This is a genomic window from Raineyella fluvialis, from assembly GCF_009646095.1.
GTDB classification, from domain to species: domain Bacteria; phylum Actinomycetota; class Actinomycetes; order Propionibacteriales; family Propionibacteriaceae; genus Raineyella; species Raineyella fluvialis.
Window position 1 is genome coordinate 401277 of the sequence record NZ_CP045725.1, and the last position, 56931, is coordinate 458207.

At 67.8% G+C, this 56931-nt stretch carries 54 protein-coding genes and 2 pseudogenes (1 of these 56 cut by a window edge); 36 read left to right on the plus strand and 20 right to left on the minus strand.

Annotated features, from left to right (window positions below; translation table 11 throughout):
• Window positions 1-348: 348 nt before the first annotated feature.
• A pseudogene (locus Rai3103_RS01755) lies at window positions 349-1661 on the minus strand (ISL3 family transposase).
• A gap of 816 nt (window positions 1662-2477) precedes the next feature.
• Here Rai3103_RS01755 and Rai3103_RS17280 point away from each other — a divergent pair.
• Window positions 2478-2810, plus strand: a complete 333-nt coding sequence (locus Rai3103_RS17280) for a hypothetical protein (RefSeq protein WP_228489078.1) — start codon at window positions 2478-2480, stop codon at window positions 2808-2810.
• Between the two features lie 89 nt (window positions 2811-2899).
• Window positions 2900-4609, plus strand: coding sequence for a hypothetical protein (locus Rai3103_RS01760; RefSeq protein WP_153571142.1), 1710 nt, complete (start codon window positions 2900-2902; stop codon window positions 4607-4609).
• Here the strand turns inward: Rai3103_RS01760 and Rai3103_RS01765 are convergent.
• The gene (locus Rai3103_RS01765) at window positions 4581-5894 is read right to left on the minus strand and encodes an ISL3 family transposase (RefSeq protein ID WP_153573528.1); all 1314 of its coding nucleotides are present in this window, start codon (window positions 5892-5894) and stop codon (window positions 4581-4583) included. The genes Rai3103_RS01760 and Rai3103_RS01765 overlap by 29 nt on opposite strands.
• Before the next feature lie 96 nt (window positions 5895-5990).
• Between Rai3103_RS01765 and Rai3103_RS01770 the strand changes: the two genes are divergently transcribed.
• From Rai3103_RS01770 to Rai3103_RS01780, 3 genes are all read left to right on the plus strand, one after another.
• The gene (locus Rai3103_RS01770; protein ID WP_153571143.1) at window positions 5991-6188 is read left to right on the plus strand and encodes a regulator of G-protein signaling domain-containing protein; all 198 of its coding nucleotides are present in this window, start codon (window positions 5991-5993) and stop codon (window positions 6186-6188) included.
• Between the two features lie 354 nt (window positions 6189-6542).
• Entirely contained in the window at window positions 6543-6938 is a 396-nt protein-coding gene (locus Rai3103_RS01775; protein WP_153571144.1) for a hypothetical protein, read from the plus strand.
• Window positions 6939-7142: 204 nt separating this feature from the next.
• Complete coding sequence (locus Rai3103_RS01780; RefSeq protein WP_153571145.1) at window positions 7143-7769, plus strand: glycoside hydrolase family 3 protein; 627 nt, start codon at window positions 7143-7145, stop codon at window positions 7767-7769.
• Between the two features lie 225 nt (window positions 7770-7994).
• Here Rai3103_RS01780 and Rai3103_RS01785 read toward each other — a convergent pair whose 3' ends face one another.
• Window positions 7995-9086, minus strand: coding sequence for a pyridoxal-phosphate-dependent aminotransferase family protein (locus Rai3103_RS01785; protein ID WP_153571146.1), 1092 nt, complete (start codon window positions 9084-9086; stop codon window positions 7995-7997).
• 485 nt (window positions 9087-9571) lie between these two features.
• Between Rai3103_RS01785 and Rai3103_RS01790 the strand changes: the two genes are divergently transcribed.
• Complete coding sequence (locus Rai3103_RS01790; RefSeq protein WP_153571147.1) at window positions 9572-10783, plus strand: UvrD-helicase domain-containing protein; 1212 nt, start codon at window positions 9572-9574, stop codon at window positions 10781-10783.
• 103 nt (window positions 10784-10886) lie between these two features.
• Window positions 10887-11036 carry an SIR2 family protein gene (locus tag Rai3103_RS01795; RefSeq protein WP_153571148.1) on the plus strand — a complete coding sequence of 50 codons (150 nt, stop codon included), beginning with the start codon at window positions 10887-10889 and terminating at the stop codon, window positions 11034-11036.
• Here the strand turns inward: Rai3103_RS01795 and Rai3103_RS01800 are convergent.
• The gene (locus Rai3103_RS01800) at window positions 11030-11455 is read right to left on the minus strand and encodes a type II toxin-antitoxin system VapC family toxin (protein WP_153571149.1); all 426 of its coding nucleotides are present in this window, start codon (window positions 11453-11455) and stop codon (window positions 11030-11032) included. The genes Rai3103_RS01795 and Rai3103_RS01800 overlap by 7 nt on opposite strands.
• On the minus strand, window positions 11452-11694 hold the full coding sequence (locus tag Rai3103_RS01805) for a type II toxin-antitoxin system Phd/YefM family antitoxin (protein ID WP_153571150.1): 243 nt from the start codon (window positions 11692-11694) through the stop codon (window positions 11452-11454). Before Rai3103_RS01805 ends, Rai3103_RS01800 begins: the two co-directional genes overlap by 4 nt.
• 346 nt (window positions 11695-12040) lie before the next feature.
• Between Rai3103_RS01805 and Rai3103_RS01810 the strand changes: the two genes are divergently transcribed.
• From Rai3103_RS01810 to Rai3103_RS01825, 4 genes are all read left to right on the plus strand, one after another.
• Window positions 12041-12331 carry a lipocalin-like domain-containing protein gene (locus Rai3103_RS01810; RefSeq protein ID WP_228489079.1) on the plus strand — a complete coding sequence of 97 codons (291 nt, stop codon included), beginning with the start codon at window positions 12041-12043 and terminating at the stop codon, window positions 12329-12331.
• A 75-nt stretch (window positions 12332-12406) separates the two neighbouring features.
• Complete coding sequence (locus Rai3103_RS01815; RefSeq protein ID WP_153571151.1) at window positions 12407-13516, plus strand: YihY/virulence factor BrkB family protein; 1110 nt, start codon at window positions 12407-12409, stop codon at window positions 13514-13516.
• A 132-nt stretch (window positions 13517-13648) separates the two neighbouring features.
• On the plus strand, window positions 13649-14074 hold the full coding sequence (locus Rai3103_RS01820) for an SRPBCC family protein (protein ID WP_153571152.1): 426 nt from the start codon (window positions 13649-13651) through the stop codon (window positions 14072-14074).
• Window positions 14075-14141: 67 nt separating this feature from the next.
• Window positions 14142-14288, plus strand: a complete 147-nt coding sequence (locus Rai3103_RS01825; RefSeq protein WP_153571153.1) for a DUF2277 family protein — start codon at window positions 14142-14144, stop codon at window positions 14286-14288.
• 13 nt (window positions 14289-14301) lie between these two features.
• On the opposite strand, the gene Rai3103_RS19165 is transcribed toward Rai3103_RS01825, so the two are convergent.
• From Rai3103_RS19165 to Rai3103_RS01835, 3 genes are all read right to left on the minus strand, one after another.
• Window positions 14302-14448, minus strand: coding sequence for a hypothetical protein (locus Rai3103_RS19165; RefSeq protein WP_479685345.1), 147 nt, complete (start codon window positions 14446-14448; stop codon window positions 14302-14304).
• Window positions 14445-15308, minus strand: coding sequence for a hypothetical protein (locus tag Rai3103_RS01830; RefSeq protein WP_194793226.1), 864 nt, complete (start codon window positions 15306-15308; stop codon window positions 14445-14447). Before Rai3103_RS01830 ends, Rai3103_RS19165 begins: the two co-directional genes overlap by 4 nt.
• A 149-nt stretch (window positions 15309-15457) precedes the next feature.
• The gene (locus tag Rai3103_RS01835; RefSeq protein ID WP_153571155.1) at window positions 15458-16207 is read right to left on the minus strand and encodes a hypothetical protein; all 750 of its coding nucleotides are present in this window, start codon (window positions 16205-16207) and stop codon (window positions 15458-15460) included.
• Window positions 16208-16494: 287 nt separating this feature from the next.
• Here Rai3103_RS01835 and Rai3103_RS01840 point away from each other — a divergent pair, with 287 nt between their 5' ends.
• The 4 genes from Rai3103_RS01840 to Rai3103_RS01855 all read left to right on the plus strand — a co-directional run bounded on the left by Rai3103_RS01840 (window position 16495) and on the right by Rai3103_RS01855 (window position 21561).
• Complete coding sequence (locus Rai3103_RS01840; protein WP_153571156.1) at window positions 16495-17367, plus strand: alpha/beta fold hydrolase; 873 nt, start codon at window positions 16495-16497, stop codon at window positions 17365-17367.
• A 16-nt stretch (window positions 17368-17383) separates the two neighbouring features.
• On the plus strand, window positions 17384-17659 hold the full coding sequence (locus tag Rai3103_RS01845; protein ID WP_153571157.1) for a DUF2277 domain-containing protein: 276 nt from the start codon (window positions 17384-17386) through the stop codon (window positions 17657-17659).
• A gap of 91 nt (window positions 17660-17750) precedes the next feature.
• Window positions 17751-20441, plus strand: a complete 2691-nt coding sequence (locus tag Rai3103_RS01850; protein WP_153571158.1) for a PEP/pyruvate-binding domain-containing protein — start codon at window positions 17751-17753, stop codon at window positions 20439-20441.
• 289 nt (window positions 20442-20730) lie between these two features.
• Window positions 20731-21561 (plus strand): class I SAM-dependent methyltransferase, encoded by an 831-nt coding sequence (locus Rai3103_RS01855; protein ID WP_153571159.1) that lies wholly within the window; start codon window positions 20731-20733, stop codon window positions 21559-21561.
• 4 nt (window positions 21562-21565) lie between these two features.
• Here the strand turns inward: Rai3103_RS01855 and Rai3103_RS01860 are convergent, their stop codons facing one another.
• From Rai3103_RS01860 to Rai3103_RS01870, 3 genes are read right to left on the minus strand one after another with little or no spacing between them, the layout of a single operon-like run.
• The gene (locus Rai3103_RS01860; protein WP_153571160.1) at window positions 21566-22006 is read right to left on the minus strand and encodes a VOC family protein; all 441 of its coding nucleotides are present in this window, start codon (window positions 22004-22006) and stop codon (window positions 21566-21568) included.
• Window positions 22007-22045: 39 nt separating this feature from the next.
• Window positions 22046-22591: a DUF1697 domain-containing protein gene (locus tag Rai3103_RS01865; RefSeq protein WP_153571161.1), complete on the minus strand. Its 546-nt coding sequence runs from the start codon at window positions 22589-22591 to the stop codon at window positions 22046-22048.
• A gap of 24 nt (window positions 22592-22615) precedes the next feature.
• Window positions 22616-23236, minus strand: a complete 621-nt coding sequence (locus Rai3103_RS01870) for a dihydrofolate reductase family protein (protein WP_153571162.1) — start codon at window positions 23234-23236, stop codon at window positions 22616-22618.
• Window positions 23237-23465: 229 nt separating this feature from the next.
• Here Rai3103_RS01870 and Rai3103_RS01875 point away from each other — a divergent pair, with 229 nt between their 5' ends.
• Genes Rai3103_RS01875 through Rai3103_RS01885 form a run of 3 tightly spaced genes read left to right on the plus strand, consistent with a single transcriptional unit; the run spans window position 23466 to window position 27743 of the window.
• Window positions 23466-25427 (plus strand): beta-glucoside-specific PTS transporter subunit IIABC, encoded by a 1962-nt coding sequence (locus Rai3103_RS01875; protein WP_228489080.1) that lies wholly within the window; start codon window positions 23466-23468, stop codon window positions 25425-25427.
• The gene (locus tag Rai3103_RS01880; protein WP_153571163.1) at window positions 25411-26871 is read left to right on the plus strand and encodes a glycoside hydrolase family 1 protein; all 1461 of its coding nucleotides are present in this window, start codon (window positions 25411-25413) and stop codon (window positions 26869-26871) included. The genes Rai3103_RS01875 and Rai3103_RS01880 overlap by 17 nt, the downstream gene beginning before the upstream one ends.
• 14 nt (window positions 26872-26885) lie before the next feature.
• The gene (locus Rai3103_RS01885) at window positions 26886-27743 is read left to right on the plus strand and encodes a PRD domain-containing protein (RefSeq protein WP_153571164.1); all 858 of its coding nucleotides are present in this window, start codon (window positions 26886-26888) and stop codon (window positions 27741-27743) included.
• Window positions 27744-27787: 44 nt separating this feature from the next.
• Here the strand turns inward: Rai3103_RS01885 and Rai3103_RS01890 are convergent, their stop codons facing one another.
• Window positions 27788-29233, minus strand: a complete 1446-nt coding sequence (locus Rai3103_RS01890; RefSeq protein WP_228489081.1) for a nitronate monooxygenase — start codon at window positions 29231-29233, stop codon at window positions 27788-27790.
• A gap of 266 nt (window positions 29234-29499) precedes the next feature.
• Between Rai3103_RS01890 and Rai3103_RS01895 the strand changes: the two genes are divergently transcribed.
• The 8 genes and pseudogenes from Rai3103_RS01895 (at window position 29500) to Rai3103_RS01925 (ending at window position 36945) form a co-directional block, all read left to right on the plus strand.
• Window positions 29500-30066 carry a winged helix DNA-binding protein gene (locus Rai3103_RS01895; RefSeq protein WP_153571165.1) on the plus strand — a complete coding sequence of 189 codons (567 nt, stop codon included), beginning with the start codon at window positions 29500-29502 and terminating at the stop codon, window positions 30064-30066.
• A gap of 227 nt (window positions 30067-30293) precedes the next feature.
• Entirely contained in the window at window positions 30294-31502 is a 1209-nt protein-coding gene (locus Rai3103_RS01900; RefSeq protein WP_228489082.1) for a Rieske 2Fe-2S domain-containing protein, read from the plus strand.
• A 128-nt stretch (window positions 31503-31630) separates the two neighbouring features.
• A pseudogene (locus tag Rai3103_RS18660) lies at window positions 31631-31804 on the plus strand (2Fe-2S iron-sulfur cluster-binding protein); the annotation flags it as partial.
• 33 nt (window positions 31805-31837) lie between these two features.
• Entirely contained in the window at window positions 31838-32581 is a 744-nt protein-coding gene (locus Rai3103_RS01905) for an FAD-binding oxidoreductase (protein ID WP_338420089.1), read from the plus strand.
• A 10-nt stretch (window positions 32582-32591) separates the two neighbouring features.
• The gene (locus tag Rai3103_RS01910; protein ID WP_228489083.1) at window positions 32592-33959 is read left to right on the plus strand and encodes a M20 family metallopeptidase; all 1368 of its coding nucleotides are present in this window, start codon (window positions 32592-32594) and stop codon (window positions 33957-33959) included.
• A 32-nt stretch (window positions 33960-33991) separates the two neighbouring features.
• Window positions 33992-35029: a VOC family protein gene (locus Rai3103_RS01915; protein WP_153571167.1), complete on the plus strand. Its 1038-nt coding sequence runs from the start codon at window positions 33992-33994 to the stop codon at window positions 35027-35029.
• Window positions 35030-35045: 16 nt separating this feature from the next.
• Entirely contained in the window at window positions 35046-35510 is a 465-nt protein-coding gene (locus tag Rai3103_RS01920) for a lipocalin-like domain-containing protein (RefSeq protein WP_153571168.1), read from the plus strand.
• A 43-nt stretch (window positions 35511-35553) separates the two neighbouring features.
• Window positions 35554-36945, plus strand: coding sequence for an amidase family protein (locus Rai3103_RS01925; RefSeq protein ID WP_153571169.1), 1392 nt, complete (start codon window positions 35554-35556; stop codon window positions 36943-36945).
• Window positions 36946-37147: 202 nt separating this feature from the next.
• Here Rai3103_RS01925 and mgtA read toward each other — a convergent pair whose 3' ends face one another.
• Together mgtA and Rai3103_RS01935 are read right to left on the minus strand one after the other, a co-directional pair.
• Complete coding sequence (mgtA, locus tag Rai3103_RS01930; RefSeq protein ID WP_277872995.1) at window positions 37148-39790, minus strand: magnesium-translocating P-type ATPase; 2643 nt, start codon at window positions 39788-39790, stop codon at window positions 37148-37150.
• A 101-nt stretch (window positions 39791-39891) separates the two neighbouring features.
• On the minus strand, window positions 39892-40734 hold the full coding sequence (locus Rai3103_RS01935) for an SDR family NAD(P)-dependent oxidoreductase (RefSeq protein ID WP_153571171.1): 843 nt from the start codon (window positions 40732-40734) through the stop codon (window positions 39892-39894).
• A 98-nt stretch (window positions 40735-40832) separates the two neighbouring features.
• Between Rai3103_RS01935 and Rai3103_RS01940 the strand changes: the two genes are divergently transcribed.
• The 4 genes from Rai3103_RS01940 (at window position 40833) to Rai3103_RS01955 (ending at window position 44073) form a co-directional block, all read left to right on the plus strand.
• Window positions 40833-41477 carry an NADPH-dependent FMN reductase gene (locus tag Rai3103_RS01940; RefSeq protein WP_228489084.1) on the plus strand — a complete coding sequence of 215 codons (645 nt, stop codon included), beginning with the start codon at window positions 40833-40835 and terminating at the stop codon, window positions 41475-41477.
• 144 nt (window positions 41478-41621) lie between these two features.
• Window positions 41622-43247: an alkaline phosphatase family protein gene (locus tag Rai3103_RS01945; RefSeq protein ID WP_228489085.1), complete on the plus strand. Its 1626-nt coding sequence runs from the start codon at window positions 41622-41624 to the stop codon at window positions 43245-43247.
• Window positions 43175-43462 carry an isoamylase early set domain-containing protein gene (locus Rai3103_RS18915; RefSeq protein WP_153571174.1) on the plus strand — a complete coding sequence of 96 codons (288 nt, stop codon included), beginning with the start codon at window positions 43175-43177 and terminating at the stop codon, window positions 43460-43462. Before Rai3103_RS01945 ends, Rai3103_RS18915 begins: the two co-directional genes overlap by 73 nt.
• Before the next feature lie 74 nt (window positions 43463-43536).
• On the plus strand, window positions 43537-44073 hold the full coding sequence (locus Rai3103_RS01955) for a YceI family protein (RefSeq protein ID WP_153571175.1): 537 nt from the start codon (window positions 43537-43539) through the stop codon (window positions 44071-44073).
• Window positions 44074-44251: 178 nt separating this feature from the next.
• Here Rai3103_RS01955 and Rai3103_RS01960 read toward each other — a convergent pair whose 3' ends face one another.
• Window positions 44252-45544, minus strand: a complete 1293-nt coding sequence (locus Rai3103_RS01960; RefSeq protein ID WP_194793227.1) for a plasmid pRiA4b ORF-3 family protein — start codon at window positions 45542-45544, stop codon at window positions 44252-44254.
• Between the two features lie 377 nt (window positions 45545-45921).
• On the opposite strand from Rai3103_RS01960, the gene Rai3103_RS01965 reads away from it, so the two are divergent.
• Both Rai3103_RS01965 and Rai3103_RS01970 read left to right on the plus strand, forming a co-directional pair.
• On the plus strand, window positions 45922-46647 hold the full coding sequence (locus Rai3103_RS01965) for a flavin-containing monooxygenase (protein WP_153571177.1): 726 nt from the start codon (window positions 45922-45924) through the stop codon (window positions 46645-46647).
• Window positions 46584-47201, plus strand: coding sequence for an NAD(P)/FAD-dependent oxidoreductase (locus tag Rai3103_RS01970; RefSeq protein WP_153571178.1), 618 nt, complete (start codon window positions 46584-46586; stop codon window positions 47199-47201). The genes Rai3103_RS01965 and Rai3103_RS01970 overlap by 64 nt, the downstream gene beginning before the upstream one ends.
• A 12-nt stretch (window positions 47202-47213) precedes the next feature.
• On the opposite strand, the gene Rai3103_RS01975 is transcribed toward Rai3103_RS01970, so the two are convergent.
• A complete protein-coding gene (locus Rai3103_RS01975) occupies window positions 47214-50879 on the minus strand; it encodes a hydantoinase B/oxoprolinase family protein (RefSeq protein WP_153571179.1) in 3666 nt (1221 codons plus the stop codon).
• Window positions 50880-50978: 99 nt separating this feature from the next.
• Here Rai3103_RS01975 and Rai3103_RS01980 point away from each other — a divergent pair, with 99 nt between their 5' ends.
• Window positions 50979-51545, plus strand: a complete 567-nt coding sequence (locus tag Rai3103_RS01980; protein ID WP_153571180.1) for an NADPH-dependent FMN reductase — start codon at window positions 50979-50981, stop codon at window positions 51543-51545.
• Window positions 51546-51692: 147 nt separating this feature from the next.
• Here the strand turns inward: Rai3103_RS01980 and Rai3103_RS01985 are convergent, their stop codons facing one another.
• The 3 genes from Rai3103_RS01985 to Rai3103_RS01995 form a co-directional block, all read right to left on the minus strand.
• Window positions 51693-52262, minus strand: coding sequence for a P-loop nucleotide/nucleoside kinase family protein (locus Rai3103_RS01985; RefSeq protein WP_153571181.1), 570 nt, complete (start codon window positions 52260-52262; stop codon window positions 51693-51695).
• Window positions 52263-52324: 62 nt separating this feature from the next.
• The gene (locus tag Rai3103_RS01990; protein ID WP_194793228.1) at window positions 52325-53638 is read right to left on the minus strand and encodes an MFS transporter; all 1314 of its coding nucleotides are present in this window, start codon (window positions 53636-53638) and stop codon (window positions 52325-52327) included.
• Window positions 53639-53675: 37 nt separating this feature from the next.
• Window positions 53676-54329: a bifunctional 4-hydroxy-2-oxoglutarate aldolase/2-dehydro-3-deoxy-phosphogluconate aldolase gene (locus Rai3103_RS01995; RefSeq protein WP_153571182.1), complete on the minus strand. Its 654-nt coding sequence runs from the start codon at window positions 54327-54329 to the stop codon at window positions 53676-53678.
• A 120-nt stretch (window positions 54330-54449) separates the two neighbouring features.
• Here Rai3103_RS01995 and Rai3103_RS02000 point away from each other — a divergent pair, with 120 nt between their 5' ends.
• Both Rai3103_RS02000 and Rai3103_RS02005 read left to right on the plus strand, forming a co-directional pair.
• Window positions 54450-55247, plus strand: coding sequence for a DeoR/GlpR family DNA-binding transcription regulator (locus Rai3103_RS02000; RefSeq protein WP_228489087.1), 798 nt, complete (start codon window positions 54450-54452; stop codon window positions 55245-55247).
• Window positions 55248-55432: 185 nt separating this feature from the next.
• Window positions 55433-55741, plus strand: a complete 309-nt coding sequence (locus Rai3103_RS02005; protein WP_153571183.1) for a hypothetical protein — start codon at window positions 55433-55435, stop codon at window positions 55739-55741.
• 27 nt (window positions 55742-55768) lie between these two features.
• On the opposite strand, the gene Rai3103_RS02010 is transcribed toward Rai3103_RS02005, so the two are convergent.
• Window positions 55769-56095: a cupin domain-containing protein gene (locus Rai3103_RS02010; protein ID WP_153571184.1), complete on the minus strand. Its 327-nt coding sequence runs from the start codon at window positions 56093-56095 to the stop codon at window positions 55769-55771.
• Window positions 56096-56285: 190 nt separating this feature from the next.
• Here Rai3103_RS02010 and Rai3103_RS02015 point away from each other — a divergent pair, with 190 nt between their 5' ends.
• Window positions 56286-56931 carry the 5' portion of a MarC family protein gene (locus Rai3103_RS02015; protein WP_153571185.1) on the plus strand. Its footprint extends 107 nt past the window's final position, so 646 of the gene's 753 nt are visible here — the first part of the coding sequence; it begins with the start codon at window positions 56286-56288; its stop codon lies off the right edge, out of view.

Below are 56931 nucleotides of genomic sequence, written 5' to 3' on the forward strand. Positions count from 1 at the left end.
GAAAGAGCTGCACACCTCCCAGCACCGGTGAACCACCCGGATCGGTGGAGTTGATCATCGTTTAGGAAAACGATCGGTAACCTAGGTCACCATCCTCTAGAAACGACGCAGACCTAACAGAGAGGCGCCGCAGCATTCCTGCCTCGTGAGCGGAAGTTAGACTCGCAGCGACCCGCATACACGCGACGCCTGAATTATAGCCTGTGGCTCTCCACACGGGCCTAACGGATCGTCGGCGGAGCCGGGAAGGTGCCCTGTTCGTCCTAGACCGCCTCAAAATGCTGGCGCCGTTCCACAGGCGTCTTTCGACGGATATTCGCATTACCAATATTCACCAAAGCTGGCTCTTCACAAAAGAGAGTGGAGTCGGGGTCTGAAGCCCCCGGTGTCGAGCAGTGCTCGTAGCCGGTAGTGGACAAGGTTCCGGAAGCCGAGGGCGGTGCCGCGTAGGTGTTCCAGTCGGCCGTTGATCGCCTCCGTCGGCCCGTTCGAGGTGCCGGGATGGTCGAAGTAGGCCAAGATGTCGGTGCGGCGGCGTTTCAGTGTCCGTCCCAGCGTGATCACCTCACCCAACGCCTTCGGGACCCCGTGGGAGATCGAGGCGATCAGCGCTGTCATCATCTGCTTGCCGTCGGCCCGTGACGGCTGTCGGTAGGCCTCGATCACCCGCTGGTAGACGCCCCAGGTGGCCTCGACGGCGACGTGGGCGTCGTCGGCGAACACCGCTCCGATCCGGGCAATCTGCCTGTCGGTGAGCAGGCCGGCGCTGGTCCGCAACGCCCGGCGGATGCCGTAGAGCGGGTCACCCGACCGGCCCCGATGCCCGCGGGTGGCCTGCTGGATCCGCTGTCTGGTCTGGTCGAGCTTGTCTCCGGCGAGGGCGACGACGTGGAAGGGGTCCATCACCTCCGCCGCGTCGGGCAGTTCCTCGACAGCGGCGGTCTTGAAGCCAGTGAACCCGTCCATCGCGACGACCTCCACCCGGGCGCGGAACGCTGCGGTCTGGTCGGCGAGCCAGGCCTTGAACACCTTCTTCGAACGTCCCTCGACCATGTCGAGGAGGCGCGCCGGGCCCGTGTGGTCACGGATCGGGGTCAGGTCGATGATCACCGTGACGTAGCGCTCGCCGTGGCGGGTGTGGCGCCACACGTGCTCATCGACCCCGATCACCTCCACCCCGCCCAGACGGGCAGGGTCGGCGATCAACAGCTGGCGGCCTGCGGCGAGGACGGCCTTGTTCGCGGTGTTCCACGCCACGCCCAGCGCCTGGGCGATCCGGGCGACCGACATCCGATCGATCACCAACGCGCGCAAGGCCCACGTCACCGCGTCACGCGACAGCTTCGCCCGCGCCGAGGCGGCCGGCCGCAGGTCCTGGCGCCACACCTTGCGGCACTGCGAGCACCGGTAGCGGCGCACCCGCACGTGCAGGATCGTCGGCCACCAGCCGAACGGGACATGCGCCAGTCGGCGGGTCACCATGTCGCGGGCAGTCCCGCGTTGCCCGCACGCGGGACACACGTCACCGGGCGCGACGACGTGGCAGACCAGAACGGTGTGGTCGGGAGCGACCTGCTGGCCGACCACCGTCGGCCGAGACGATCGAGGCGGCAGAACTCGTCCAGGCAAGGAGTGGACAGGGGTGACGTAGGCTGGGACATACGGGCCTTGGGCTTGGCGATGACGGCGTAGAGAACCTCCATCTTCCAACCCAGGGCCCTTCTTCACGCCCATGTCCCAGAGTCGGCCCCAGTTCAGTGCGCACCTACACCCTCAACTGCGAAGAGCCCCAAAGCTCCTTACATACATTCTTCTCGTCTACCTCAATCCAAACGAGGACGAGGCCTTGGCAGTCCGGACGAGCTTCTGCTGTGGGCCTCTTTGCGGGAGAAGGGCCGCCAACCCTGAAGGGGAGCAGCAAGCAAACGGGCCCATGCACGACCGAGGCGGCCCGTCTCCACGCGAAATACCCCAGGCTCGGTTCGAGCTACTCGGCAGTCACTTCCAATCGGCATGGTCCTGGACACGCCGGAGAGCACTGTAGAGCTGCACCTATCCTGTCACGGCGAAGGGAGGAGGATAGCTAGGCCTGCAAGAACGAACGACGAAGTACAGAACTCGTTGAAGCAGCAACGGGCGGAATGCTTTCAGATCCCCGACCTATCGATCCGTGACCTCGTAGGCCGAGCCTCAAGGAGCGGCGCAGACTCTTTCGACTCGGCAAGCGAATTTTCGAGACATGTCAGAGGCGTGGCGTTAAGATGATCGGTGGCCACGAAGACGAAGTCCCAGCCGACAGCGGATCGGGGAAGAGGTAGCTGTTGGTGCCCATTAGGTCTGCATCGAGGCACGTCAGCACGGATGCATCAGACTTGCCGAAACTCAGTGCCAGCACCTTACGTCTTCCCGTGTCCGAAGAAAGAGGCCGGACCGCTTCTTGTGGAACTTCAAACGTCACACTGCCACGGTGGTTGAAAATGAGTCTTGAACCTATCCATCCAGACCTGCTAAAGGTCGCCCTTGATCGCGCTGACGGTAACTCGTTCGAGTTATTTGTCAATCAGCTCTACCCCGCCATTGCGGGCAGCACATTTGCCCCCCTCGGTGGCATGAAAGACGGAGGGGCTGATGCATATGAGACCCCAGTTTACGAGGACGCCACGCGCCCCAATAGATTCTATCAAGCCAGCATTGAGTCGGAGATCGAAAAGAAAGTTCGTCGAACGATCAAACGACTTCGCGAATTCGGCCGCGAGCCACGAAGCCTTGTCTATGTAACCCCCACGTCGTTCGATACACGGATCAACTAGAGTCAGCCCTTGCGGACGAACTAGATGTAACGGTCACTATCCGTGATCGAAATTACATTCAGAGCCACATCAATGACGGACCTCAAACGATGGCGGCGTTCGACTACCACCTGCGCTCACATACAGACTTCCTCAAAGGGGTCGGCAGGTCGACCATTATGCCGGTTTCACAGCATGTTAAATCTCCAGCCGTCTTCGTCTTCTTGGCGCAAGAGTTCTCTCGCCACGACGGCAACCAACACCTGGTAAATTCTATGACAGATGCGCTAATTCTATGGGCTCTTGAAGGGACTGACCCTGATGAAGGGGTTTTGCGATCCCAAGAAGAGATTCTGCAGCGGATTGCCGGCGAACTCCCCGGCGTGAAGGCGATGGTTGATCGACGATTGAAGAAACGTTTAGCGGCAATGTCCGCCAAGAGTTATCCCGGAGGGCGGGCCATCCAGGCTCACCAGAAGAAGGACGCCTACTGCCTGCCATACCAGACTCGGAGTCGAATCGAATCTGAGAGTGCAGCGGATGAGGCATTGCAAGTAGGATTTCGCGAACGCATGGAGATTCGCATCACATCTGAGAGGCGCCCCGGTTTGGGCGATACTGGTTTACGCGCTGCTGTCGACGTGGCTCAACGTGCTATCCAAGTCACATTTGAGACGCAAGGACTAGAATTTGCAAGTTTCCTCGAAAAGAGAGACAACGAAATTCGCCCCTTCCCGACCATTACGGAGGCCATCAAGAAAGCTCTCACAGAACGGGGCCAAACAGGTAGCCACGCTGGTCTCGTCGGCGAGGCAGCGCTGGGAGCACTGCGGGGCGTCCTCTATGAGTCAGACCCCGTCGAGCGGGAATACTTGCACAAGCTTTCTTTGACTTACTCACTCCTCTTCACCCTGAACACAGAACCCCGCCTGATTGAATATTTCCAGAACTTGGCCGGCGACTTCTATCTTTACGTGGGAACTGATGTTCTCTTACGCGCCCTTAGTGAACACTTCCTTCCCCCAGCCGACCAAGTAACGCGAAACACGCTCGCCATTGCAGCCCAACAAGGCGCCAAGCTTATATTGACAGCACCAGTCCTTAATGAGGTGTGTAGCCATCTTCGGGTCTGCGATCACGAATACAGGAACCACATTGCAGGCAGTGAAGATCATCTACCATATGAAATTATTCGAAACGTCCCTCACATCATGTTGCGAGCATTCCTTTATGCGCACATAAACACAGACCTCGGCTCTTCCCGGCCTTCAAACTGGCAGGGGTTTGTAAACATGTTTTGCGACTACCCCGACCTGCACCACGACTCGACCCTGAAAGATGTTCGCCTTTACCTGTGTCTCGCATTCAACATGCAGTATCGCTCGGAAGATGAACTTGCCCACTACTATGACGCCAAAGAGGTTGATCGCCTTGGTGCCGCTCTTGCCCAATCCAAGAAGAACGACGTGCTGGCCCGCAATGATGCCCTACTCGCCTCAGCCGTCTATGGCCGTCGCGTGAAGCGTCGCGAGGACGCTAGCGCCACAGAATTTGGGCTTAGCACTTGGTGGCTTACGGGTGAGACGTCTATTCTGCGTCACACCAGGGACCTGGTGCGGAAGCATAACGCCCAATACATGATGCGCCCCGATTTTCTGTTGAATTTTCTCACCTTGGCACCAAAGGCGGCTGACGTGCGCACCACATTCAAGAACGTCTTTCCAGGACTGCTGGGCGTCTCCCTGGGGCGGAGAATGGACGTTGACGCATTCCATGAAGTAATGAGGCTCTTCACAAAAGAGAGTGGAGTCGGGGTCTGAAGCCCCCGGTGTCGAGCAGTGCTCGTAGCCGGTAGTGGACAAGGTTCCGGAAGCCGAGGGCGGTGCCGCGTAGGTGTTCCAGTCGGCCGTTGATCGCCTCCGTCGGCCCGTTCGAGGTGCCGGGATGGTCGAAGTAGGCCAAGATGTCGGTGCGGCGGCGTTTCAGTGTCCGTCCCAGCGTGATCACCTCACCCAACGCCTTCGGGACCCCGTGGGAGATCGAGGCGATCAGCGCTGTCATCATCTGCTTGCCGTCGGCCCGTGACGGCTGTCGGTAGGCCTCGATCACCCGCTGGTAGACGCCCCAGGTGGCCTCGACGGCGACGTGGGCGTCGTCGGCGAACACCGCTCCGATCCGGGCAATCTGCCTGTCGGTGAGCAGGCCGGCGCTGGTCCGCAACGCCCGGCGGATGCCGTAGAGCGGGTCACCCGACCGGCCCCGATGCCCGCGGGTGGCCTGCTGGATCCGCTGTCTGGTCTGGTCGAGCTTGTCTCCGGCGAGGGCGACGACGTGGAAGGGGTCCATCACCTCCGCCGCGTCGGGCAGTTCCTCGACAGCGGCGGTCTTGAAGCCAGTGAACCCGTCCATCGCGACGACCTCCACCCGGGCGCGGAACGCTGCGGTCTGGTCGGCGAGCCAGGCCTTGAACACCTTCTTCGAACGTCCCTCGACCATGTCGAGGAGGCGCGCCGGGCCCGTGTGGTCACGGATCGGGGTCAGGTCGATGATCACCGTGACGTAGCGCTCGCCGTGGCGGGTGTGGCGCCACACGTGCTCATCGACCCCGATCACCTCCACCCCGCCCAGACGGGCAGGGTCGGCGATCAACAGCTGGCGGCCTGCGGCGAGGACGGCCTTGTTCGCGGTGTTCCACGCCACGCCCAGCGCCTGGGCGATCCGGGCGACCGACATCCGATCGATCACCAACGCGCGCAAGGCCCACGTCACCGCGTCACGCGACAGCTTCGCCCGCGCCGAGGCGGCCGGCCGCAGGTCCTGGCGCCACACCTTGCGGCACTGCGAGCACCGGTAGCGGCGCACCCGCACGTGCAGGATCGTCGGCCACCAGCCGAACGGGACATGCGCCAGTCGGCGGGTCACCATGTCGCGGGCAGTCCCGCGTTGCCCGCACGCGGGACACACGTCACCGGGCGCGACGACGTGGCAGACCAGAACGGTGTGGTCGGGAGCGACCTGCTGGCCGACCACCGTCAGGCCGAGACGATCGAGGCGGCAGAACTCGTCCAGGCAAGGAGTGGACAGGGGTGACGTAGGCTGGGACATACGGGCCTTGGGCTTGGCGATGACGGCGTAGAGAACCTCCATCTTCCAACCCAGGGCCCTTCTTCACGCCCATGTCCCAGAGTCGGCCCCAGTTCAGTGCGCACCTACACCCTCAACTGCGAAGAGCCAGTAATGAATCAAGTTGCAGAGGCCGAGTCACTCGACGACTCCCGGCGCGCCGTCCGCATGGCCAAGATCGTGGACAAGCTCAAAGGAGATTCATCTAAGCGCTTCCTCGAACAAACGTCAGAAGATGCGATTGATATTGTGGCCGCGAGGCACTGGGAGGCCTGAGGTCACACGGTGCTGCCGATTCGCCTGCAGATGACTGCATCCACCGAATGAGTCCGTGCCGCCCGGCGCTGAGGGCGGCACGGACTAGCCTCAATCTTCACCGTGCCGGGTCTGACACGAGTTGGTTCAGGTGGCCGGATTTCGGGACAGACATGGCTGTGGCGAGGCGTTTCCCTCTCCCGTACTGCTCGCTTATCCGGCCCCGCTGACCGCCAGCGCAGGGTGGGACCTACACTTCCAGCGAGGTCACCGACGGCAGGATGATCACATTGTCGTCGACAGTCCCGGCGACGGAGCGACGCTGAGCTACAGCCCCGACAGCAGGGTCGCCCTGCTGGAAGACGCCGTCGGCCCGTGCACGTACGCGTTCATGGACGTCGACGGCGCCTCGACGCGTGGGAGGAGTGGCGCAGGACGTACGAAGAGCGGGCGGAGGCCCTGGCCCAGGGGCTGGCGATCGAGCAGATCGCGGGCCTGATGCTGATCAGGAGCCACGAGCGCTTCCCCGAGGCCGGCCTCACCGATACCGAGCCGACCTACTCTGCGAACGACCAGCTTCGCAACGTGCTGAACGCCGGTTCCAACAACGTGAACGCCAACGTCGCCTGGGAACAACCAGATGCAGGCGTGCGTGGAGTTCCGCGCCGACGAGGGCCGGTCGTACGTACCGGTGAACTTCAGCTCCGACCCGCGCGCGACCGCCGAGTCCGTCGTCACCTACAACCGTGCGGCGGGGTCGGCTCGGCGTAGGACCAGGCCAAGATCGACCTGCTGCGCCCGGACAACGGCTACGGGGGCGTCATCTGCACCGATTGGGGCGTCACCATGGCGACCAGCACCCGAACGTGCGGTTCGGCATGGCCTGGGGCATGGAGGACCTCACGGTCGCCGAACGCCTTGCGTGATCCTCGAGGCCGGCGTCGACCTGTTCGGCGGGAACACAACAAGGTGCCGGTGCTCGAGGCCTACGACATGTGGGCGGCCGAGCATGACAACGGCAGCGCGGACGCGCGCTTCCGGGCCTCGGCCGAGCGGATCCTGAAGATGTTCTTCGCCCCCGGCCTGTACGAGAACCCGTACCTAGACCTGGGCGCCTCGCAGTCGATCGTCACCTCGGATGACAAGGTCACCGCCGGCTACCAGGCCCAGCTCGACTCAATCGTCATGCTGAAGAACGAGGACAGGACCATCAAGAAGCTGCCGCTGGCGGCGTGGAAGAACAAGACGGTCTACATCCCCTCCAGCAAGGCGACCAGCTTCGCCGGACCGTGGAGCGGCGCCGAGACCACCAGCGGCCCGACCCTGTCGGTCGAGGTGGCGAAGAAGTACTTCAAGGAGGTACGCACCGACACCGAGGTCAAGGACGCCGACGGCAACGTGGTCGGCTTCCAGGCGACCGACCTGAAGGGCGTCGACCTGGTGCTGGTCGGGATGCGCAGCCCCGACAACGGCACCAACTTCAGCAAGGCCGGCATGATCGAGAACGCCCCACGGCACCAAGACGTTCTACCCGCTGTCGCTGCAGTACCGGCCCTACACCGCCGACGGCGACAACGTCCGCCAGACCTCCATCGCCGGTAACGACCTTCAGGCTGCTACCTCCGCGCCCTCAGCGCGTCGCCACTCGGGACGCCGCTCAGGTCAAAGTGAAGAGTCCTTCTCGAAGTGCTGAGCGGATGCTCGACATCTGACCAACAATCACCGGATCATGCAGCAGGCCCAGAGGCCCGAGCAGTTCGATTCGGTCAGTGCCCGAGGGGTCGCCTTCACCGGTGACGCCGATGCCCCGGCCGGTCCCGTCCTGGCTCAGGCCCGACGAAGGGCCGCGAAGGCGCCGAGCAGGTCCCGTGCGGTGCCGTCGACGTCGGTGAGCTTCGACAGCCCGAACAGGCCGATCCGGACGGCCCGATAGTCCGGCCGCTCGCCGAGCTGCAGGGGGACGCCGTTCGACACCCGGATGCCAGTACCGCCGGTGTCGCCCGTGGCCAAGGCGTCGTCGGCGTACACCACCACGACGCTCGGGCTCTCGAAGCCTGGGGCGGCGACCGACGGGTAGCCGAGGTCAGCAAGGCCGCCGCGCACCCGGGTGCCGAGCTCCCACTGGCGCGCCCGGGCGGTGTCGAAGCCGAGGTCGCGCACCGCCGCCATCATGCGGGAGTTGGCGATGATCGTGTCGGTCGGCAATGTCGCGTGGTAGGCGACCTTCATCGCGCGGCCGCTGTCGGCGACGCGGGTCCAGTAGGCCAGGTCGAGGGCGAACGAACTCGTCGGCGCCAGCCCGGCCTTCACTGCGTCCGTCATCATCACCATGGCCCCGCACGGCGTTCCGCTCCAGGTCTTCTGCGGGGCGGAGATGACGACGTCGGCCCCGACCGTGGGCATGTCGACGAACAGCGGGCCGGCGGCGATGGCGTCCACCACCAGGAGTCCGCCGACCGCGTGCGTGGCCTCGGCGACGCGGGTGAGGTAGTCGTCGGGAAGCAGCATGCCTGCCGACGTCTCGACCTGGGGCACGAACACGACCTCGGAGCGCTGCTCGGTGATCGCGGCGACCACCTCGTCGACCGGCGGCGGAGCGAAGGGGGCGGTGGGAGCGTCCTCGACCTGGCGGGCCTTGAGGACACGCACCTCGCGGGCGATCTGCGCCGCGTCGAGGATCGCCGACCACCGGAACGAGAAGAGCCCGTTGCGTACGACCAGGCAGCGCTTACCAGGGGCGAGTTGGCGCGCCACTGACTCCATGCCCCCGGTGCCCGTGCCCGGCACGAACGTCGCCGAGCCGGCCCGGTACGCCTCCTGGGCGATCTCGAGCGTCAGCTTGAATGCCTCCATGAACTCTGGCGCCGCGTGGTGCGTGGCGTGCGCGGTGTAGACGACAGAGAACTCGGTGTGCGGCATCGGTGGCGTCCCTTCGGTGGCGTACCCCCGAATCTAGGCGGCAAGGGCCCGGGGGGCCAGCGGCGCGCGGCGCGGACATGAATGGGTTCGGGGGCCGCGCAACCTCCAGCCGCCAAGGCCGTCGACGCGCTCAACAACGCCGTGGCCCCACGCACCGAGGTGGCCGGCACGTCTACCGCCACAGGACGCGCAAGGAGCCGTTCCAGACCGTCTTCTGGACCGCCGTCGTCACCAACTGCGCGCTCCTGGCTGGATAGCCCTTGGCGCGCCCTCCAGCTCTGAGCACGGCCGGGGCACCGACGTCGCCGCTCAGGCAGCCGGGAAGGTCCGTACGAGCCGCCTGTGCAGGGCCGCGATCGCGGGCTCGTCCAACGGCCCCGAGGCGACGAACGTCTGGGCCATCTTCTTCGGCCACACCACGTCGCCACGGCCTGGAGTTGGACTGGAATCCCGACCGGCCACGTCCGGAGGCCGGAGCACGGCCGATGGAGCATGAACGTCTTGCACGGCTCATTCGCACCTTCATGTCCCATGTCAAGGCGAATTCGCTGAGCCGCGAGGCGCTCGCCGCGCGGCTCAGCGACAAGCCCAGTCCACGGACGCGGATGTTCCTCCAGCTCTACTGGCAGGTCCACGACCGCTGGGAGCAGGACCTCCGGGCGGCCGACGCCATCGACTTCGACGACATGCTCCTCCAAGCGGCCGATCTGCTCGAGCGAGACCCGGGACTGAGCAGCCATGGCCTGATCCTCGTCGACGAATTCCAGGACACCAGCCAGTCGCGGGGGCGACTCGTCCGAGCCCTGTGTCAGGGACCGGAGAAGTATCTCCTCGCTGTCGGGGACGATTGGCAGGCGATCAACCGCTTCGCCGGCGCTGACATCACCGCCATGACGCAGTTCGAGCAGATGTTCGGGCCCGCAGAAACCCTCTATCTGCCGACCACCTTCCGGAATCCGCAGACCATCGCGGACATTGCTGGCAGGTTCGTGAGCCGCAACCCGGCCCAGATCCCCAAGCACGTCGTCGCGCAGCGCCGGGAGGCCTCCTCGCAGCCCGACGACCTGCCGCCGGTCACTATCATCCGGGTCGATGCGCCCGAAGCACTGCGGCCAGCCATCGAGCGACATCTCACCTACCTGGCGGAAAGAGCGCCTCGGAGCACCGTCGACGTCCTCGGCCGCTACAGGGGTGACAAGACGCTTCTCCCCAGCCGTCGCTTCAGCGGCCTGAATGTCACCTTCCGGACCATCCATGCCGCGAAAGGGCTCGAGGCGGACTACGTCATCCTCCCGAACCTCACCACGGGAACCTACGGCTTCCCCAGCCAGATCCAGGATGACCCCGTCCTCGAACTCGTCCTCGCCGGCGATGACGGCTTCCCCCATTCGGAAGAGCGACGCCTCTTCTACGTCGCCCTGACACGGGCTCGCCGCGCCGTCACGATCTTCACCGTCGCCGGTGCCGAGTCACCCTTCGTCGTCGAGCTCCTCGACGATCCCAACGTCGTTGTGCAGGACGGCGCTCGTACGCCCACGAGGGTCCGGACCTGTCCTGGATGCGGCCAGGGCACTCTCGTCCTCCGCACCGGCCCCTACGGTCAGTTCCTCGGCTGCAGCCGCTTCCCCGCCTGCGAGCACAAAGTCAGACTCGAGAATGGGACGGCTACCAGAGGGGCGCCCGCACCCCGTTCGTGATTGGTCCCCAACGCTGCCGTCCCCCTGAACCGGGGGCTGACGTGGGCCGACAAGCCGGCAGCCAGACTTCAGTCGTGGCCTTGGCCTCTCTGGAGGTCTCAGGGTGCTCGCGAGGGAATTCGCCATCGGCAGCCACCCTTGGCTGCTCAAGCTGCACGGTGACGTTGCCCATCCGGCGACCATCGTCCTGACGACCGAGAAGTACGGGTGTCTGGAGAAACCCCGGGAGCGCAGGGTTCGGCGCGGTTACTGACCTGCTCCGCGTGCTGGGCTATCGGGATCCCGTCCCGGGGCGATGACCACGAGCCCAGCTGCTCGAGCCGCCTCCGCCATCCGGGCGTCGTACGTCACCAGACAGTCGACGCCCGTCCCGATCGCTGACGCCAGGTGCAGGGCATCCAAGGAACGCAGGTGTTCACCCGGGAGGAGTCCGGCCTGGAGAAACACTGTCGGTGTCACCTCGTAGAGGTCGATGCGGTCCAGGAGGTCGGTGACCTGCCGCTGCGAGAGTTCCGGGGTGCGGTGTGCGGCCCGCCGCATCTCGGTCTCCAGTAGATAGCAGGCCACCAGCGTCGGGTGTTCGGAGGTGATCGCCTGGATCAGGGCTTCCGATTCCTGTTCGGCCAGGACGAGCTTCAGGGCCGCCGAGGTGTCCAGGTACCACCGGCTCATCGTTCCTCGCGCAGGTCCGCCAGGATGTCGTCCGAGGACACCGAGGAGTGCACGAGTTCACTCACGGAGAACACCGGAGACCGGCGAGCTGGCCGGTATCCCGTCGCGGTGTCCCGGTAAGGGACAAGGCGCGCGACCGGTGCGCCTCGGCGCGTGACCGTGAACACCTCCCCCTGTTCGACCTCACGCAGCACCCGACCGCTCTCGTTCCGCATCTCGCGCTGGCTGATTGTCCTCATATCCTCCACTGTAGCCACGGCGTAGCACTTGAGTAGCCCTGCCCCAGCAAATCAAAGCAAGCGACCGCCGAGGTGATCCGGACGGCCCGGGCTCTGCTCACCATCCCGGCGACCCTCATTCAGCGTCCGGACAAGCGACGACCGGCCTGGCCGCGATGCCGCCCGCCAACAGGGGGCGCAAGCCGCCCGCACCGCCCCCCCGTCACGGCGCCATCATCGGCGCTGTCATTACCTGTCGGCCGGCCGACGGGCACCTTCCTTGCTCGCACGGAAGGCTCATCGGTGGACCCGAACGTGCATGGAGTCCATCATCGACAGCACAGGGACCCAGAACATCAGGAGCATCATGACCGAGTCATTGCGTGACCAGCTGATCGGTGCGTGGAAGCTCGTGTCCCACGTCGAGCGCCCCGTCGACGGCGGCGCCGACCGCTACCCGATGGGCGAGCATCCCCAGGGGATCATCCTGTACACCCCGGACGGCTACATGTCCGCCCAACTGATGACGCCCGGACGCCCCGCCTTCGCCTCCGGCGACTGGTTCGACGCCACCGACGAGGAGGTGCGGGCCGAAGCACCGGCCAGGTCGACACACTCAAGCTCTCCACCGCACATCCGATGCGCTCCGGCGGCGTGATGGTCACCTCCTACCTCACCTGGCGGCGCGCGGTCCCGCGCCAGCACTGAACCGACCCGGACGAGAGGACGCCACGTGTCATCCCACGAGCCGGTCGACACGACTCCGGAGGCCTCCGGCGCGCCGGCGGCCGGCGCCAAGCCCGGTCGCCCGCCCAGGCTCGAACCTTCCGATTGGGCGTACGCGCTGAAGCGTGCCCTGAAGGAGTTCTCGGCGGCCAGCGGTATCGACCTGTCGGCCATGCTGACGCATTTCACCGTGCTCTCGCTGGCCCCCGTCCTGCTGGCGATCTTTTCCGTCGTCTCCCTGATCCTGACCAGCAAGGCCGCCACGCTGACCTCGCTGGTGGCGGACCTGACGACGCTCTACGTGCCGGTCGACTACCAGCGCCCGGTTGCGGACCTCGTCACCATGATCACGGGCTCGGCGAGCGGCAGCGCGATCGCCCTGACCATCGCCGTCGCCACCGGGCTGTGGTCCTCGTTCGGCTACGTCACGGCATTCTCCCGGTGCATGAACACCATGTATGGCCGCGAGGAGGGGCGTGGCCTGCTCCGGCACACCGGCACGATGCTGCTGGTCTCGCTGGCCATGCTGGCCGGCGTCGTCCTCATCCTCGTCTCGCTCGCCCTGAACCAACCCATCGTCTCCGGGCTGCTGGGTCCGATCGCCGAGCCGCTGGGGCTGGGCAGGCTGCTCGACTTCCTGCTGACGACCTTCCTGCCTGTCTGGGCCTGGGCGAAGTGGGTGGTCGTTCTCGCGCTGATGACCACGCTCGTGACCCTGCTCTACTACTTCACCCCCAACGTCCGGCGTCCGAGGTTCACCTGGATCAGTCCCGGCTCAGTGATCGCCGTCCTGGGCATAGCGGTCGCCGGCCTTCTGCTGTGGACCTACTTGACCCGGTTCGCCCGCTACAGCCTGTACGGCGCCATCGGCGCGGTGATCGGCTTGGTGTTCGCCCTCTGGCTGGTCAACACCGTGCTGCTGGTGGGCGCCGAGGTGGACGCAGAGGTGGAGCGCGCCCGCGAGCTGGTCAGCGGGATCGCAGCGGAGGAGCACATCCAACTGCCCCCACGAAGTACCGTCCGGGTCGCGAAGATGCAGGAGTCCCGAGATCGGCTGGCGTCGACAGGTCGCGAGCGGCGCCTCTCCCGCACTGAGCAACGGGTCCACCGACGGTAGGCAGTCCTCACGGACGTCCGTCGACTACTGACCGGGCGGTAGGGAGCTCGTCCGGGGCTGGTGACAGAACGTTGGCTGACCTACGTTGGTTCGATCAACGGAAGTCCGACCGCTTGAATCGGAGAAGGACCTATGAGCAATTTCGATGTCACGGTGAGGCGCACCATCCACGCGCCTGCCGACCGGGTCTGGGCCACTCTCACCGACCCCGTGCTGGTCTCGAAGTGGATGCTGGGGACCACCGTGTCGAGCACCTGGACGAAGGGTGCATCCGTCACCTGGACCGGTGAGTACCAAGGCAAGACGTACACCGACAAGGGCGAGGTGGTCGAGGTCGAGGAGAACAAGCGCCTTGTCCACACCCATTTCAGCGGCCTGTCCGGGGCCGAGGACAAGCCCGAGAACTACCACCGGTTGGATTGGAAGCTGTCCGGTGACGGCGACACCACGACGCTGACACTCGTCCAGTCCGGCGCTCACTCGAAGGAGGAGGCGGACCAGTTCAAGCAGAACTGGGACGCCATGCTGGACGGGTTCCGCGACACCGCGCAGGCTTGATGCCGGCTGGTTCGCCGAGACTCCGGCGCGGATATGCCACAGAAGGTATGGCCAACCGGACCGAGCCATGTGCCGCAACATCCCCCAACTCCACATCTCCGAGCCGCCGACCACCGAGGACGGGGTGCGTGCCGCGGCCATCCGGTTCGTCCGGAAGGTCAGCGGGGCCCTCCATCACGCTCCGGCGGTTCCGCTCAGTTCTGCGGCGTCATGAAGCTGCTGAAGAACTAGCTCCTCGTAGGCGCGTCCAGCGGCAAGACCTGTGAGACGTACTGGTCGGGACGGACCACGAGGAGGGCGCCGAGGCCGCGGCCGAGTTCAGATGTCCTCGTCCACCGCGCGCCGCCAGTCGCCGAGTGAGCGAAGGATGTCAGCGGGGCGAGTTGATGTCCGGCGCGAAGCGAAACCGCAGCCGCACGCTGTCGTCGTACGGGACCACGATCGTCGACGCATCAGGCGACCAGTTGTCGGGGACCAGGTACAGGCGACCGCCGCCGTAGACCAGGAGGCGCAGCCCGAAGTACCGATAGTGATACTTCGTGGTCGTGGCCGACCCACCCTGGGCAGGGTCGTCGACGGGCAGTTGCTGCAGGCTGATCGCGTTGTTCCCGGGCGACAGTCGCTCCTGCGTGTCGAGGACCACAGCCGGCAGTGTCGAGAAGTCGGCCGCGAGGGCCCGTGCCTGTCCGAGGCCCCACCATTGCGCAACGGTGGCTGCCGTCCAGAACGTTCCGGCGACGAGCACCAGGACCAGCAGCACCACGAGGGTGCGGCCCTCCCGCGCCCCGCTGAGCGTGCGAGCGATCGCGGCAGCGTACGCGGCCAGTCCGGCTCCCACGGCGAGGACGAGCGGCGTGACGAACGGGTAGAACGGCCATGTCCCCAGCACGGGGAAGAGGAAGGCCAGGGTCAGGCCCGCCAGGAGAAGGATCGCCCCCGCCACGCCGATCACGGTGACGACCCGGTGCTGCCGAGGCGCGGCGGCGGAGCGGAGACGGCGACGCAGCAGCCGGTGCGCCATGCTGAGCGCGGCCGCGAGCAGCAGCAGGATCATCACCGGCACGAACAACGCACCCGGGCTGCGCATGACGAACTCGCGCGGGCTGAGCCCCAGCAGGTCGACGTCCACCCCGAAGTAGCGGAAGTACTCCCGCGAGGACACGTACCCGAAGTAGAACAGCAGCGAGGTGATCAGGGTGAGCGGCGCGACGAACGACGTGATGAACCCCATCACCCGTTCGAACCCCGGCCCCTGCCCGGCGCCATCAGGCGTCGGCTCCGCCTCCCTTGCGGACACTGCGGCCGTGTCGGGCACGGGGCCTGTTGCGGACACGTCGTCGGCGTCGGAGGGGGAAGCCGGGAGGGACGAGCGATCAGGCATGGTCACCCCCCGGTTGTCGCACTGCCGATGGACGAGGCACCGGACGAGCCGCTCGTGGACCGACTCCCCGCGGACGGACTCCCCGCGGACCCATCCCCCGTGCCTGTCGAGTCGTCCGACGGTGTCGTCACGACGATGGGCGGACCGGGAGTGACCTTGCGGGCCGCCACCTGGTTGCACACGGCGGCCGTGGGGCAGGTGAGGGTGCCCACGAACGTGATCGTGGTGCCGTCCTTGAAGCCGGATGTCGGCCGAAGGACCATGCTGCAGAAGACAGCGTCCTTGTCACTGGACCTGAAGGTGAGGCCGAGGCACGTACGGTCGGCGCCCTTGGTCCCGCAGACGCCCGGCTGGACGCCAAGTCCGGTGGACGGTTTGGTGACCGCCTTGTCAAAGCGGAAGGTGACACCCGCGGGGATGTCTCCGCCCCAGAAGACGGCGATCGTGTCGCACCACGTGCCCTTCCCGGTCACCTCGACGCCCTGATCCCCGTACGCCGGGCCGCCGAAGGACGCCACCGGCCCGGTGCGGACACGCGACTGCTTGGGATCTTGAGGGCCGTCCGGCGCGGTGGATCCCCCGACACCCGAGCTTGTGGCGCTGGGGCTCGCGGACTGCCCACCACTGGAGGGCGAGGACGGGGTCGGCGCTGACGTCGAGGCGTCCTGCCCGGCCGGACCCGCGGAGGGGCCGCGCTGCGCGCATCCCGTCAGCACCATGGCGAGAACGGCCATGAGAGTGACCAGAGTCACACCACATCCACGTGAAGTCATCGCGGACCTCCACATCCTCGCGCTGCGAAGACTTACCGGAGAGGTATTCGTTCTCAGAAACAACATACGCTTCCCGCGAACGGGCCACCAGAGTGCTGATTCTGCGCCGCAACTGATCATCCTGACTGCTCGACCGCCGTGGACGGTCCCAACCGCTCGGCCACGCATCACGTCGTGCGCCTCGGGCTCGATGCAGTCTGGCGACCACCGCGACATGGCGTCCATGATGGAGACCGCACCACCTCCCCTCGAGGCAGGAGACCGACATGTCAGAGATCTCGACGCGCACCCTGCGGGTGCCGGGCGCCACGCTCACCTACGACGTCCGCGGCGCGCTGCCGACGACCAGCCGCCCTCCGCTGCTGATGATCGGCCAACCGATGGGGGCCGCTGGGTTCGCCACCCTCGCGTCGCACTTCCCGGAGCGGACCGTGGTCACCTACGACCCGCGCGGCCTGGGACGCAGCACACGCGACGACGGGCACACGGAGAACGACCCCGTCGTACAGGCCGAAGATCTGCATGCCCTCATCGGCGCCCTCGGCTCGGGAGCGGTCGAGGTGTTCGCCAGCAGCGGCGGGGCGGTCACTGGTCTGGCCCTGGTCACTGCGCACCCCGACGATGTCGCCACCCTGGTCGCCCACGAGCCCCCGCTGCTGACCGTGCTCCCCGATGCCGACCGCGCCTTCGCGGCGGAGCAGGCGTTCCAGCAGACCTACCACGCCAAGGGCTTCGGCGCCGGCATGACGCACTTCATCGCGATGAGCATGTGGCGAGGCGAGTTCACCGACGCGTACGCCGCCCAGCCTGCTCCCGACCCCGCCTCGTTCGGCATGCCTGCCGACGACGACGGCCGGCGCGACGACCCGCTGCTGTCCGGTGTCTCCAACCCCGTGACCCGCTACCGGCCGGACATCAACGCCCTCCGATCGGCACCCACCCGCCTGGTCATCGCCGCCGGCGTCCAGTCCGCCGACACCCTGACCGGACGTACGGCGGCCGCCCTCGCCGAAATGCTGGGTCTACCGCTGACGATCTTCCCCAGCCACCACGGCGGATTCCTGGGCGGCGAGCACGGCCAGGGCGGGGAGCCCGAGGCCTTCGCCGCGAAACTTCACGAGGTCCTCGACACCGCCTGACACCTATCCTGGGGCCATGTGCCGCAACATCCACCAGCTCCACAACTTCGAGCCGCCGGCCACCGACGACGAGGTCCGGGCCGCGGCCATCCAGTTCGTCCGCAAGGTCAGCGGGTCGACGAAGCCCTCGCACGCCAATGAGGAAGCGTTCGACCGCGCCGTCGACGAGATCGCCGAGGCCACCCAACGGCTCCTCGATGCGCTGGTGACCACCGCGCCGCCGAAGAACCGTGAAGTCGAGGCCGAGAAGGCCAAGGAGCGGGGCCGCCAGCGTTTCGGCATCCCGGCCTGACCCCGGGCCCCGCCTGACCCCAGGCCCCGCCTGACCCCAGGCCCCGCGTAACCCCGGGCCCCACGGGCCGACCCGGGACTACGCTCAACCCATGTCCGGACAGGATGCGTACGTCACTCCCCTCGCCGATGCCGGATCGATCGCCTCGGCCGGCGGCAAGGGGGCCAATCTGGGCGAACTGATGCGGGCCGGGTTTCCCGTCCCCGACGGGTTCGTCATCACCACCGAGGCGTACGACAGCTTCGTCGCCGACAACGACCTCACCGACCGCGCAGCTGCCCTCGCCGGGACGGGCGACACCGCCGCGATCGCCGCCCTGTTCGACGACGCCACGCTCCCGCCGGAGCTGGCCGCGGCGATCACCACCGCGTATGCCGCGCTCGGCCAAGGTTCAGTGGCCGTACGCTCCTCCGCCACCGCCGAGGACCTGCCCGGCGCGAGCTTCGCGGGCCAGCAGGAGACCTACCTCAACATCAGCGGCGCGGACGAGGTCCTGGCCGCGGTCCGCCGCTGTTGGGCGTCGCTGTGGACGCCGCGGGCAGTGGCCTACCGCGCCCACCGTTCCGGCGATGACCAGGGCCCGCTCAGCATCGCCGTCGTCGTCCAGCGACTCGTCCCGGCGGACGTGTCCGGTGTCCTGTTCACCGCCAACCCCGCCACCGGACGCCGCGACGAGACCGTCATCACCGCTGCCTGGGGGCTCGGCGAGTCGGTCGTCGGCGGACGCGTGGAGCCCGACGAGTACGTAGTCCGCAATGGCGCAGACGGCGCAGACGGCGCAGACGGCCCCAAGGTGACCGTCCGGGTCGGCGACAAGCAGGTGATGACCGTGCAGACCGACGCCGGTTCGGACGAGGTCGCCACCCCCACCGCACGTCGCCACGAACAGACCCTCACCGACGGCCAGTCGCGGGAGCTCGCCGCCCTGGGAACCCGAGTCGCCGAGCACTTCGGCGTTCCGCAGGACATCGAATGGGTGCTGCACGACGGGACCTTCCAGCTGGTGCAGGCCCGCCCGATCACCGCGCTGCCCGAACCGACCGGCGACGTGCCGAGCGAGTGGCCGGTCCCCCGCCACGGCAGCCTCTACTTCCGGGCGAGCATCGTCGAACAGATGCCCGACCCGCTCAGCCCGCTGTTCGCCGACCTCGTCCGGACCGCGGTCCCCCGGGGGCTCAGCAGCCTGCTCGGCGAACTGTCGCCGCGCGTCGCCGAACTCGACGTCGATTTCCCGACCATCAACGGGTACGCCTTCTACGACTACAGCCGCCGCGCCTTCGGGGCGATGATGTCGCTCAGCCCGGCGCTGATGCGGGTGATCGGTGAGAAGGGATTCGTCCTCAACCGGTGGCGCGATCGGGAGCTGCCGCGCTACCGGCACGCCGTCGCTGCCTGGGCCGACCGTGATCCGGCCGCCCTTCCCGCCGCCGAACTGGTCCGCGGCGCCCAGGAACTGGTCGACGCCGGCTGTCTGTACTACACGACGGTGCAGACCATCATTCCCGTCGCGTCCATGGCCGAGATGACCTGGACGGGCCTCTACGACCGCGCGCTGCGCCGTCCCGGCGACGCCGCCGCAACCGACTACCTGCTCGGCTTCGACTCCACCCCCATGACGGTGGAGAAGTCACTGGCCACGCTCGCCGCGTGGTGCCGTGAGGACGCCGCGCTCACGGCGGCACTGCTCGCCCCGGAGACGGATCCGCTGGGCACTACTCCCCCGGCCGGGATCGACGCCGACGTGTGGTCGCAGTGGCGTACGCGGCTGGACGGGCATCTGGCCGCGTACGGGCACACCACGTACAACCTCGACATCATGAACCCGGTCCCGGCCGACGACCCGACACCGGTCCTGCAGGCCCTGCGCTACCAGTTGGGCGGCACGGCGACGGACCCGTTCGAGCGCCAGCAGCGGCATGCGGACGAACGCGAACGCCTCACCCGGGAGCTGTTCCGACGCCTCGATCCGGTCCGTGGGGCCCTCGCTCGCCGCAGCCTGACCTCCGCCCAACACTGGGCACCGGTCCGGGAGGACGCGCTCGCCGCGATGGGGCTCGCCTGGCCGGTCATCCGGCTCCTCGTACGCGAGGCCGGGCGACGGTTGATGGAGGCGGGTGCCCTGGCAGTGCCGGACGACGTCTTCTGGCTCACCCTCGCCGAACTGGTCGACCTCGGCATCCGCGCGGACGCCGGCGAGACCCTGCCGCGTCGCGTCGAGGCGATCGCCACCCGCCGGGCCACCTGGCGCGGGCAGGCGCTGGCCACTCCGCCGCAGTACCTGCCGGAGAGCCGCGCGATGAAGGCGTGGGAGAGCTTCCTGCCCGCCCGCGAACAGGAAGAAGGGCCGGTCCTCAAGGGCACCACCGGCTCGGGTGGCCGCGTCACCGGTCACGCCCGGGTGCTGAAGGGGCCGGCGGACTTCGCGTCGTTCGTGCCCGGCGAGATCCTGGTGGCCTCGATCACCACCCCCGCGTACACGCCGCTCTTCGCCCAGGCCGCGGCCGTGGTGACCGACGTCGGCGGCGTGCTGAGCCATGGGTCGATCGTGGCGCGCGAGTTCGGCATCCCGGCCGTCCTCGGCACCGGAGCGGCCACCAAGCGCATCGCCACCGGCGATCTGATCACCGTGGACGGAATCGCCGGCCACGTGCTGCTGGAGGGGGCTTCAGCGCCGCAGCCGGACACGCGTCGGTCAAGGACGCCGATGGTCGCCGCGACAGTGGCGGCGATCGGGGTGACGGTGATCGGGGCCCTGGTGGTCAGATCGCGGCGACAGCGGTGAGTCGAGCGACCATCAACAGGCCCCCGAGCCTGGGGTCACGTATCCAGAGCGTCAACCCGCGTTACGCTGAACCTTCCAGAACCTCGGAAGGTGCGGGGTGCCCGCTTCACTGCGTGGGGCGGGGGCTCGCCCGCCCCCCGGCGTCCCCGTGACAAACCCGAGCCAGCCGACCGAGCATGTCCTGCAACGGTTCCATAGGACTGCCCTATGACGTCCCTGGTTGAGGTACCAACCTGAGCCACGGGTCGAAGGGCTGGACCCCCACGGCTCGAACCGTCACGATGAACCCATGCCGACCCCTGCGGAAGCCCGCGCCCGCGTAGCGGGGCTCTTCGACACCCTCGCCCCGGTCTACGACCAGGGGCCGGTGCCCTGGTTCACCCCGATGGGCGCCCGGCTCGTCGAGCTGATCCAGCCGACTGCCGGCGAGCATGTCCTCGACATCGGGGCCGGACGCGGAGCCGTCACGTTCCCGCTGTGCGAGGCGGTCGGCCCGACAGGCCGCGTGACGGCCGTGGATCTCTCCCCCGCCATGGTCTCCCACCTCACCGCAGACGCGGCACAGCGGGGGGTGACGAATCTCGAGATCCGCCAGGGCACTGCCGGCCCCAACCAGCTAGGCGCCTCCTCGTACGACCTGGTCACCGCCTCGATGGTGCTGTTCTTCGACCCGACGCCCGAGGCGACGCTGGCGGACTGGGCCGAGCTCCTCCGCCCGGGCGGGCGGATAGGACTGACGACCTTCGGCGGTCAGGATGCCGCGTGGCGGGCCGCCGAGCTGCTGCTGGTCGCGTACGCCCCGGACATCCCGGACCCCCGGACCAATGCGTCCCGCCCACCCTTCACGACCATCGAGACCATGACGTCTCTGCTTTCCGGCTGCGGCCTGGTCGACGTCGAGAGCCATGACGAACCCCTCGAGATCGTCCTGCCGGATGTTCGGGCCTGGCGACAGTGGTCGATGAGCCTGGGCCTGCGCCAGTTCTGGGACGTGGTGCCCGCAGCCGAACAGGACGACCTCCTGGCCCGGATCGGCGAGGTCCTCGAAGCCGACCGCGGCCCGGACGGACAGCTCCACCTGACCCAGCAGGTGCGCTACACCACGGGGCGGGCGGTCTGAGCTCTCAGTCGAGGCGCTGGGCGAGCGCCACGATGATGCCCTCGGGGCCACGGACGTAGGCCATGGACCAGACGCCCTCGTACTCGCCGATCCCCCCGACCAGCCCGTAACCGCGCCCCTGCGCCCACTGGACGGTCGCCGGCAGATCCTCCACCTCGAAGGCCACGCTGCGCAGGCCCAGCTCGTTGGCCGGTGCGGCGGGCGAGCCGGGCAGGTGATCCGGTCGGGAGAAGCTCGACAGTTCCAGCGAGGTGCCGCCCCCGGGCGGTCGCAGCATCACGATCTCGGTCCGCGAGCTGGGGATACCGATCACCGTGTCGATGAACTCGCCCTCGACGAACGTCCGGCCCTCGATCTCCAGGCCCAGTCCGACGAAGAACTCCACGGTGCTGTCGAGATCCGCCACCGTGATCCCGACATGATCGAAGCGAAGAATGGCGCCCACGGCCCCCATGCTTGCATGACCCTCTCGGGCTCGGGAAGCTCAGGCCTCGAGCTTCTTCACGATGCGTTGCACGGTCAGCCAGGTGCGGGTGGTGATGTCCTTGCCATAGGTCCGGTCCAGCCAGCTCATGAAGTCGGGGGTCGTGCCGGGGGTGCTGTTGTCGCCGACGGCCAGGAATGCGCGCGCCGCCCGGTCGTACGCCACGATCCGTGCCTGCGGGTCGGCCTGTTCCGGGAGTCGCTCCGGTGCCATGGCACCGTCCTTGAGGAACGTCGCCGTCAGGTAGGTGCCCCGGCCGTGCGTCAGCCCGGGAAAAGGATCGCTGTCGAGCAGCGTACGCAGTTCGGCGTGCTCGCGGATGATCGTCACGCCGGCGATGCCGAGCCGATCGTTGAGCGCTTGCTGGATCCGCTGCTCGAGCGCCGGCACGTCGGAGGCGCTCGTCCGGAAGACGATGTTGCCGCTGGCCAGCACCGAGCCCACCTGCTCGAACCGGAGCGACTCGAACACGCCCCGCAGCTTGTCGTTGGTCATGTTCGGCAGACTCGGCGCGATCCCCCGCAGCAGCGCGACGTAGCGGTACATGACGGTGAGCGTACGACCGATCGGTCAGGTCATGTCGCCGGTGCGCAGGGGACCCGCCGGCCCATAGCGCAGCAGCACCGCCCCGTTCTCGGACGCGATCGGTGGGGCGAGAAGGCGGAGGGTCGCGGGCGACGCACCGTCGGGGAACACCTTCTTGCCCTGCCCGATCACGATCGGATAGACCCACAGCGCCAGCACGTCGTACGCCTCCGCACTCAGCAGCGTGTGGACCAGGTCGACGCTGCCGATCACGTGGATGTCCTCGTGCCGATCACGCAGGGCAGCGACCGCGGCGGCGGCATCCGGTCCAAGCTGTGTCGTGCCGGGCCAGTCGAGGACGGGCGTGCCGCGCGAGGCGACGTACTTCGGGATCTGGTCGAACTTGCGGCCGATCGCGCCCTCCTCGTCGCCCTCGGTGTGCTGAGGCCAGTAGGCAGCGAAAATGTCGTACGTCCGGCGGCCGAGCACCAGTGCGTCCATGGCGTCGATGCCTTCGCCGATCACCCTGCCGACGGTCTCGTCAATCAGTGGCGCCTGCCAGCCGCCGTACGGGAAGCCGCTCGAGGTGTCCTCGTCGGGGCCTCCCGGCGCCTGCGCGACGCCGTCGAGAGTGGTGAACAGGTCGATCGTGATGCGTCCGGCCATGGCCGGCTCCTTCCAGAGGGGGTCACGCGGCAGGGCAGCGCATCCGAGGATGGCTACCCAGGCACCACCACCGTCCAAGCAGCACGGTGGCTTGTCAAGGCTCCGACGGACGTTCGACCCGTCGCAGTTCAGGAACGCGACGATCAGCGCAGGTTGACATCTCCTCCCTCGGATGCGACGCTTACTTCAGCATTCGCAGACATGTGACCGGTAATGCGGGCAGGATCTGATGGTTGCACCACACACGTGGTGTTTCCCTCAGGTCCTTTTTTTGTTGCCCGGAAACGGCCGCGTCCGTGCGACCAAAGGAGGTCCCACCATGGATTACACGAAAACCGCCACAGAGATCCTCGCCGCCGTCGGTGGCAAGGGGAACATCACCCATGTCGAGCATTGTTCGACCCGCTTGCGCTTCACGCTCGCCGACACGAGCAAGGCGGACCGTCCGCGCCTCACGGCTGTGCCGGGAGTGATGGGAGTCGTCGGTGACCAGCCCCAGGTGGTTGTCGGCAACGACGTTGTTGAGGTGCACGAGGCACTCGACAGGATCCTGGGCACCGGCGGGCGCCCGGCGTCCGGCCCGACGGACAAGTCCGCAGCCAAGCCGCGCTGGGGTGCGCAGGTGCTGGACTTCATCGTCGGCGTGTTCCAGCCGCTCATCCCGGCCATTGCGGGAGCCGGCGTCCTGAAGTCGTTGATGCTGCTGGCGACGATGTTCGGCCTGTCCAAGACGGACCCCACCTTCACGTCGCTTGTCGCGATCAGTGATGCGGTGTTCTTCTACCTGCCGCTGATGGTCGCCGTCACCACAGCCATGAAGCTGAACTCCAATCGGCTGGTCGCCATGGCAGCGGCGTCCGTCATGGTGCTTCCGTCGATGACGGCAGCGATTGCCAAGGGCACCTCGGTGTTCGGGATTCCGATTCCCAACATCACCTATTCCTCGCAGGTATTCCCAGCCATTCTCTGCGTGCTGCTGCTGGCGACCCTGGAGCGAGTCCTGACGAAGGTCACCCCCAAGCCGATCCGGATCTTCTTCGTCCCCATGGTGGCGCTGCTGATCACCGTCCCGGCAACGCTGCTGTTCCTGGGCCCGCTCGGCTTCTGGGCCGGCACGTACTTCACCCAAGGGGTGCTCTGGATCTACCACACCCTCGGCTGGGTCGCGTTCCCGCTCCTTGCGGTTGCCCTGCCGTTCATCATCTCGATCGGCATGCACAAGGCCTTCATCCCCTACGTCGTGAACCAGCTCAGCACCGCCAAGTCCGAGATGTTGTACAACCCGGCCTCTCTCGCCCACAACATCGCCGAGGCGGGTTCGAGCTTCGGCGTGGCCCTTCGAACGAAGGACACCGAGATGCGGTCGACCGCCGTCTCGGCCGGGATCTCGGCCTTGTTCGGCATCACCGAACCGTCCCTCTACGGCATCACGATCCAGAACAAGCGCGCCCTGTGGAGCGTCCTCTCCGGCGCCGCGGCAGGTGCGACGTGGCTCGGAGTCACCCACGTGTCCTCCTACGTGGCCGTCGGCCCGGGCCTGGCCAGCATGTCGATGTTCATCAACGCGGATGACCCGCGGAACATCGTCAATGCGATCGTCGGCGCAGGCATCGCCTTCGCCACCGCCTTCGTCGTCTCCCTGTTCCTCTGGAACGACGCGGTTTCAGTGACGCTCCGGGCCCGCGGCGCCGCCCCGCTCAAGGACGTCGCGCCGGGTGATGTGCTCAGCCCTGTCGACGGCGAGGTCGTTGCCCTGTCCGACGTGCCCGACAAGGTCTTCGCCGGCGGAGTCGTCGGCCAGGGATTCGCCCTTCGCCCCGCATCCGGTGAGTTCCGCAGCCCGATCGCAGGCCGTGTGACCATGCTGTTCGACACTCACCACGCCATTGGCCTGACCTCGGACGACGGGGTCGAACTACTCCTCCATGTCGGTCTGGACACCGTACGACTGGGCGGCAAGCATTTCACGATGCACGTCAGCAAGGACGATCGCGTCGACGCCGGGCAGTTGCTGCTGTCGGCTGACCTCGCCGCGATCGAGGCGGCCGGCTACGACACCACCACGCCACTGGTCGTGACCAACGCCAGGAAGTTCGACATCTCGGGGTTGACGACCGGGATGATGACCAAGCATGGCGACCCGCTGTTCCACGTCGAGAAGAAGGGGTCCTCCGATGCCGTCGTTTCCTGACGCATTCCTGTGGGGCGGCGCCATCGCCGCCAACCAGTGCGAAGGTGCCTGGGATGTCGATGGGCGCGGTCCCTCCGTCGCGGACGTCGCCATGTATCGGCCCGCCCTTTCCAACACCGAGTACGCGGCCCACCACGCCGTGACGTTGGCCGGCATCGCCGAAGCAATGGCGACCAGCGACACCACGTACTACCCGAAGCGGCGCGGCATCGACTTCTACCACCGCTGGCCCGCAGATCTGGACCTCTTCGCGGAGCTCGGCTTCACAGTGCTGCGGGTCTCCATCGCCTGGAGCCGGTTGTACCCCACCGGATTCGAACGCGAACCGAATCCCGCGGGTGTCCGCTTCTACCGGCACCTGTTCGAGGGCATGCGCGACCGTGGGATCAAGCCCCTGGTCACGCTCTCCCACTACGAGATGCCGCTCGAGCTCGCCACCCGGTTGAACGGCTGGGCGGACCGGCAGGTGATCGAGCTGTTCGTACGATTCGCGAAGACCTGTTTCAGCGAGTACGGCGACCTCGTGGAACTGTGGCTGAGCTTCAACGAGATCGACTCCGTGATGCGCCATCCGTTCACGTCAGGCGGGCTGATCGCCGAGTTGTGCCCGGATGGTCTGGAGGCGGCGTGCTATCGCGCCGCGCACCACCAGTTCGTGGCGTCCGCGCTCGCCACCGGTGCGCTGCGCGAGCTCGTCCCGGGCGGGCAGATGGGGTGCATGCTCACCAAGCTGACCACCTACCCCCGCACCTGCCACCCGGACGATGTGGCAGCGACGCTGGCCAAGAACCTGCACAACCACTTCTTCGCCGACGTCCAGGCGTTCGGGGAGTACCCGGCCATCGAACTGGCGTCACTGAAGCGCCGCGGGATCCAGATCCCCTGGCAGGACGGGGACCGCGAGGTCCTCAAGGACAACACGGTGGACTTCGTCTCGTTCAGTTACTACCAGTCGGCGACCGAGTCGGTGGATCCGGACGCGGAGCGCACGCCGGGTAACACGATCGTCGGAGTGAAGAACCCGTATCTACCCAGCAGCGAATGGGGCTGGCAGATCGACCCGGTGGGTCTGCGCATCTCGCTCATCGAGCTCTATGACCGTTACCGCAAGCCCCTGTTCATCGTGGAGAACGGGCTCGGGTACGCCGACGTCGTCCAGCCGGACGGGACGATCCACGATCCCTACCGCGTGGATTACTTCCGGGCCCACTTCGAGCAGATGGCCTTGGCGATCGAGGCCGGAGTGGACCTGATGGGCTACACTTGCTGGGCTCCCATCGATCTCGTCAGTGCCTCCTCATCCCAGATGTCCAAGCGCTACGGATTCATCTACGTCGACCAGGACGACCTCGGCAACGGCACTCTCGAGCGGTCGAGGAAGGACTCCTTCACGTGGCTGCAAGGGGTCATCGCCAGCAACGGCCGAGACCTCGCCAGCTCCTGAGCCGGACCACGGACATGCCACAACCGCAACGCATCACCAAGGTGCTCAACTCCAGCGTCGTCCTCGTCAGCGATGACGCCGGCCGAGAGTCCATCCTGCTCGGACGCGGCATCGGTTACGGACGCAAGACCGGCGAGATGATCGACAAGGAGGTCGTCGACCGGGTGTTCCTCCCGGTCGACGACCCCGACTCCCGGGCGCTCGTCGACCTCCTGGGCTCGATCTCGGCCGCGTACGTCCTCCTCGCCAGGGACATCATCGCGGCCGCGCAGGCGGCCCTCCAGGTGGAACTGCACCCACACCTGCTGCTCGCGCTGACCGACCACCTGCACTTCGCGGCCGAGCGCCACAAGCAGGGCATGAGGGTGGTCAACCGTCTGACCTGGGAGATGCGCACCTACTACCCCGACGAATATCGTGTCGGCACCGAAGTCCTGCGAACCGTCAACGAACGACTCGGCCTCGACCTCCCCGAGGACGAGGCGACGAACATCGCCTTCCACCTGGTCAACGCGAGAAACGACCCTCACTCGGCCTTCGATGCCCTCAGAGCCGCGACCCTCATCTCCGAACTGGTCGCGATCGTCTCCTACCGCTCGGGGCGCTCGCTCGCACCCACCGACCTCGACCAGCGGCGATTCGTCGTCCACCTCCAGTTCTTCGCCGACAGGCTGTTCACGGGCCGACTTCTCGATTCCGACGAAGGCTTCCTGTACGACCAGATCCGTACGAAGTACCCCGAGGCCATCGAGACTGCCCATCAGATGCGCCGGCACGTGCAGACCCAGTACGGCCTCGAATTGCCCGACGAAGAAGTCGGTTACCTCGGTCTCCACATCCAGCGTCTCCTCAGCAAGACGACAGCCGGGTGAGATCGGAGAGAGTGGGCGGCTGATAACGGTCGCTCGTGCGCGCCTTACCTGTCACCAGAGGCGCCCCCCACGCCCGTCAGCAACCAGTCCAGCGCCTCGCCGGTCGTCCAGCCGTCCGGATGCAGGCGCTGCAGCACCTTGGCGCCCTCGAGGTCCTGGCCCAAGGTGACCGCCGCCGGTTCGGCGTAACCGTCCTTGCGCAACTGGCCCAGCCCGACGTCCGCGAACAGGGCGTTGCACAGGCACTTGCGTCCCACGGTGTCGCCCTCCTGGCCGCCCTTCTTCACGTACATGTCCACCCGGTCGGCGGGGCACCGGTAGACCACCGACCCATCGGGTCGTTCGGCAGGGACCCGCAGGTAGCCGAGGTCACAGATCCGCTCGCGCGCACCGTAGACGTCGGGTTGCGACAGCGTCCCCTCGACCGGCGCCACCTTGAACGGGAAGCCGGTGGGTGAGGCCAAGGGGTCGTTGCGTACGGACAGGGTGTCGTCCGCCAGGTCGTCCAAGAGCTGCTGACGAAGGTCCGGACGCAGACCTGACTCGGCAGCCAGCGCGAACAGGGAGCCCACCTGCACTCCGGCCGCTCCCACCGCGAGCGCTTCGGCGACCCTCTCGGGGGTGCTGCAACCGCCGGCGAGCCAGAACGGGAGGCCGGTCTGGGCGACCTTCGCCAGGTCTGCTTCGTCCTTGGCCCCATAGACCGGGTCGCCGAGGGCGTCGAGACTCATCCTGCCGCGCGGCGGCGCACTGTGACCGCCGGCCCGCGGCCCCTCGACGACGAATCCGTCCGGACGGATCTCCTCATCGCGGGCCAGGTAGCTGGCCAGCACGTGCAGGGACACGATCGCCAGGCACGCCGGGCGCTTGAGCGGCGGCAGGTCGTCGCCGAGGTAGGTGACCGGGTCGAGCGAGGCGCGGTGGACCCGGGTGGCTCCGGTCACCTCGATGGTCAGGTGTCCGGCCCGACCGGCGGCGAAGTCGTTCAGCAGCCTCGGCGTCTCGCGAGGTACCCCGGCTCCCATCAGCACGTAGTCGACACCCGCGAGCATCGCGCCCAGGGTGGCCGAGGCGGTGGCCGTCTGGACCTTCTCCAGCAAGTTGATGCCGACGAGTCCGTCATGCCCCTCCTTGGCCAGCCAGACCTCGGCGAAGTTGCCGACGAGGCTGAGTTCGATGGCCTCGCGGCTCGGGGAGATGGTCAACCTCGAATGCGGACGGTACGGCCGGCCCTCGGGGCGGCCTCCCTCGAGGAAATAGCGGTCGAGGACCCGTTGGGCCATCGCGGGCGACGGGAACGCCTCGAGCGCGCGCCGCAGGTGTCCGCCCGGGTCGCCGTCCTGGAGCCTTCGGGCCAGGACCCCGTCCAGGGCGGTGCCGGAGACCACGCCCAGATGTCCACGCCGGGACACCTCCCGCGCCAAGCGCCAGGAGGACACGGCGATCCCCATGCCGCCCTGGATGATGATGGGTCGAGTGGGGGGTGTCACGAGGTCTCCAAGGATCGGAATATACCTACGGTAACGTAAGTTGCCGACGATCCCGAATCCCTGGCGAGCCATCACCCACGTCGGGCCGAGGTGACGAGATCTCACTCCGCAGGCCTGGTCGACGGACGGTCAGCGCTGGGGTGTGATGCAGACTGCACCGTTCACCACGTGCCGCGATGCATGTAATATCAATCGAGAATCAATCACCGTTAGCTTCCCCGTACAGCCCCCGACCCCTGACCGGTGAGTTCTGAAAGACTGACAGCATGTCCAGCTCGAGTGACGCCAACCGTCCGGCGCGTGACGACAACGCCACGCCCTCAGCCACCTGGCATCTCGGCCGCACCCCACCCGAAGCCGACCTGGCCAACGTCGAGTTCGCCCTGATGGCGGCCAGCGCCGCCTTCGAGCGCTACGTCGAACAGATCTCCCAGCTGATCGGGGAGCCCGAGCTGTCGTACAACGAGATCACGATCCTGCACGTCATCCGGATGTACGAGCGGCCGAAGGATGCCACCACTATCGCGCGGTTCGTCAACCGCGACGACCTCCCCAACGTGCAATACACCCTGCGCAAACTCGCGTCGGTCGGCCTGGTGAAGAAGACGCGCTCGGGCGTCTCGGCCCACTACGAGACAACGAAGGCCGGCACGGACTGGACCGACCGGTACGCCGTCCTGCGCTCCCGACTCCTGGTCGACCAGATGGCCCCCGACGAGATCTCCGGGGAGACCCTCGAGGGCATCTCCCGGCGCCTGACGCGACTCACGGTGCTGTACGAGTCCTCGGCGCGCAGCGCGGCCATCCTCAACCCGCACGGCATCTTCGACTGACCCTCCCGTCCGGAGGAGACCGGTCCCCGAGCAGCCCAGGCCCCGCAGGTCATTGTGACCTGCGGGGCCTGTCCGTTGGTGCGGGCGGCCGGGCCCATGTCTCAGCCGAGAGTAGCCGAGAGATCCAAGAGATTTTTACAGAAATCTCTATTGACTTTCGGTGTGGCCCAGGACACAGTTGTCGTCAAGCGAGGGGCAACGGCGCCACTCACGAAGAGGAGGTCCACGTGACCATCACCGGCTCTGAGAGCACCACCACGAACACGGCGATCGGCAACTCTGCACGCGTCGCCCGCCAGTACGGCCCGTACGTCCAGGCGGACTGGGGCTTCGCGAACCACTGGTACCCGGCCTGCTTCAGCGATGAGGTCGAGGTCAACGGAGTCGTCGGCGTCACCATCGGCGGCCACGACATCGCCATCACCCGCGACGAGGACGGCCAGGTCCACGCGATCGCCGACCGGTGCCTGCACCGCGGCGTGAAGCTGTCGGCCAAGCCGATGTGCTTCGCCAACAAGACCGTGACCTGCTGGTACCACGGCTACACCTACAACGCCGAGTCCGGAAACCTGGACACCATCGTCGGCTCCCCCGACGACAAGCTGATCGGCACGGTCGGCGTACGCACCTATCCGTCCGAGGACCTGGCGGGCCTGATCTTCGTCTTCGTCGGCGAGGAGGACTACACGCCCCCGCCGCTGGACTCCGACCTGCCGATGCTGGTCACCGACAAGAAGACCCCGCACTTCCGCAACCCGAACATCATCACCAAGGGCATGCGCCGCAAGCTCTACGGCAACTGGCGACTGGCCGCCGAGAACGGCCTCGACCCGGGCCACCTGCTGGTCCACTGGGACAACAAGATCGTCGTGGCCCTGGACCGGGCGATGCCGCTGGGCATGAAGGCGCTGAAGGACGACGCCACCGAGTCCATCGACATCGAGGACGGCCCCAAGGGCGTGATGAACCGCTACGACCTGCCGGAGAACTACCAGCCTGTCTTCGAGAACCCGATGGTCGACATCAAGGCGCGCGGCGGCACCATGTACGAGCCGTTCCGGGTCAGCTGCTGGCTGCCGGCGACGCTGATGGTGGAGAACTGGCCGATCCCGGGCATCACCCAGTACGAGTTCTACGTCCCGATCGACGACCACCACCACATGTACTTCGAGGTGATCGCCGACACCGCCACCACCGAGGCGGAACGCAAGGAGTTCGACTTCAAGTACGAGAACTTCTACAAGCCGCTGGGCCTGCTCGACTTCAACAACAACGACGTCTTCGCCCGCGAGGCCACCGAGGAGCACTACCAGCGCTTCGACGGCTGGAACAACGAGGTGCTCTCCGACATGGACTACTCCGTGGTCGCCTGGCGCAAGCAGGCCGCGACCCACGGACGTGGCTTCTTCCAGTCGCCGTACCTCGACGAGGACTGAGGGGACGCTGACATGACGATCGCAGAGGGCACGGCGATGACCGTGCAGACCACCCAGGCCGTGGACACCCGGCACGTCTCGCTCCGGTTCACCGACGGACAGGTGCGGGAGTTCGACACCGCCCCGACGAGCCGATCCTGGCCGCCGCCCAGCGGGCCGGCTACGAACTGGTCAGCCAGTGCAAGGTCGGCACCTGCAGCACCTGTGCCGCGACCCTGGTCGACGGGGCCGCCGAGATGCCGTCCGGGCAGATCAGCGTGCTGACCAAGGACGAGGTCGCGGCGGGCCAGCGGCTGCTGTGCCAGTCCCGTGCCCTCTGCGACTCGTCGTTCGAGATGGACTACCCGTCCACCCTCCTGGAGGCCAACCCTCCGGTGCTGTTCCAGGCCAGGATCGCGCGCCTCACCTGGGTCGCCGACACCGTCGTCGAGGTGGAGCTGAAGGTCCCCAAGTCGATGAAGTTCGGCTTCACCGCCGGGCAGTACTGCCGGATCAAGGTGCCCGGCACAGAGCAATGGCGCAGCTACTCGATGGCCTCCGGCGAGCACGAGCGGTTCCGGCTGACCTTCCTGATCCGCATCCTGCCCTCCGGACTGATGTCGGACTACCTGCGGGATCGGGCCCGGGTCGGGGAGACGCTGGAGGTGGAGGGACCCCTGGGCGGCTTCGTACTCGAGCCCGCCCCGCGGCCGACCATCCTGATGGCCGGCGGCACCGGGCTCGCCCCGATGCTGTCGATGCTCGACCGGCTCCGTACGGTCGTCCCCGCGCCGCCGGTCCTGTTGGTCTTCGGATGCAACCGTGAGGCGGAGCTCTTCCACGAGGAGGAGCTGGCGGCTCGCGCGTCCTTCATGCCGACGCTGCAGGTCCGTACGGTCCTGATGGACAACACGGGCCGCGAGGACCTCCCATCCGGCACTCCGTTGGCGGTGCTGTCGTCCAAGGACGTCGCGCCGGACGCCGTCGCCTACCTGTGCGGTCCCCCGCCGATGATCCGTGCCGCGCAGGAGACGCTGGGCGGCTACGGGTTGGCGGCACACGACATCCGCGCCGAGCAGTTCCTGCCCAGCGACAACTGAGAGGACCCCCGTGCGCGTCACCACCCATCCCCTCCCCCTCGACGACCGGCGCCAGGCGATGTACGACGCGGTCGTGGCCCGGCTGGACTGCGACCGGATGCAGCGGCTGCTGGTCGACCTGGTCGACATCCACAGCCCGACCGGCGCCGAGCGCGAGATCTCCGAGTTCACCGCCCTGCACCTGGCCGAACAGGTCGGCATCGACGCCCACTACATGCCGATCTCCGAGGCGACCGGCAACGTCTACGGCGTCGTGCCCGGCAGCGGCACCGGCGCGAACCTGCTGCTGTACTGCCCCATTGACACCCACATCGAGCCCGAGCGCGACGTCCCGGCCGTAGGGCCGGGGCTGCGAGCCGACATGGTGCCGCAGGCCCGGGTCGAGGACGGCCTGGTCATCGGGCTGGGCGCCTCCAACCCCAAGGTCATGGTGGCCGGCCTGGTCGAGGTCGTGCACGCCATCAAGGACGCCGGCATCGAGCTGCTCGGCGACCTGTCGATCGGCTTCGCCGGCGGCGGGATGCCGTGGCTGAACTCCCAGCGCGACCACGTCGGCATGAGCACCGGCATCTACCAACTGCTCATGCGCGGCCTCTACCCGGACTACTGCCTGCTGCTCAAGCCACGCCCCGGGGTCTATCCCGAGGAGCCGGGTATGGCGTGGATCCGGGTCAGCGTCCGGGGGACGTTCGGCTACGCCGGCATCACCCGCGGCACGCCGGGTTTCCGGTCCTCGATCGTCCCGGCTGCCACGGTCATCGAGGAGATCGAGGCGTGGCTGCCGCAGTACACCGAGCGCAACACGGCCGGCACGATCCTTCCGGAGGCGTGGATCGCGGCCGTACGCTCCGGTGACCCCGACAAGCCCGCCTTCCCGTCGGCCACCACGGAGATCTTCCTGGACCTGCGGATCAACCCGCGTACGTCACCGGCCGAGGTGCGGGCCCAGTTCGCGGAGTTCATCGAGGGCCTGCGCCATCGCCATCGCGACATCGAGGTCGACTGGGACATGTACGGCAGCCTGCCCGGCGGCATGACGGACTACGACAACTGGATCATCCAGTCCGCCCAGCGCGGCTGGGAACAGGTCTCGGGCGAGCCGTACACGGAGACCCCGTACCAGGCCGGGCAGACCGACGGCGCGATGATCCGCCGGCTCGGCATCCCGACCGCCCGGGTCGGCTACCCCTGGCCGCCGGCCTCGGCACCGGCGGAGCTGAACGAGGGTCTGGGCGGCATGGGCGTCGCGTCGGTCGAGGACGTGATGCAGGGTGTGCGCGCCATCGCGTACGCCGTGATCGACACGCTCACCCGCACCCGGGCCGAGCTCGGCCTGGCCGACACGGTCCCGTCGCTGGACGGCGGCCTGGTGCCGTGAGCAGCCACCCCACGACCCCTGAAGGGACCACCATGCCTGACCACGCCCTTCCGGTCGCTGACCGATCCGAGTTGCTGCTCGACTCCCTCGGTTACGTCGGGGTCTCCTCTGACCGGCTGGACGACTGGACCACCTTCGGCCGCGACGTCGCCGGCATGCAGCCGGTCGAGTCCGGCCGCCGCAGCCTGGCGCTGCGGATGGACGATCGCTCGCAGCGCTTCCTGGTCTCCGACGACGGCGGGCGCGGCTTCTACGGCTTCGAGGTCTCCGACGCCGAGGCGCTGGAGCAGGTCGCCCGCCGGCTCGATGAGCAGCAGGTGCCGCACCTCGAGCTGGACGCACCGACCCGCGACCACCGACGGATCACCCGCGGGATCTGGTTCCGCGACCCCGAGGGCAACCGGATCGAGGTCTTCCACGGCCCCGAGGTGGCCGACCGGCCCTTCTCCCCCGGCCGGACGATGGGCGGCTTTCGCACCGGCGTCCTCGGCCTGGGCCACGTGGTGCTGCTCGCCGCCGACGCGCAGCCGATGATCCGCTTCTACCAGGAGGTGCTGGGCTTCCGGCTTTCCGACTACCAGCTGCGGCCGTTCGAGGCGTACTTCTTCCACCTCAACCCGCGCCACCACACTCTCGCCATCGTGGCGGCGAAGGCACCCGGCGTGCACCACGTCATGGTCGAGGTCGCCCACCTCGACGACGTCGGCGCCGGGCTCGACCTGGCCGAGGGCACGGAGGAAGGCATCGGCGTCACGATCGGCCGGCACTCCAACGACCACATGCTGTCCTTCTACGCCCGTACTCCTTCCCCCTTCATGCTCGAGTACGGCTGGGGCGGCCGGTGGATCGACGTCGACACCTGGTCACCGTACGAGCTGACCGAAGGCCCCAGCCTGTGGGGCCACGAACGGTCCTGGCTCCCGCCCGACCTGCGCGCCACGGCGCGCGAGATGCGCATCCGCGCCGCCGCCGACGGGCTCTCCTACCCGGTGCACGTACGACCGGGCGGCTACGACGTCATCCACCAGGACACCTGGATCCCCGCCACGCGGCGCACCCGCGTCGGCTGACCGAAAGGCACCACCCATGACCCAGCACACGATCACCCAACACACGATCACCCGGCCCATCACGCCCGAGGAGTTCGCCATCACCTGGCGACTCGTCGACTGGCGCCAGGAGTATGACGACGGCCGCTTGCAGTACCCGATGGGCGAGAACCCGCAGGGCCTGATCGCCTACCGCGACGGGCGGATGTACGAGATCGCCACCAGCGCCGACAGGCCGAACTTCGTCACCGGCGGCCAGTGGGACGCCGACGACGCCGAGAAGGCGATGGCCTACACCACCTCCATGTGCTACGCGGGAACGTACGAGCTACAAGGCGACGAGGTCGTCCACCACGTCGACATGAGCGTCTACCCCAACTTCGTCGGCAAGTCCCTGCGCCGCACGGTCAGCTGGGACGGCGAAACGATGACCCTCTCCGGCCGGATGGAGGAGGGCACGTCCGAGGCCCGCACCGTGATCCTCGACTGGCGTCCCCTCTGACCCCCTTGCGTCGCCGACCGCCACCCTGATCGAAGGAACTGCCATGACCGAGACCATCACCACCCCATCCATCACCACCCCATCCATCACCAGCTCGCCCACCCGCCGGACGATCCAGGACTGGCTCGACCTGCCGATCGGCGAGCGCAAGGAACTGGCCGTCGAATCGCTGGCCGCGGCCCGTCGGGCCACCGAGGCGCTCAACACGTACATCTCGGTGCTCCCCGTCGACGGGTTGGAGCTGGCCGAGGAGGGCGAACTGGCCTGCGTGCCGTACGCGGTGAAGGACAACGTGGATGTGCGCGGGCTGCCTACCACCGCCGGGACCCCCGCCCTGGAGGGCCACTACCCGAGGATCGACGCCTCGGTCGTCCGCGCCCTGCGCGACGAGGGCGCGGTCGCCATCGGTAAGGCGAACATGCACGAGCTCGCCTTCGGGCTCACCTCCAACAACGGCCGCTTCGGCCCGGCCCGCAATCCGTACGATCCCGAGCGGGTCTCCGGCGGCTCCAGCGGCGGCTCGGCCGCGGCCGTCGCCGCCGGCACCGTGCCGTTCGCCCTCGGCACCGACACCGGCGCCTCGGTCACCACGCCGTCGGGCTACTGCGGCGTCGTCGGCTTCCGACCCTCGACCGGGCGCTACGCCGGCGACGGGATGGTGCACCTGACCTGGACCCGCGACGCCATCGGCATCCATGCGAACACCGTCACCGACGTACGGACCGTCGACGGGGTGATCACCCGTACCTCGGTCCTTCCGACGGAGACAGGGCCGCGCGGACTGACCATCGGCATCCCGACCGAGTTCTTCGATGACCTGGACCCGCAGGTCGCCGCCGCGGTCGACGAGGCGCTCGCTGCGCTCCGTGCGGAAGGCGTGCGGTTCGTCGAGACCGGTGTCCCAGACGCGATGGAGCTGGCCTCTGCCGGCTTCTCGATGGTCTTCTACGAGACCCCGATCAACCTGCGCGCCTACCTGAACGAGGCCGAGGAGGCCTACCGAGGGCTGACGCTGGCACAGATCGCCGAGCAGACGGCCTCCCCCGACGTCACCGCGATGCTGCGCCTGATGCGCGATCAGCCCATCAGTGCCGAGCAGTACGAGGCGGACGCCGGCGTCCGCAACAGGCTGCGCCGCCTCTACCAGCAGACATTCGCCGAGCACGACCTGGACGCCATCCTCTATCCCACGACGCCGAACCTGCCGCCGCTGCTGGGCAGCGATGACACGATCATGCACAACGGCACGCGGCGGGACATGTTCCCCACGGCGACCCGCAACGTCGCTCCGGGCGGCCTGGCCGGCGCGCCGCAGCTGACCCTCCCACTGTCCAGGCAGGAGGGGACGCTGCCGATCGCCGTCACGATCGAGGGCGGCATCGGGACCGATGAGCGACTGCTGGCGATCGGCGAGGCGCTGCATCCGCTGATCTGAGTCATTCGCCCTCGGCGGGCCCACCCGCAACGCGGGGGTGCGATCTGACAGTCAGTCAGCTCGCACCCCCGGGCGCAGCGATTGCTGGCATCACGGCCGACGGTCGCGTCCATGTACGGCGCCTGCCAGCCCCCGCAGGGGAAGGCGTTCGTGGTGTCCTCCTCCGGACCTCCTGGCGCCGGGCGACGCCGCGGATCCTCTCTCACCTCGTCCGCGGCCGTCCCGACCTCGACGGTGACACATGGAACGGCGCCGCCCGCCGGTGCACCCGCCGAGCATGTGGTCGGACCACCGCGCCCTTGGGCGCTTGCGCCGGGGTCGGCATCGCCGCCACCCGGTAGAACCAGTACTTGCCGAGCTCGACGAGCACCAGGTATGTCACCACCAGCCCCACCAGCATCCCGAAGTAGGCAACGGGCAAGGGTGTGAAGCCCAGCAGGCGCGCCACCGGCGTGGCCGGCAGGACGGCGCCGACCAGGACCACGGCCAGGCTCGTCACGGTGAGCGCGAGGCTGGGACGGCTGCGCAGGAACGGGACGCGGTGGGTACGGATCACGAAGATGATCAGTGCCTGCGTCGCCAGGGACTCGACGAACCAGCCGGTCTGGAACAACGATTCCCCGGCGTGGAACAGCCCCAGCATCAGGGCGAAGGTGGCGAAGTCGAAGAGCGAACTCAGTGGGCCGAAGACGAGCATGAATCGCCGGATGAAGCCGATGTCCCAGTGTGAGGGCCGGTGCAGCCTCTCCTCGTCGACGTGGTCGGTCGGGATGGCCAGCTGCCCGGCGTCGTAGAGCAGATTATTGAGCAGGATCTGGCCCGGCAGCATCGGCAGGAACCGCAGGAACGTCGAGCCACCCGCCGCCGAGAACATGTTGCCGAAGTTGCTGGACGTGCCCATCATCACGTACTTGATCGTGTTGGCGAAGATTCTGCGGCCCTCGGTGACACCGTCAGCGAGGACATCGAGGTCCTTCTCGAGCAGGATCACGTCCGCGGCGTCCTTCGCGACGTCGGTGGCTGTGTCGACCGAGATACCCACGTCGGCGGCGTGGAGTGCCGGCGCATCGTTGACGCCGTCACCGAGAAACCCCACACCACCAGTACGGGACCGGCCCACATGCACGATCCGCGCCTTGTCCTCGGGACTGACCCGCGCAAACACCGTGATGCCCGGCATCCTGGCCGCCAACTCGTCGTCGCTGAGGCCGGCGAGTTCGGGGCCGGTGATGGCGGTGCCGTCGGTGAGGCCGATGTCCCGGCAGACCTTGAGGGCGACCACGGGATTGTCGCCTGTGACGATCTTCACGTCGACGCCCAGTTCCCGGAGGCGGCCCAGCGATGCTCCGACGCCGGCCTTCGGCGGGTCGAGGAAGACGAGCAGCCCGGCCGGGGAGAGGCCGTGCTCGTCGTCGGCCCTCGGGGCGCGGGCGAGATCCCAGCGCTTGGACGCGACGGCCACCACCCGGTTGCCCTGGGCGAACTCCTCTTCCACGGCACGGCGAAGATCCTCGGGTACCTCCCGGCATCGGTCCAGGACCGCCTCAGGCGCCCCCTTTGTCACCAGCAGACCTGCCCCGCCCGGGTCTCGGACCACGGCGGACGTCATCCGGCGTCGGTGGTCGAACGGCACGAGGTCCCCCTTCATCCAGCCGGCGAGGTTGGTGACGTCGCCGGGCACGCCGTCCCACAGGGCCTGGTCCAGCGGGTTGCCGCCGACCGGACGCCCCGCGGAAACGTCGCTCTCTGTCGCCAGGAGGGCCAGCCGGGTCAGTGCCGTCTCATCGACGCCAGAGCAGGCGCGCTGGCGGATGAACCGGATCCGGCCCTCGGTGAGGGTGCCCGTCTTGTCGGTGAGGAGAAGTGCCATGTCGCCGAGGTCTTCGATGCAGACCAGCCGCTTGACCAGCACCTTGACCCGGGCCAGGTGCCGGGAACCAGCGGCCAGGCTGGTCGACACGACGGCGGGCAACAGTTGCGGGGTGATCCCGACCGCGATCGCCAGGCTGAACATGAGGGCGTCCAGCAGTGGCTTGTGCCCGAGGACGTTGATGACGAAGACGAGCGCGGTAAGCACGCCACCCACCTCCACGAGGAACATCGAGAACCGCCGTAGGCCCTTCTGGAAGCCGGTCTCGACCTCGGCCGCGCTCAGGCCCGCGGCGATCCGGCCGAACACGGCGCGCGAGCCGGTGGCGACAACGACCCCCCGCCCCTCCCCGGAGGAGACCACCGTGCCCATCAGCGCGCAGTCGGTCAACTCCGCCAGAGCCGTCCCTGCGGGCACCGGGGTCGTGGACTTGTCCGCGGGCAGGCCCTCACCGGTGAGGATGGACTCGATACAGGCGAGGTCAGAGGTCTCGACCAGCCGGAGATCGGCCGGAACGACATCACCCATCTTCACCGTCACCAGGTCACCCGGCACCAGGTCGGTCACGTCCACCTCGCTGAGCACCCCGTCACGGCGGACAACGGTGGTGTGGCGGATCTTCGCGTGCATGGCCGCGGCGGCACGCTCGGCGCGGTACTCGTTGACGAAGCCGAGGCCCACCGACAGCCCCACGATCACTCCGATGATGACCGCATCGCTGTGCTCCCCGAGGAAGGAGGACGCCGCCGCGGTGACCAGCAGGAGCAACAGCAGCGGCGAGCGGACCTGGCGCCACAGCACCTGCCCGACGTGCGCCCGATGCGTAGCCACGGCGTTTGGACCCCAGCGGGCCCGACGTTCGGTGATCTCGGCACTGGACAGTCCCTTGACCATCGACACGCCGAGGGATGCCAGGACCTCCTCGGCGCCGGCTGCCGAGGCCTCGCCCAGCGCGTCGGACTGCCTGATGGCCACGGGGATGATCGGATCCGGCGCCTCGCGTCGGCGCCTCACGGCGCCGTTGCGACCGGCAACCGCCCGCGGGATTTTCGGCTCATGCGGGCCGGCGAGATACTTCATCGGTCCACGTCCAGCACCGTGATGTCCATCGGCATCCGGTTGCGGCGGCGTACGCGTCCGGCGAGCAGGTTGCGTACGCCACGCGTCACGATCGTCCGCCGCGTCAGGTCGCGGAAGTCGGCCTTGCCGGAGGTGACCAGCCCGAGCAGGGGACGGGCGGCCACCTCCGGTGTCTGTCCCCACAGGCCGACGACGACCTGGAGCCCGGTCAGCCGCGACTCGTAGCCCCGCTGCGCGGTGACCTTGCCGAGCAGGTCGGTCACCACCAGGCCAGGGTTCATGCCGTGCACCCGGACCCCGGTCCCCTTCGTCTCGGCCTGCAGGGTCTCGGTGAACTGGCGCACCCAGCGCTTGCTCGAGGCGTACGCGTTCTGCAGCGCCACCGGGCCGCGATCCCCCTGCCCGTACACGTTGACGAGGTCTCCGTGGCCCTGGTCGAGGAACACCGGCAGCGCGATCCTCGCCCCGTGGAAGGTGCCGAGGATGTTCGTCCGTACGACCCGGGTGAAGTCGTCGACCGGCGTGGACGCCGTAGGACCGTACACCCCTGACGTGCCGGCGTTGTTGACCCAGATGTCGAGCGTTCCGTGCGCGAGGGCCTCATCGCGTAACGCCTCGACGTCGCCCCACTCCCCGATGTCACATCGGCGTCCGTACGCCCCGATCCCCTCGGCCCTCAGCCGGTCCACCGCCGCCACGACATCGGCCTCCGACCGCGAGGCCACCACCAGCGTGGCGCCGTGCCGGCCCAGCAGCCTGGCCATGGCCAGGCCTAGCCCGCGCGTCGACCCGGTGATGACAGCAACACGGCCGGACAGGAGGTCCTTCTGCGGTTCCATAGAACTCTCCTATGCCATCCGGGTCGAGGTGACAAGGGCAACAGGCAACGGGTCCTGTACAGGGCGCCCGGTCGCGGGCGGATCGCCACAGGGATGGCGTGGACAGCGGACCTACCCTGGGAGAGAAGGGAGTACGTCCGGTGACCAGGATCGGCATCATCGTCGGATCGACGCGGCCCCACCGCCACGCCCATGACGTCGCTGGGTGGGCGCTGCAGTTGGCGTCGCTGCGCGGCGACGCCACGTACGAAATCGTCGATCTGCGCGACCATCCCCTGCCGCTCCTGGACGAGCCGATGCCTCCCTCGATGGGGCACTATCAGCACGAGCACACGCGACGGTGGGCGGCGACGGTGGCTGGGTTCGACGGGTTCGTCATCGTCACCCCTGAGTACAACCACAGCGTCCCCGCCGTCCTGAAGAACGCGCTGGACTACCTGTACGCCGAATGGAACCACAAGGCGATCGGCTTCATCTCGTACGGCACCCACGGCGGCGTACGCGCCGTCGAGCACCTCCGGGCGATCGCCGGCGAGCTGATGATGGCCGATGTGAGGGCGCAGGTGGTGCTGCCGTTCGCCACCGATTTCGAGAACCACCGCATCTTCACACCCCGGGAGCACGCGTCGCGGGTCCTCGGCGTCATGCTCGACCAGGTCGTTGCGTGGAGTGAGGCCCTGGCACCCCTGCGTCGCCGGGCAGAGGCCGAGCGGCGAGCACGCGCCGCCGCCCCGGACGCGTAGGGTTCGGAGCCAGCCTCCAGGCCTGGGGCGCCGAGCCCCGGCCGAGGCAAACATCACGTTTGCCGGGCGTTCACCGGTGAGGGGGTTCCGAGCGCCCGACGAGGAGAGTGACACTGGTCACACACTCACGTCGGGAGAAGCATCGTGTCCGGACTCGCCGCCATTGACCACGTCGTCGTCCTCATGCTCGAGAACCGCTCGTTCGACCACATGCTCGGCTTCCTCTACGCGGACGCGGGCAACATCTCGCCGACCGGCCAACCGTTCGAAGGCCTGACCGGCCAGGAATCGTGTCCCGACGCATCGGGCAACCCCGTGACCGTGGTACGGATGACGCCGTCGACCCCGAGCGTCTACTTCATGCCCGGCGCCGACCCCGGCGAGGGCTACGTGAACACGAACGAGCAACTGTTCGGGTCGAGCACCGCCCCGGCGGCCGGCACCCGCCCGGCCATGCAGGGCTTCGTGACCAACTACGCGACCGCGATCGCCGACAACCTGCAGCGTCACTGGTACGTGGTCCCGGGGACGAAACCCGAGTGGATCATGAACTGCCACTCGCCGCAGACCCTGCCCGTGCTCTCGGCGCTCGCGCGGGGCTTCGCGGTCTGCGATCACTGGTTCTGCTCGGTCCCCACCCAGACGATGCCCAACCGCGCGTTCGTGAGCGCCGGCACGAGCCAGGGTCATCTGGACAACCACACCAAGGTGTTCACCGTGCCGTCAATCTTCGGACGATTGGAGCAGGCCGGTCAGAGGTGGAGGATCTGCGGCTATGACGCCACGTCGTTGACCCAGCGGGACTTCCCCGACACCGCGGGGGCCACGCCGGACCACTTCGGGCAGTTCGCCGACTTCCAGCACGACTGTGCCGGCGGGACGCTCCCCGCGTACACCTTCCTCGAGCCGAACTGGTCCTCGAGCGGGAACAGCGAGCACCCCAACTACGACATGGCGCGCGGCGAACAACTGCTGCTGGACACCTACCACGCCGTACGTACGTCACCGCAGTGGCCGACGACGGGGCTGGTGATCACGTTCGACGAACACGGCGGCTGCTACGACCACGTGGCGCCGCCCTGGGGTGCCACACCGCCCGACGCCAGCATCGGGGAGTTCGGCTTCGACTTCACCCGCTTCGGCGTACGTGTCCCGACGGTGCTGATCAGCCCCTTGATCCCCGCCGGGACGGTCTTCCGCTCACCCACGGACGTCCCCCTCGACCACACGAGCGTGCTCGCCACGCTCGAACGTCGGTGGGGGCTTCCGGCGCTGACTGCCCGCGACGCAGCCGCGCCGGATTTCGGCGCGGTGTTCTCCCTGGAGACGGCGCGGACCGACGATCCGTTGGCGGGCGTCACCGCCCCGCCCCGTCGACACTCCCCGCCCACCTGGCCGCCCAGGTGTCGCACATGCAGCACGCGCTCGCCGAGTTGGTGGCGCACGATTCGGGCGTGGAACTCGCGCCGGCGTTCGCCAGTGCAGCCGAGGCGCAGCAGTACATCGAGCAGGCCGGGCAGGCCTCGATCAGCCGGGCAGAGGCAGTGGCCGCCGCATCGATCGCGGGGCCGCAACCCGAGTAGGCCGGTCAGCGCGGTACCCGGTGGGATTCTCGAGCCTGGACCCCGCCCGGTTAGAATCCCACCGCTGTCATCGGTGACCGTGACCTTGCCCCTTGAACAGAGAAAGGCACGACAGTGCTCAGGCTTGCCCGTGACCGGAAGACCTCCGCCCTCAGGCTCACGTTCGCGATTCCCGCGGACGCCGTAACCGGAAAGGTCAGCGTCGTCGGCGACTTCAACAACTGGACGCCCTGCACGCACGTGCTTCGGCGCCGCAGCAACGGCACCCTCAGTGCCGCGGTCACGGTTCACCCCGGCTCGACGCTGCGTTTCCGCTACCTCGGCGAGAACGGCCACTGGTTCGACGATCCGGACGCCGACTATGTCGACGAGCACGGCAGCGTGGTGACGGTCCGGGCCTGAGGGCCCCCGGGCGGCGGGTAGCTCACTCGGCCCGGCGCAGGGCTTTCGATGCGTCGACCGGGGACACTGCTGTTATGACGCTCACACCAGGAACGCGCACGCTCACCCAGGACGACGGAGAACTCCTGCTCCTCACGAGGGTGGAGGGGCCGATGGCTCGCATGGGCCACGAACTCGCCCTCCGGATCGATCGCTGGAGCGCATCCCTCACGATCGGTCAGGAACCGACCGAGACCGCGCTCCAGGTCACTGCCGACTTGCGGTCGCTGGCCATCAAGGGCAGTCGGATCCCCGGCAAGTTGGTGCCCGTGAAGGACGCGCTGGAGATCTTCACCAGCTCGCAGAAGTCCCTCCAGGTGCAGAAGTATCCCGAGGTCACTTTCGCCTCGACGAAGGCTGAGGGGACGTGGGACGCACTGGCGCTGGAGGGGAACCTTACCCTGCACGGCCGGACGCAGCCACAGATCCTCCGCATCACGGCTGCGGAATCGCAGTATCGGCTGATCACCCAGATCACCCAGTCGGCATTCGGCATCAAGCCGTTCAGCTTCATGATGGGCGCACTCAAAGTCGGGGACACGGTCGACCTGGAGGTCACCGTACGACTCTGAGGATCGCCTCCCGCGGGATGACAGGGAGGGACCTCGTCGCCCGCCCATCCATAGGTCTCCCCTATGCCATCCGGCCTCAACGTTACCGGTGGTGCTGCCGTTCCCGACTTCGAGACTGGTCACACCTTCACACATCGTGAGCACAGCGTGCGGGTCCTCAACGTCATGCTCGACCAGCTCATCGCGTGGAGCGAGACCCCGGCACCACTGCGACGCTGAGAACTCCCTTGGCGACGTCGGCCTTCAGCGCGCGGTCGCCCCCCATCCATCCCGTGAGCGAATCAAGCACGTGCATGGTTGGACCGGCAGCGGCGATCGCTGCGTAGCGCATGTCGCCCTGAGCCACACTCCAGCCGAGGTATTCCAGCAGAGGCGCGAGCTGGTCTCCCGCTCGATACTCGTCGAGCCCGGCGGCGGTGATCAACAACGCCAGAAGTCCTGCGTCGCGCTCCGCCGGCCGCCCCAGCGGGAGGCGGGAAGCGATGTGTCGCAGGAGCTCCCGCGGGTCATCCACCAGTTGCTGCCCGACCTTGGTGACCAGCAGAGTCCCTCGACTCTTGCGCAGGAGCCCGAGGGACGTGGCCGACTCCCGCAGCGCGAGGACCGGGAAGGTGGAGTCCTCGCGATTACCTTTACGCATCCAGAGCCTGTCGAGGCCCAATTCGATGACGAGCGCCGCCACGATCCTCGGTGGCAGGTAGCCCGCCGCGGTCAGCTTCAGCCCGTCTCCCACGGTGCGGAGCAGATGCGCGTACGGGTGGACGGCCGCCGTGACCTGCTCCGCGGTCAGCTCGACCGGGCCACGGGTGGCCTCCTTGATCAGCTCACCCACCGGTGACAGTCCCGAACCGCCCGCTCGATACAGCAGGTCAGCGAGAGCGGGATGCCACTGGTTGAGGTCGGGTACCACGCCCTTCGCCAGCGCCGCGTTCACCCGGTCGACAGAGAACTCCGCCGGGTCGTATCCGTCCGGGAGCCAGGCCAGCAGGTCCGCCAGCCATTCATTCCCAGGATCGGCACCGGCCAGGGCCTCCAGCATCTCGCCGTAGCCGCCGATCCCGCCGACATCCTCGGGTGGACAAGCCCGCGCACCCGCCACGCACACCGCCTGCGGGTCCTCGGCCGCGCGCGGCTCGACCGACTCGAGGCGCACCGTGTGCTGCCAGTTGTCGCCGAAGTCGTACTCGTACGACAGCGCATCCCCCACGGACGCCAACACCTGGTCGAGTCGAACGTCCGCCTCCGGGATCCCCTCCGCCCCTTCCTCCTCGTCGTAGGGAGTGACGAAGGGCTGGACCGTGCCCGGCGCGGCGGCTCCCATGGTGACGTGGTGCAAATGCGAGTCGGTCCACCCCATCGTGACCTGCAGGATCTCGTGGAGCCGGGCGAGCGTCAGGTCGCTGGCCAGCCGAAGCTCCCGCCAGATGGGCGGCTCGACATCATCGAGATCGACACGCACGACGTAGGTCACGCGGTCCTCACGACGAGGCAGGAGCACCGGTCGAGGCGGCGGCTCAAGAAGGCTTGGGAACGGGATGACGTTCTCCGGGCCGGCGGGTGTGACGCCGTTCACTGCGCCCGCCCCGAACCTGTGCTGCAGCCGCGCCAGGTCCGCGGCCGGTGCCGGCCGATGCGGACGGTGAGACGGCAGGGCAGGGTGGACGGGTCGGGCATCACGGACTCCTTCGGGCGTTCCCAGCTGTCTTCCACGGTAGGGGCCGCGTCTGACACACGCCAGAAGTCGACGATCCCTGGACATTGGCCACCACGACCACGTGACGGCATGTGACGTGCGTCATATCATCGGAGTCGGCAGGGTCGGGGGCGCCGCTGAGAGCAGGAGTCATCATGGCCAGCGAGAGTCTCGATGTCGTTGTCGTCGGTGCTGGTCACGCCGGTCTTGCGGTGAGCCACGAACTGGCGGCCGCCGGGGTCGACCACGTCGTCCTGGAGCGTACGGACAGCGTCGCCAGTTCCTGGGCGGGGCGCTGGGACTCCTTCACCCTGGTCTTACCGAACCACCTCGTCCGGTTACCAGGACGCGCGTACGACGGCCCCGACCCGCACGGCTTCCTCGCCCGCGACGATGTCGTGACCTTTCTCCAGGACTACGCGACCTCGTTCTCCGCCCCGGTGCGGACCGGCGTGGAGGTGGCCTCACTCCGTCCGCGACCTGACGGCCGGTTCGAGCTGAGGACCACGGACGGGGACGAACTCGTCAGCCGTGCCGTGGTCGTGGCAACCGGCGCCTTCCAACGGTTGCGCCGTCCGGCGTGGGTCAGCGCGATCCCGGAAGGCATCCAGGTGGTCGAGGCGGGCGAGTACCGCAACCCGCGGACCCTGTCCGAGGGAACCGTGCTGGTGGTGGGGTCGGGGCAGAGCGGATGCCAGATCGCCGAGGACCTCCTGATCGCCGGACGTCGCGTGGTGCTCGCCTGCGGGAAGGCTCCCTGGGCCCCCGACGCGCCGACGGGCGGGACTTCGCCGACTGGATGCTCGATTCGGGCGTCATGGACACCCGCCCCGACCAATTGCCCGATCCGCGGATGCGGCTGGCCGGTGGCGGCCAGATGACCGGCCGTGACGGCGGGCACGACCTGACCACGCGTACCCTGCAGGCAGCCGGCGCGGGGCTGGGTGGCCATCTGGTCGATGTCCAGGACGGGATGGCCCGGTTCGCGGGAGACCTGGTCGACTGCGTGGAGTCGGGCGACCAGCGCTACGCGATGATGTGCCAGTTGATCCAGCGCGGCTGCCAGGCCCGCGGAATCACCCCACCGACGCTGCCGAGCCCGGGCCCCTTCACCGCCGATGGGCTCCAGGAACTGGATCTCGGTGAGGTCGGGGCGATCGTCCTGACCACCGGCTATCGGCCCGCGTACGCCACGTGGATCGGACCCGCGGAGGCCTTCGACGAGATGGGCCTACCGCTCCAGACGGACGGCGCCTCCTCGGTCGTGGCCGGCCTGTTCTTCTCCGGCTCGCTCTTCATGCGGACGCAGAGTTCCTCGCTGTTGCGCGGAGCCGCCGACGACGCACCGCTCGTGGCGAACGGCGTGCTGCGGCACCTGGGTCGACATCCCGGGGAAGTCCGCATCCCAACTCGCATACATAGGGAAGACCTATAGAAGAATTATCGATCACACTCCCCCGCGGGGGATCGAGAGCGCTCCGTATCCACCACCGCCCGGAGTCTCGATCACCAGGCTGTCGCCCGGTCCGACCTCGGTCGAGTCGCACCCGGCGAGCTCGACGACCGTGCCATCGGCTCGCTCCACGGAGTTGTGTCCCAGCGCCCCGGGTGACCCACCCGCCATGCCGTACGGGGCCACCCGGCGATGACCGGACAACGTACTCACGACCATGGGCTCGGTGAACTCGAGTCGACGCACGCCGCCGTCACCGCCCCGCCATCGTCCAGCACCACCACTGCCGCGCCGGATCGCGAACTCCCGCAGCAGCACGGGAAAGCGCCATTCGAGGACTTCGGGATCGGTGAGACGCGAGTTGGTCATGTGGGTCTGTACGACGGACGCCCCGTCGAATCCCTCCCCGGCGCCGGACCCCGACCCGAGCGTCTCGTAGTACTGGTGCCGCGCGTTGCCGAAGGTGACGTTGTTCATCGTGCCGGACCCCTCCGCCTGGACACCGAGCGCGGCGTACAGCGCACCGGTGATGGCCTGGGACGTCTCGACATTGCCGGCAACGACCGCGGCCGGGTACGTCGGCGCGAGCATCGACCCGGCCGGGATGACGATGTGCAGCGGGCGCAGACAGCCGTCGTTCAGGGGGATCTCGTCGGCGATCAGCGTCCGGAACACGTACAGCACGGCGGCGGTCACCACCGACGACGGCGCGTTGCCGTTGGTGTCCAGCTGGGGCGAGGTCCCGGTGAAGTCGATCGTGGCGCTGCGGTCGGCGCGGTCGACGCTGACACGTACGGCGATCGTCGCGCCGGAATCCATCAGGTAGCGGTGGTCGCCGTCCTCGAGCCTGTCGATGACGCGGCGTACGGCTTCCTCCGCGTTGTCCTGGACGTGGCGCATATAAGCCTGCACGACGTCCAGGCCGAAGTGGTCGATCATCGTACGGACCTCGTCGACGCCCTTCTGGTTGGCGGCGATCTGGGCACGTAGATCCGCGAGGTTGGCCTCGGGATTGCGTGACGGGAAGGAAGCTTCGAGGAGCAGGCGGCGCGTGGCCTCCTCGCGGAAGTGTCCGTCCTCGGCCAGCAGCCAGTTGTCGAACAGCACCCCTTCCTGGTGGATCTCGTGACTGTCAGCGGGCATCGATCCGGGGGTCATCCCGCCGATCTCGGCGTGGTGCCCGCGCGAGGCGACGAAGAACAGCAGGTGCTCGCCCGCATCGTCGAAGACCGGGGTCACCACGGTGATGTCGGGCAGGTGGGTGCCACCGTGGTAGGGGTCGTTGACCGCGTACACGTCACCGGGCCGCATCGCCGTGCCGCGACGGCGGATGACCTCCTTCACGGTGGTGCCCATCGAGCCGAGATGGACCGGGATGTGCGGGGCGTTCGCCACCAGGTCGCCGTCCGGATCGAACAGCGCGCAGGAGAAGTCGAGCCGCTCGCGGATGTTCACCGACTGCGCGGTCGCCTCCAGCCGGAAGCCCATCTGTTCGGCGATCGACATGAAGAGGTTGTTGAAGATCTCCAGCAGGACGGGATCGGCCTCGGTCCCCGCCTCGGGCTGCGCGGGCGCCACCACGCGTTCGACGATCAGGTGTCCCGACCGGGTGAGCGTCGCCCGCCAGCCGGCGTCGACGACGGTGGTGGCGTTGGCTTCGGCGATGATCGCCGGCCCGGCCACCGTCTCCCCCGCCACCATCCGCTCCCGGTGACGCAGCGGCGCGTCGCGCCACGCCCCACCCAGGTGGACCCGAACGGTCGCCGGCGTGGCGTCGGCGGTCTCGGCGCTGTCGGCATCCGCATCGGCGTCGGGGTCGCCGAGGTGGGAGAGGTCGGGTTGCTCGGTGAGGCCGGTCGCCTCCACCGAGACGGCTCCCGCGATCAGCGGACGCTCCATCAGGAACGAGTACGTCGCGCGGTGGGCCACTTCGAACGCCGCGGTCATGGCGTCGAGCCCGGAGAGGTCGACCGGGATCGCGGTGTCGGTCCCGTCATAGCGCAGGTGGACCCGGCGAACCACCCGGATCCGATCCTCCGGGACTCCCTCGGCCAGGAGTTCGGCACGCGCGGCCTGCTCCAGCGAGTCCGCGACGGCCGCCAACCGTCCCAGAGCGGCGGGCTCGAGGCCGACCTCCACGGACTGTTCCCGCATCACGGTGGTGTCGGCCAGGCCGATGCCGAGCGCGGAGAGCACGCCGGCCATCGGCGGGACGAGCACGGTGCGGATGCCGAGCGCATCGGCGACCGCGCAGGCATGCTGCCCGCCCGCGCCACCGAAGGTGGTCAGCACGTAGCGGGTGACGTCGTGTCCCTTCTGGACCGAGATCTTCTTGACCGCGTTGGCCATGTTTGCCACGGCGATCCGCAGGAATCCCTCGGCGACCTCCTCGGGAGTACGGTCGTCGCCGGTCGCCGTGCGGATGGCCGCGGCCAGCTCGGTGAAGCGACGTCGGACGATCTCGGCATCCAGCGGCCGGTCGCCGGTAGGACCGAACACCGCCGGGAAGTGCGCTGGCTGGATGCGACCGACCATCACGTTCGCGTCGGTCACCGTGAGCGGACCACCGCCGCGGTAACAGGCCGGGCCCGGAGCGGCTCCCGCCGAGTCCGGGCCGACCCGGTAGCGGCTGCCGTCGAAGTGCAGGATCGAGCCACCGCCAGCTGCCACCGTATGGATGTCCAGCATCGGGGCGCGCAGCCGCACCCCGGCCACCTGCGTGGTGAACACCCGCTCGTACTCCCCGGCGTAGTGCGACACGTCCGTCGAGGTGCCGCCCATGTCGAACCCGATGACGTGGTCGTATCCGGCCAGGGCCGACATCCGCACCATGCCGACGATCCCCCCGGCCGGCCCGGACAGGATCGCGTCCTTGCCACGGAAATGCCCCGCCTCCGCCAGCCCACCGTTGGACTGCATGAACATCAGCCGTACGCCTCGCAGCTGGTCGGCGACCTGGTCCACGTACCGGCGCAGCACCGGGGACAGGTACGCGTCGACGACCGCGGTGTCGCCGCGCGGGACGAGCTTCATCAGCGGGCTGACCTCCGAGGACAGCGAGATCTGGTCGAAACCGACCTGCTCGGCGAGCGCACCGATCGCCCGCTCATGGGCCGGGTGGAGATAGCTGTGCAGGCACACCACCGCGACCGCACGGATCCCGTCGGCGTGGGCCTGACGCAGTTGGTCGCCCAACCGGTCGAGGTCCGGCGCCTGTAGCACCGTCCCCTGCGCGGTGACGCGTTCGTCGACCTCGACCACGCGCTCGTACAGCTGCTCGGGCAGGACGATGTGACGGTCGAAGATGCGGGGACGGTTCTGGTAGCCGATGCGCAGCGCGTCGCCGAAACCGCGGGTGATCACCAGCAGGGTGCGCTCCCCCCTGCGCTCCAGCAGGGCATTCGTCGCCACGGTCGTCCCCATCCGCACCGCCTCTATGCGCACCGCCTCTATCCGGACCGCCTCCACCTGGGCGGCCGGCACCGGCGCGTCGTCGGGCGTCTCGAGCAGGGCACGGATCCCGGCGACGGCGGCGTCGCGGTACCGGCTCGGGTTCTCCGACAGCAGCTTGGCCGTCACCAGACGCCCATCGGGCCGACGCGCGACGATGTCGGTGAACGTCCCGCCCCGGTCGATCCAGAACTCCCACCCCGCACTCATGCACCCATCGTCACACCCGACACGGCCCGCGCGGACGTCGCGGCGATTTTCGAGGGGCGTGGACAATTACTGTGCGCGCGAAAGACGGGAGCAGGTGTGATGACACGGATCGGAATCATCGTCGGATCGACGCGGCCCCACCGCCACGCCAGGGACGTCGCCGAGTGGGCGCTGGAACTGGCGTCCCAGCGCGGTGATGCCACGTACGAACTGATCGACCTGCTCGACCATCCGCTTCCCTTGCTGGACGAACCGCTGCCACCATCGCGGGGCCGCTACGAGCACGAGCACACCCGACAGTGGGCCGCGACCGTCGCCGGCTTCGACGCGTTCGTGATCGTCACGCCCGAGTACAACCACAGCGTCCCCGCCGTCCTGAAGAACGCGCTGGACTACCTGTACGGCGAGTGGAATCACAAGGCGGTCGGCTTCATCTCGTACGGCACCCACGGAGGCGTACGCGCCGTCGAGCACCTCCGGGGCATCGCCGGCGAGTTGATGATGGCCGATGTCCGCGCCCAGGTGGTGCTGCCGTTCGCGAGCGATTTCGATGAGCATCGCCGCTTCACGCCCCGGGAGCACAACATCAAGGTCCTCCACGCCATGCTCGACCAGGTCGTCGCGTGGGGAGAGGCCCTCGCACCCGTACGACACGCCCAGCGCTGAAGACGCCTCGCGACGCCGCCAAGTCTCCCAGCGCCCAGAGTCTCCCTACCACCACGGCGTCATAGGTTTGCCCTATGGATGCCTGAGCCCTATGGATGCCTGAGCCCTATGGATGCCTGCGGACCATGCCCCGGCGTCAGGCTCGGTTCACCGATGCAGCTCCGCCTCGAATCGGTCCAGGTCGGGTTCGTCGCCGTTGTTGTCGACGCTGAGGTGCTCAGCACCACGCCAGGTGCACACCACGTCACCTGCGGTGGACCAGAACTCGCCCCAGTGCCCCACCTTCCAGGCATCACGTTCGAGCCCTCGGCCGACGAGGCGCTGGCGGATCACCTCGCCGTCGACCCGGACGTGGGCCACCACGAGCCGTACGTCCTCTGGCCACCCGAGCCGCTCAGCGGCGCCGATCACGTAGTGGTCGTCGCCGAGGTAACGGCCGAAGGGGGCGTCGAGCACCACCGACATGCCGAGCAGGAGGTTGTCGGTGGCGATCCGCAGGATCGTCTCGTACTCCAGGTCCATCACGTGGTCCTGGTAGTAGGCGTTGTTGTCCCGTTCGTGAGGGTCGGTTCCCGCTTGGACCAGCAGCGCCTCGGTGAATCCGGTGGCAACAGTGTCCTTGTCGACGTAGGCGGCGCGGAGCCGTCGGGCGATGGACTTCGCGCAGGTGGACTTGCCGCTGCCGGCAGGCCCGACCACGAACAGCAGTGTGGGCATGTTTCTCCTTGACTGACTGCCGCCCCGGCCGGCGATCTGCCGGCCGGGGCGGAGGTGGGGTGTCAGGCGGTCCGGTGGGACCGATCCTTCACGAACAGGCCGTAGGAGAGGGCACCCACGATGAGCAGGACACCGCCGACCACGAAGACCAGCGAGTACTGCTTGGTCGCGGCGAGGATGGCGCCGGTGACCACCGGAGCCACGGCAGCGCCGATGAAGCCACCGAAGTTCTGGATGGCCCCCAGGGAGGCCACCTGCTCCGCGGGAGCGACGTCGGCAGCCAGGGTCCACAGGCACCCGATCGGGACCTGGGCGAAGAAGTAGCCGATCGACAGCAGGGCGATCACCCCGGGGACATTGGTCACGTACGCGGCCGGCAGGACAGCGGCGGCCGCAAGGGCGGCACCGCCGACGATCGGGATCTTGCGGGCGAGAACGGTGCTGACACCACGCCGCAGCAGGGCGTTCGACAGCCAACCACCGACCAGGACACCGGCGATGCCGCACATGAAGGGCAGCATCGCGACCCAGCCCATGGTCGTGAGGCTGAATCCGAGCGACTTCTGCAGGTAGCTGGGCAGCCAGGTCAGGTAGACCCAGACGGTGTAGAAGATGCCGAAGGCGCCCAGGATCATGAACCAGGTGTTCGAGTGCTTGAACAGTTCGCCCCAGCCGACCCGATCTGCCTGCGTGGTGGGCTCGGCCGCCGCCTGCTCGCGGCCATGGATGGCGCGGTACTCCTGCAGGGCCGGATCGCGGTAGAAGCGGAGCCAGACCGCCGCAACGACGAGGCCGAGCGCACCGATGATGATGAACATCCCTCGCCAGCTGGTGGCCAGCATGATGGCCACCAGCAGAGGCGGGGCGACGGCATTGGCGATCTGGGAGCCCGTGTTGACCACCGACACCGGGACGGCGCGCTCCTCCTGGTTGAACCAGCGCTGGTTGACCTTGAGGCCAGAGGTGAAGAACGGGGACTCGGCAACCCCGAGAAGGACCCGCAGCGCGTACATCGCACCGAACGAGCCGGCGATCGCCATCAACATGCTGACGATGGACCAGAGTCCGGCGGCCCAGGCGAACATCTTCTTGGGCCCGAACTTGTCGACCAGCCAGCCCGACGGGAGGTTGGCGATGGCGTACGGCCAGGAGAAGGCCGACAGCAGCAGGCCCATCTGCACGGGGCCGAGGTGGAACTCCTTGGCGATCGTGGTGTTGGCGATGCTGAGGGTCGACCGGTCGAGATAGTTGACGACGCCGCCGACGACGAGCAGGGCGACGATGGCCCAGCGCACCTTGTTCATCGGTCCGTGGCTCGGGGCATCAGGCCCGCTGAGCGGGGTGGCTCCACGGTCGACATGTGTTGACTGATTCATGACACTTCCTTGTGACTGAACGGTACTGGGGGTGTGGCTAGGCGGTCGATCGGGCGGCAGCCACGGCCCTGAGGAATTCTTCGGCTGCGCAGGTGACCCGCTGGTAGTCGCCGTCGACGCGTGCTGCCTTGGTGATGGCGCTGCCGACACCGACCGCGACCGACCCGGCATCGAACCACTCGTGAACGTTGGCGGCGTCCGCACCACCAGCGGGGAGGATCGGCGCCCAGGGAAGGGGTTCGCGGACGGTCTTCACGTACGCCGGGCCACCCAGAGCGGTCGGGAACAGCTTCACGATGTCGGCGCCGGCCTCCATGGTGTCGGTGATCTCGGTCGGGGTGAAGGCACCACTGATGCTCAGCGCCTGGTAGCGGTTGGCGACCTTGAGCATCTCCGGGTTGAGGTTGGGGCTCACCAGCAGACGCGCCCCGGCCTGGATACAGGAGTATGCGGACTGCGCGTCGAGTACGGTCCCGGCACCGACCAGCACACCGTCACAGGCATATCGCTGGCTGAGCTCGCTGATGATGCCCAGCGCGTTCGGCACGGACAGGGTGATCTCGAGGGCACGGATGCCCCCCTTGATGGCTGCATGAGCCACCTCAAGCGCTTCGTCGGCGCTGGGCAGACGCACAATAAGGAGGGCACCGGTCTGCACGATGGCGCTCCATGAATCCCACTTGGTTAACATTGATGCTCACTCTAGAACATTTCTTCACACCTTGGCTAGAGGGGCGTCTAGGATGGCTCACGGATTCACAGATTTTGTCAGCGATGACCACCTGGGGTGGCCGCACCCGAAAGGACTCACGTGAGCGGATCGATGATCCCTGAGCAGCGTCAACAGGAGCTGCTGCGTCTACTCCAGGACGCGGGCGTCCTCAGCACCCGGAGCCTGACCGACACGCTCAACGTCTCGCACATGACGATCCGCCGCGACATCGCCGCCCTCGAGGCCGAGGGACGTGTCGTCGCCGTCCAGGGTGGGGTGCGGCTTGCGGAGCGTACGCCCCGTGAACCACCCCGCGAACGCTCCACCCGCAGCACCCTCGAGATGCCCAGCAAGCAGGCGATCGCGGCCGCCGCCGCCAGCCACGTCGACGACGGCATGGTGGTCTTCCTCGACGCCGGCACGACCTGCGAGGCCGTTGTTCCTCACCTCGCGGACCGTACGGGCATCACGGTGGTCACCAACGACTTCCACACCGTGGAGGCACTCGGTCCATACCGCCACATCGACGCGATCCACACCGGTGGCGTCATCGACCGCGACCGTTCGTCCAGCAATGGTCCGCTCGCTGCGGCGACAGTACGCAGCCTGGCAATCGACCTCTATCTGATGAGCACCGGTACCTGGGACGCGGAGTTCGGCGTCACGGTCCCCGTCGCCGACACCGCCTTGCTCAAGAAGGCGGCGCTCGAGGCGTCGGCGAGGTCCCTCCTCCTCGCCGACAGCACGAAGTTCGGCGCCTTCGAGCGCTACCGTGTCACTCCCCTGGCAACGCTGGACGGCGTGATCACTGACGACGGGCTGTCGGCCGAGGAGCAGGAATCCGTCACCTCTCGCGGCGTCCAGCTCTACACCGTCCATCCGAGCAGCAGCAGCTGACGCTCGACCCACTGATGGACGGAGGGGTCATAGGTTTGCCCTATGGAGCAATTGCGAACTACCTACCGCTGATCCCCGGAAGCGCGTCCGACCCGCCCTAGACTGCCGATGAGGCCACGCGCCATGAACGCTGTGCCCCGTGCCGATCAGGGCAGCCAGAAGGGCAGACCAGAAGGAGCGAACCGATGCAGATCAGCGACGGCTCCACCCCGACAGACGCCGACGTCGTCGAGCGCTTCGGCGACGCCCGGATCCCGCCGGGGAACCGACCGCGGCGGGAGAGCCGGTGGGACAAGACGCTCCAGGTCCGGCTGCCCGTCGAGGAATGGGAGGCATTGGTGGCCGAGGCAGAACGGCGCGGTCTCCCGGTCTCCACCATGGCCGGTGAGCTGCTGATCGCCCAGTTGGCGTCCCTGGACACCTCGACGCCGGGGGTGGTGGCAAGGATCCGGGCCGATCTCGACACCTTGGCATCCCGGCTCGGGTCGGAGTGACGCCGGGGTAGTGCGGGCGAGCGCAGCCTACTTGACGACCGTCAGCAGCATCACGACGTCGCTGAGCGCTGCCACGCTGTGCCGCGAGGGCGGCATCGGGACGAGGTCACCATCGGCGCCCTCCCACTCCCCGTCGCCGGCGCTCACGCGTACGCGACCCTCAAGGACCAGCAGCGTCGCCTCCCCCGGGCTCTCGTGCGCCGCCAACTCCTGGCCCTCCTGCAGAACGATCAACGTCTGCCGCAGGGCCTTGTCGTGGCCGCCGTAGAGGGTGTGGCTGGCCCGGCCGGCGTCCTCGCTCGCGGCCTTCTCGGTGAGGTTGCGCGCCATGTCGTGCACATTCGGGTTGGCCATGGTTCACCCTTCTTCGGTTCGGTCGTGCGGCTGGTAGTCGCCATGATCCTCGGATCATCGGCACGAGTGAACCCCTGTGGGGTGAACGGCGGGGCCAGGACGTGGCTTCCCTGTCCGCTGGCCATCGGTGGAGCGTCGAACGACAGCGCGCCCACGGCGATACCTCAGGCCTGGCTCCTACGGTGGATTCATGGACGTCACCCTGTTCGTCAAGGCGCTGGGCGGGTTCTTCGCGATCATGAACCCGTTCGTCGCGCTGCCCATGTTCCTGGCGCTGACCGCCGCCGACAGTCCATCCCAGCAGCGCCGGACCGGAGTCCGGGTGGTGCTCTACAGCCTGGTGATGAGCGCCGTCGTGATGGCCGCCGGCTCGGCGATCCTGTCGTTCTTCGGCATCACGGTGAATGATTTCCGGGTCGCCGGGGGCATCGTGCTGATGACCATCAGCCTCGGCATGCTGCACGGCGGCAGCTCGGCCCACGAGGGCTCCAACAGCGAGAAGGCCGAGATGCGAAGCCGGCGGCCGTCCGCGATGGCGGCGGCCCATTCCGCGACGGGAACGCCCTCGACATCGGGCACAGCCACAGCCGGCTCCGACGGCACTACAGCGGCCGATGCCAGCGGCCAGACAACCGAGGGCGACGCCGACATCTCGTTCTATCCACTGACGTTCCCGATGATGTTGGGACCCGGCACGATCACATCGATCATCGTGTTCACCGGTCAGGCCGGAGGCATCGGCGGCATGGTGTCCGTCGCGGTCGCGCTGCTCGTGGTGCTCGCCGCGCTCTTCGTCGTCCTCTGGTTCGCCCCGGCGATCGGCAGGCGGATGTCGG

Coding starts and splice junctions, on each gene's coding strand:
- Rai3103_RS01805 (WP_153571150.1), bottom strand. CDS start 11,694: ATGAGGACAATCAGCCAGCGCGAGATGCGGAACGAGAGCGGTCGGGTG.
- Rai3103_RS01970 (WP_153571178.1), top strand. CDS start 46,584: ATGGACACCCGCCCCGACCAATTGCCCGATCCGCGGATGCGGCTGGCC.
- Rai3103_RS01925 (WP_153571169.1), top strand. CDS start 35,554: ATGACCGAGACCATCACCACCCCATCCATCACCACCCCATCCATCACC.
- Rai3103_RS01965 (WP_153571177.1), top strand. CDS start 45,922: ATGGCCAGCGAGAGTCTCGATGTCGTTGTCGTCGGTGCTGGTCACGCC.
- Rai3103_RS01975 (WP_153571179.1), bottom strand. CDS start 50,879: ATGAGTGCGGGGTGGGAGTTCTGGATCGACCGGGGCGGGACGTTCACC.
- Rai3103_RS01765 (WP_153573528.1), bottom strand. CDS start 5,894: ATGTCCCAGCCTACGTCACCCCTGTCCACTCCTTGCCTGGACGAGTTC.
- Rai3103_RS01855 (WP_153571159.1), top strand. CDS start 20,731: ATGCCGACCCCTGCGGAAGCCCGCGCCCGCGTAGCGGGGCTCTTCGAC.
- Rai3103_RS01850 (WP_153571158.1), top strand. CDS start 17,751: ATGTCCGGACAGGATGCGTACGTCACTCCCCTCGCCGATGCCGGATCG.
- Rai3103_RS01845 (WP_153571157.1), top strand. CDS start 17,384: ATGTGCCGCAACATCCACCAGCTCCACAACTTCGAGCCGCCGGCCACC.
- Rai3103_RS01825 (WP_153571153.1), top strand. CDS start 14,142: ATGTGCCGCAACATCCCCCAACTCCACATCTCCGAGCCGCCGACCACC.
- Rai3103_RS02010 (WP_153571184.1), bottom strand. CDS start 56,095: ATGGCCAACCCGAATGTGCACGACATGGCGCGCAACCTCACCGAGAAG.
- Rai3103_RS01785 (WP_153571146.1), bottom strand. CDS start 9,086: ATGCCGCACACCGAGTTCTCTGTCGTCTACACCGCGCACGCCACGCAC.
- Rai3103_RS01935 (WP_153571171.1), bottom strand. CDS start 40,734: ATGGAACCGCAGAAGGACCTCCTGTCCGGCCGTGTTGCTGTCATCACC.
- Rai3103_RS01875 (WP_228489080.1), top strand. CDS start 23,466: ATGGTTGCACCACACACGTGGTGTTTCCCTCAGGTCCTTTTTTTGTTG.
- Rai3103_RS01915 (WP_153571167.1), top strand. CDS start 33,992: ATGCCTGACCACGCCCTTCCGGTCGCTGACCGATCCGAGTTGCTGCTC.
- Rai3103_RS01880 (WP_153571163.1), top strand. CDS start 25,411: ATGCCGTCGTTTCCTGACGCATTCCTGTGGGGCGGCGCCATCGCCGCC.
- Rai3103_RS01885 (WP_153571164.1), top strand. CDS start 26,886: ATGCCACAACCGCAACGCATCACCAAGGTGCTCAACTCCAGCGTCGTC.
- Rai3103_RS01800 (WP_153571149.1), bottom strand. CDS start 11,455: ATGAGCCGGTGGTACCTGGACACCTCGGCGGCCCTGAAGCTCGTCCTG.
- Rai3103_RS17280 (WP_228489078.1), top strand. CDS start 2,478: ATGAGTCTTGAACCTATCCATCCAGACCTGCTAAAGGTCGCCCTTGAT.
- Rai3103_RS01810 (WP_228489079.1), top strand. CDS start 12,041: ATGACCGAGTCATTGCGTGACCAGCTGATCGGTGCGTGGAAGCTCGTG.
- Rai3103_RS01955 (WP_153571175.1), top strand. CDS start 43,537: ATGACGCTCACACCAGGAACGCGCACGCTCACCCAGGACGACGGAGAA.
- Rai3103_RS01820 (WP_153571152.1), top strand. CDS start 13,649: ATGAGCAATTTCGATGTCACGGTGAGGCGCACCATCCACGCGCCTGCC.
- Rai3103_RS01895 (WP_153571165.1), top strand. CDS start 29,500: ATGTCCAGCTCGAGTGACGCCAACCGTCCGGCGCGTGACGACAACGCC.
- Rai3103_RS01990 (WP_194793228.1), bottom strand. CDS start 53,638: ATGAATCAGTCAACACATGTCGACCGTGGAGCCACCCCGCTCAGCGGG.
- Rai3103_RS01905 (WP_338420089.1), top strand. CDS start 31,838: ATGGACTACCCGTCCACCCTCCTGGAGGCCAACCCTCCGGTGCTGTTC.
- Rai3103_RS01870 (WP_153571162.1), bottom strand. CDS start 23,236: ATGGCCGGACGCATCACGATCGACCTGTTCACCACTCTCGACGGCGTC.
- Rai3103_RS01980 (WP_153571180.1), top strand. CDS start 50,979: ATGACACGGATCGGAATCATCGTCGGATCGACGCGGCCCCACCGCCAC.
- Rai3103_RS01790 (WP_153571147.1), top strand. CDS start 9,572: ATGGAGCATGAACGTCTTGCACGGCTCATTCGCACCTTCATGTCCCAT.
- Rai3103_RS01920 (WP_153571168.1), top strand. CDS start 35,046: ATGACCCAGCACACGATCACCCAACACACGATCACCCGGCCCATCACG.
- Rai3103_RS01760 (WP_153571142.1), top strand. CDS start 2,900: ATGGCGGCGTTCGACTACCACCTGCGCTCACATACAGACTTCCTCAAA.
- Rai3103_RS02005 (WP_153571183.1), top strand. CDS start 55,433: ATGCAGATCAGCGACGGCTCCACCCCGACAGACGCCGACGTCGTCGAG.
- Rai3103_RS01865 (WP_153571161.1), bottom strand. CDS start 22,591: ATGTACCGCTACGTCGCGCTGCTGCGGGGGATCGCGCCGAGTCTGCCG.
- Rai3103_RS01840 (WP_153571156.1), top strand. CDS start 16,495: ATGTCAGAGATCTCGACGCGCACCCTGCGGGTGCCGGGCGCCACGCTC.
- Rai3103_RS01995 (WP_153571182.1), bottom strand. CDS start 54,329: ATGTTAACCAAGTGGGATTCATGGAGCGCCATCGTGCAGACCGGTGCC.
- Rai3103_RS01985 (WP_153571181.1), bottom strand. CDS start 52,262: ATGCCCACACTGCTGTTCGTGGTCGGGCCTGCCGGCAGCGGCAAGTCC.